We start from the raw sequence: 57,671 nt of genomic DNA on the forward strand, positions 1-57,671 counted from the left end.
TGATTCGGGGAATCTGTATTACCTTTCGCGGATCGTTGGTCATGCGAAAGCCTTGGAATTATCTTTATTGGGGGAAAAGGTTACGGCTAGCGAGGCGAAAAATATCGGACTCGCTACAAAAGTGATCGTTTTGGAGGAATGGAACGAGGAATTGAAAGCCTTTGCAGAGAATATCGCAAACAAACCAACGAAAGCGATCGGTTTAATCAAAAGATACTTAGAGGCGTCCTATCACCTTTCATTGGAAGAATACTTAAAAGAAGAAGCGGAGGGGCAGCGAATTGCTGGCTTAACGAAAGATTATGCAGAAGGTGTGGCAGCATTCACTGAAAAAAGGAAAGCTCAATTCATAGGCAAGTAATATAGAAAAGGGAGTGGGATTACATGGTTAGAGTACAAGAGGCGGCATTTGAAAAAGCGGAAATGAAGCGTGATTATTATCATCTGATCATTAATGGAGAAAGAGTGGAAAGCTCGGATGGTTCCACGATTGATGCGTATAATCCTGCAACAGGTGAAATCATTGCCAAGGTTGCAAAGGCGACCAAGGAAGATGCAGAAAAGGCTGTTCAAGCTGCACGTGAAGCATTTGATAACGGGAAATGGAAGAGGACACCGATTAACAAACGGTCTCGTGTTTTGAACAAAATTGCAGCGATCATGCGTTCACGCTTTAATGAATTGGTTGAATTGGAGGTCCTGAACAGCGGCAAATCCATCTCTGCAGCTCAAGGCCAAGTCATGCAGGCAATTGAAGATTTCGAGTTTTATGCAGGAGCTTTAGTTGCACATCGCGGATCGGTCAATAATGTTCCTGGTCAATTCCATAATTATACGGAAAAGGAGCCAGTAGGGGTTTGTGCTCAAATCATCCCTTGGAATTACCCTATGATGATGGCTGCGTGGAAAATTGCACCTGCAATCGCAGTCGGCTGTTCGGTCATTGTTAAGCCAGCTTCGTTAACGCCGCTGACTGCCATTGTATTAGGTGAAATCTGTTTAGAAGCTGGTGTTCCTTCCGGCGTGGTCAACATCATTCCAGGACCTGGATCTGACGTAGGGAATTACCTTGTCGAACATCCGAAAGTGAATAAGGTAGCCTTCACGGGTTCTACGCCAATCGGCAGGGATCTCATGGGCAAAGCTTCACAGACATTAAAGAGGGTGACATTGGAGCTTGGCGGTAAGTCCCCTAATATTGTTTTTGAGGATGCAGACCTTGAAGCGGCTATCGATGGATCATTATATGGCATTTTCTACAATACTGGGCAGTCTTGCGAAGCCAGATCCCGTTTATACGTTCACGAAGACATATATGATGAGTTCGTTGCCAGATTCGTAGAAAAAACGAAAAAATTGAAATTGGGCAATCCGCTCGATAAAGAAACACACGTCGGTGCAGTCATAGATCAAGGGCAATTGGATGTCATCGACAATTATGTACAATCTGCCATTACTGATGGAGCGAAAATCCTCACAGGAGGAAAGCCAGCGGTCATCGAAGGCTTCGAAAACGGTTATTGGTATGAACCGACGGTCATTGCGAATGTCAATCATGATATGGATGTTGTGAAAGAGGAAATATTCGGGCCGGTCGTTGTCATAATGAAATTCAAAGATGAAAAAGAAGCCGTGAGACTCGCGAATGATACGGAATTCGGTTTGGGTTCAGCCCTCTGGACAAAAGACGGCGGGCGTGCGACTAGGGTCGCCAATCAAATAGAAGCGGGAATCGTCATGGTGAATTGCCCATTCTCCGCATTTCCTGGAACACCTTTCGGAGGGTATAAGCAATCAGGATTCGGCAGGGAACTTTGTATTGAGACACTTGATCTTTATACAGAAACGAAAAGCATCATTTCCTATCATGGAAGCCGTCCCTTAAATCCCTTTGGAATTTAATAAAACATAAAATAGGCGGCTGGCTGAACGGAATGTCGGAAAAGTAATTCAGGTATGGATGAATGCTGATCTGATTCATCCGCAGCCAGCCCTATTTATTTTTGAAGGAGGAATGAACGAATGATTAGAAATCTAGTGATTGTCGGATCTGGTGTCATGGGCAGGGGAATAGCTTATGTAGGAGCAACAGGGGGCTTTAATGTAGTGCTGGTGGATGTGAATCAGGATGCTTTGGAAAGTGCAAGAAACGAGATAGATGCCATTTTTGAGAAGGGTGTGCGCTATCAAAAAATCACTCAGGAAGAAGCGGCAGCTGCAAAAAGCAGATTTTCCTATTCTTCCAATTTGAAAGAATCAGCAGCATATGCCGACTTGATCATAGAGGCAGTTCCTGAAAAGGCGGAAATTAAGAGGGCAGTCTTTGAAACGATTGAAGTCCATGCAAAAGAAGACTGTTATTTTGCAACCAATACGTCCACGATGAGCCCGACGGAAATTGGTTCTTATGGAAAACGTCCCGAAAAAACGATTGCCATGCATTTTTTCAATCCTGTACAAAAGATGCCGCTCGTTGAAATCGTACGTGGACTTGAAACCAGCGATGAAACGGCAGCCGTAATAAAAGAGGTAGCCGGAAAAATGGGAAAAGAAACAGTGGTCATAAATGAATTCCCTGGGTTTGTAACCAGCAGGATCAGCTGTTTGGTAGGAAATGAAGCCTTCTTTATGCTTCAAGAAGGTTTAGGCACACCAGAGGAAATCGATAAGGCAATAAAGTTAGGGCTGAATTACCCAATGGGTCCATTTGAGCTAGGTGATTTGGTGGGACTGGATGCCCGATTGAATAATTTAAAATACTTACATAGTAAGCTTGGTGAGAAATACCGCCCGGCTCCCCTCCTTGAACAGTATGTTAAAGCTGGCAGGCTCGGCCGTAAATCAGGTAAAGGTGTGTACGATTATACAAAAGACGGCGAGCTGGTGAGGAAATGAAGGATGTTGTGATCATTGATGCTGTGAGAACACCAATCGGAAGATATAAAGGCGCATTGAAAAGCGTTCGACCGGATGACCTAGGTGCAATTGTAATCAAGGCGCTGACCGATCGCAATCCAGAGCTGCCGCCAGATCAAATTGAGGATGTCATCTTCGGGAATGCAAATCAAGCCGGAGAGGATAATCGCGATGTGGCCCGGATGTCCGCCCTTTTAGCTGGTCTTCCGGTAAATGTAGGTGGAACGACAATAAATCGCTTATGTGGATCCGGATTGGATGCCGTCATGTATGCTGCACGCTCCATTGCAGTTGGTGAAGGCGATATTTATATCGCAGGCGGTACTGAAAGCATGACAAGGGCGCCGTACGTCATGGCCAAACCTGAGAGTGAATTTCCTCGGGGTTCAATGGAGCTTCAGGATACAACGATCGGATGGCGTTTCACGAATGAGAAACTTAAAGAAATGTATGGTGCGGATTCCATGCCTCAAACGGCTGAAAACGTCGCCCTGCGTTTTTCGGTTTCAAGGGAGGACCAAGATCAATTCGCGTATCAAAGCCAGCAAAGAGCAAAAAAAGCAGTGGAAAATGAGCGTTTCATTACTGAAATCGTACCTGTTCGATATACGGATCGTAAAGGGAATGAGGTCATTATCGAGAAGGATGAACACCCTCGTCCTGACACGACCATCGAAAAGTTGGAAAAACTCAAACCGATCTTTAAAGGCGGCACCGTAACGGCCGGTAATGCTTCAGGTGTAAATGATGGAGCCTCGGCATTACTTTTGATGAGTGCGGAAAAAGCACGGGAGCTTGGAGTGAAGCCTCTGGCCAAATATGTTGTGGGGGCGGTAGCGGGCTTAGAACCGTCCATTATGGGCCTTGGTCCGATTCATGCCACTAAAAAGGCATTGGAGAGGGCAAGCTTGACGATTGAAGACATCGGGCTAGTGGAATTGAATGAAGCATTCGCTTCCCAATCCTTGGAGTGCATCCGCCAGTTGAAATTGGATAAGGAGAAAGTGAATGTCAATGGCGGGGCAATAGCGTTTGGCCATCCCCTCGGTGCAAGCGGGGCGCGTATTTTAACAACACTTGTCCACGAAATGAAAAAGCGGAAAGTACGCTATGGTCTTGCGACGATGTGTGTAGGCGTTGGCCAAGGCATATCGGCCATTATAGAAAATATCGAGACAAATTAAGGGGAGGTGCCTCATGTCCAAGGTTATTTATGAAGTGATAAATCAAATCGGCTATATAACAGTGAATCGGCCCGACGTATTGAACTGCTTCGACTATGGGACACTTTGTGAACTTCAGGAAGTCATCGATGCAGTTTATTATGACGGCAATATCCGTGTCGTCATTTTCACCGGTGCTGGGGAAAAAGCATTCAGCGCGGGTGCGGATTTGAAAGAAAGAAAGTCTTTGAATGATGCGGAAGTAAGAAGGAACGTTAAAGCGATTCGTGATGTTTTTAATAGTATCGCAGGGCTTCCGCAGCCAACCATAGCTGCCGTCAATGGATATGCATTGGGGGGAGGATTTGAATGGATGCTTTCATGTGACTTTGCAATTGCAGCCGAAGGTGTTTCTATGGGGCTCACTGAAACTAGCTGGGCCATTATTCCTGGGGCAGGCGGTACACAGCGGCTGCCGAGATTGATTGGGGAAATGAAAGCGAAGGAATTGATCTTCACTGCTAAAAAATTGACTGCAGAAGAGGCATGTCAATTAGGGATCCTTTTGAAGGTCGTGCCAAGGGATCAACTAATGTCAGCTTGTGGAGAATTGGCAGCCAATATCATGAAAAACGGGCCGATTGCAGTCAAACAAGCCAAATATGCGATTGACCAAGGAATGAATACGGACTTGCAAACCGGAATGGCCATAGAAGGTAAAGCCTATGAATTGACTATCCCGACTCAAGACAGATCGGAAGCGCTGCTGGCATTCAGTGAACGGAGAAAAGCACGGTTTACTGGTGAATGATATTGCGCTTTCATTTAAAAAAGATATAATAATTATTATGTCTTCCGTGTGAAAACAGTAACAATGTTAGGACGAGGTGAGAAGGATAGGTACTAATACACAATCCATGATTTTTACGATATACGGCGATTATATCCGTAACTATGGAAGTAAGATCTGGATAGGCAGTTTAATTCGTTTGTTAAAGGAATTCGGCCATAATGAGCAGGGCGTTCGTGTAGCCGTTTCACGAATGGTCAAGCAAGGGTGGATTCAGTCGGAGAAGCAGGGAAATAAAAGCTATTACTTTTTGACTGATCGCGGTGTGCAGAGAATGGATGAAGCGGCCAATCGCATATATAAGATGAAACCGAATGAATGGGACGGTAAATGGCGTATCTTAATGTACACGATCCCTGAAGATAAGCGGCAATTACGAGATGATCTCCGTAAAGAATTATTATGGAGCGGGTTTGGCAGTTTTTCAAGTGGTTGCTGGATTTCCCCTAATGATTTGGAGAAACAAATCAATCGCTTGATCGAGAAATATGACATAGATGAATATGTTGATTTTTTCATTTCGGAGTACAAAGGTCCAAAGGAAAACCAATCGCTTGTCGAGAAGAGCTGGCATTTAGAAGAGATTGAAAATAAATATGAAGAATTCATCGAGAAATACAGCAAACAATTCATCGTTCATCAAAGCATCATTAGCAGGGGCGAAATGTCCGATGCTGATTGTTTTGTGGAACGAACGAACTTGGTGCATGAATACCGTAAATTTTTATTTATCGATCCGGGCCTGCCAAAGGAACTTCTGCCTTCAAAGTGGAATGGCAATCATGCTGCTCTTTTATTTAGCCAGTATTATCAAGTCTTGGCTGAACCAGCAAGCCGTTTTTTTGAAAGCGTATTTCAGGAAAACAATGATTTATGCCGGAAAGATGAAACCTATGATGCCAAGGACCATCCACTGATCATTAAGTGAAAAAGAGCTTCAGCCAGTCGTTAACTACGACTTGCCGAGGCTCTTTTCACATTATCATTTTCGACTCTTGCTTTTAATTAATCAAGTATCCCTTTGAAGTCTTTTCCTTTTTGAACATATGTATCGATTGAAAGTTGGATCAATTCAAGGTCTTTATCATTCAATCTGCGAACCACTTTCCCCGGGGAACCAATAACCAGTGAACGTGGAGGTATGATTTTGCCAGAGGAAATCAATGTGTTCGCTCCGACGATGCATTCTTCGCCAATCTCTACATTATCCAATATCGTTGATCCCATACCGATAATGGAGCGTTTGCCTATTTTACAGCCATGCAGGATGACATTGTGACCAACCGTCACTTCGTCTTCAATGACAACTGGGCATCCTTCGAATAAATGAATGGTGGAATTATCTTGTATACTGCATTTTTCTCCTATTGTAATTGAATCTTCATCACCGCGCAGTACGGAATTAAACCAAATGGTCGAGTCTTTCCCAATCGAAACATCACCGATTAAATGAGCGCCGGGTGCCACGAAAACAGTATCATCAATGGATGGTTTTTTATTATTGTACGGAATAATCATAGTCTCGCTCCTTTTTGAAAAGTCAGAATTGTTTTTCTAATGAATATAGTATAACATTAAATTGACAGGGAGGGATGAAAGTGAAATATATTTGTGAGCTTTTTGCGATAAAATATCCCATTATACAAGGCGGCATGGGGAATATAAGCAATGCAAGTCTTGCGGCTGCAGTATCCAATGCAGGAGGACTTGGGACAATAGGGTGCGGTACCATGAATCCTGAACAGGTGGAAGCCATCATTCTCGAAACCAAAGATAAAACCAATAACAATTTCGCGTTGAACATTCCAATAAATGTTAGTCCATATACAGATGAGTTAGTGAATCTTGTCCTGAAGCATGAAATACCTGTAGTTTCCTTATCTGCAGGAAATCCTGCCCCTTTCATTCCGTTATTGCAAAAAAAGAATATAAAAGTGATTGCCATCGTTGCGTCGGTCAAGCACGCGCAAAAAGCGCAAGCAGCAGGGGCTGATGTGTTGGTCGCAGAAGGGTTTGAGGCTGCCGGCATCAATTCGAACCTGGAAATGACGACCTTTACACTCATTCCGCAAATCAGCAAGCATGTGACGCTCCCGGTTTTGGCAGCTGGCGGAATAGGCAATGGACAGGGTTTGGCAGCGGCATTGATGCTGGGGGCTTCAGGAGTCCAATTGGGAACCAGGCTGATCGCTACACAAGAGGCACCGTTCCATCCGTCATATAAACAGAAACTAATCGAAGCTATGGGCAATGATACGGTAATTTTGGGCAGAACGTTTGGCCAGGTCAGAAGGGTATTGAAGGGTCCATATACCGAGAAAGTCCTTGATTTGGAAAAACAGGGGCTGTCTCCTGTGAATTATCGTGAAATGACCTCTGAGGTCCATCATATTAATGGCGCAATGAACGGGGATGTTAACAATGGTTTTATGAACAGCGGCCAGGTTGCCGGATTGATTGACGATATACCCACGGTAAAGGAATTACTTGATGGCATGATGAAAGATGCAAAAAAACAAATGGAAGATGGATTGAGGAGGCTCTCTGCCCCTTTTATGATTTGAGAGGGGTACCGATCTTGTCATGGGTACATCTCTACCCATTTAAGGGCTATTCACTTGATTAACTATAACGAATGCTTGAGGTCAATTCGTCCTCAAGTTTTTTTCGTTTCGGGACATCTGATATTCTATTATCGTTCTTTTTACAAGCGTAGTTCTATAGTGAATAGCCCGATAACAAAACCTGGACTCCATAAGAACACTGTTTTAGGATAACATTATAGAAAAATGCGGGTTAACTTGTGATACAATGGACAATGTCCTTTTTGACATCATGGGTGCCCGCATTCATCTTGGAGCACCCCTTTTTATATGTAATAAAAGTTAGAAAAGGGGAAACCTCAATGGAAACTTTAATAATGGATATGATTGAAGCGTTTAAATCTTTATCTTATTTCGGTGTTTTGCTAGCTTTGACTTTTGAATTCATTCCTGCTGAAATAGTTTTGCCACTTGCAGGATACTGGGTTTATCAAGGTGATATGAATTTATACTTGACTATCCTTGCCGGTTCGCTTGGCGGGGTAACGGGCCCATTGACGCTTTATGCCTTAGGCAAGTATGGCGGGAGACCGCTTGTATTAAAGTTCGGAAAATACTTTTTGATCAAAGATGAGCAGTTGAACAAAGCTGACCGCTTCTTTGAAAGGTATGGTGGGGGAATTGCCTTTTTTGGACGGTTTGTACCAGGTATACGTACCGCCGTGTCGCTGCCATGCGGAATATTGAAAATGAATATTTGGAAATTCATATTATATACTTATATGGCGATGCTTCCTGTTACAAGCGTTTATGTTTATTTAGGGTTTAAGTTAGGACCTAGATGGGAGCAGGCGGGAGCCATCTTTTCACAATATGCGAATTTCTTGCTTATCCCTATTGCACTTATAGTCATTTGGTTCATTATGAAGACTCGAAAACAAAAGCAAAGAGAAAAAATAAAAGTCAATTCATAACAAAGAAGGCGCCATGCTCAGGCGCCTTTTTGATTTAGTATATTAGCAGCATCCACCGCCGCCGCCGCCGCCGCCGAATCCCCAACTGCATCCGATGATGATCAACAAGATGAATAATACGATCAGCAATGCAAATCCGTTATCGAAACCGCCGCAGCCGCCACCGCCGCCACAACATTCGTTACCATTTCCACCCATTTGATTTCCTCCTCATACATATTATGAATTACATACCTAGCAAAACATCTTTACCGGGAATACTTCATACTATGTATTCTAGGCCGAAGTGTTTGCTTATTCATAAAAAATGGGCGTGGGCAAAATCAAGGGAATAAGCCCGAATATTTTTTTGATTTTGTTTTAAATGTTATAATATACCATGTGGATTGTGGGGGAAGGGAGCTGAACTAACTCATGAAAGTTGCCATTATTACGGATGTGCATGGTAATGCTTCAGCGTTGAAAGCCGTTCTTAGGGATATTGATCAAAGGGAAGATATAGATCGTCTCTATTGTTTGGGAGATATGGTCGGGATTGGCCCGGATACTAATGAAGTCCTTGAACTTTTATTTTCAAGAAATGATGTATCGATGATAACTGGAAATCATGATGAAGCTGTCCTGGCCATCATTAACGGGGAGCCGCATCCGGACGGTCATATTCATGTTAAGGAGCATCATGAATGGATAGCTGAAAGGATGCATAGGAAATTCATAAATGAATTGGAAAAATTGCCTCGAACCATACATCATATCATTAATGATCACTCCGTTTACTTCACCCATTATCACATGGAATCGAAGAAATTGGATGAGCACATAAGCCAAAATCCATTTAGTAAAATCGTTGAACCGAGTTTAAGTAACTTAGAAACGCTTTTTAAAGATCAGCATCACGATTTAATCGGATTTGGACATCATCATCCCATCCACCTTTTTAAAAATGACCGAACGATATTCCTGAACCCTGGTTCTCTTGGCTGTAATGGTGAACCAGTTGCCCCTTATGCGATTGTTGCGATTGAAAATACCGGTATTCAGGTAAATCTTGAAAAAGTCGCCTATGATAATACATCGTTCCTGTCATCGTATCAAAGCTTACAAGTCCCAGAGCATGAATTCATTATTCGTGCCTTCCATGGCGGCCAGCAGGTCTAGGGCGCTTAAAAAAGATGAAGTATGGGGAAATGTTGAGCATAAAGGTACATGCCTGTGGATACGATAATAGGCAAACTCAACGAAGCTGGAGGTATGTCATGAAGGAAAAGGAACGGGTAGTAAATCAAGAGCAGGAAGAGATGGAAGGGCACAGTTTTGTCTGTAATGATGAATTGTTTAATAAGGATCTGTACGCCATTGTCGATGATACGATGAAAGAGGAAGGATAAACGGGAAAAACGCTGCAGTTAATGTCTGTAGCGTTTATTTTTACATTGAAATGGCTGAAGCCAGAATTTAGGGTTTTCGTAAAAGATCACGTCCTCCTGATTCCATCACTCTTTTTACCGCCAGTGAATCCCGGAAGTGAATCATTTGAAACCATTCTGGATTTATCCCATACTATATATAAGTTTCAAATCCGAGAGGAGGGATGGCATGGGACATCATCATGGTCACTCCCATGATCATGGGCACGGACACCACCACCATTCTAATAATAAAAAAGCCTTGTTGGCATCTTTCTTATTAATCTCCACATTCATGATCGTCGAGGTCATTGGCGGGTTCTTGACAAATAGTCTGGCTTTACTGTCGGATGCAGGTCACATGCTTAGCGATGCAGCAGCTTTAGGGCTTAGTTATACAGCGATAAGGTTGGGGGAAAGGAAAGCGACATCGTCCAAATCGTTTGGATATAAACGGTTTGAAATCATTGCTGCTTGTTTGAATGGATTGACCTTGATCGTCATATCCGTATTCATTTTCGTAGAGGCAATTAAGAGGTTCCTGGATCCCCCCGAGGTGCAAAGCTTGGGAATGCTAATGATTTCAATCATCGGCTTACTTGTTAATATCATTGCGGCCTGGATTTTAATGAGCGGAGATAAGGAAGACAATCTGAATGTACGGAGTGCTTTTTTACATGTTATTGGTGATATGCTTGGATCTGTGGGTGCCATTGCGGCCGCACTTTTGATTTATTTTTTCGATTGGGGAATTGCAGATCCGATTGCGAGCATCATAGTCGCGATTTTAATCATTATCAGCGGTTTTAGGGTAGTGTGGGATTCTTTCCATATCTTGATGGAGGGCACACCAGACCAAGTCGATATGGATGAAGTGAAAGCATCCTTGATGGAATTGGATGGTGTATCAGATGTCCATGATCTCCATATCTGGACGATCACCTCTGGCTTTTTGACAATGAGCTGCCATGTTGTCATAGATGAGAGCGGTAATCACGATTCCGTTTTAGCAGAAGCGCAAAAACTACTTCATGATCAGTTTGGAATTGAACATAGCACGATCCAAGTGGAAAGACAGGAAGCGGGTTGTCCGAATCCACACGAGACATGTAATTGAAAAGGGCTGGCTCAGTTTAGAGCCAGCCTCTTAAGAGTGTATTTTCTGGATGATCATTACGACCATGCAGAAGCATTCCAGTTAAAATGAATCGAGATCACTTACACAAGGTTATTATGTGAAAACATCGGCTAATTTTACTGCGAACATAATCCTGACACATAAAAATGGTAAGATTGAGGGAAAATGCTTGGTCTTTTTAATAGTTAGCATATATAAAATGATTCCACTATAATTCAGGAAGGAGGAATCCGTCAATGAAGAAAATTCTTGTAGTAGAAGATGAAATTGCCATATCGATGGTGTTGAAAGCATATTTGGAGCGGGAAGGTTTTGATGTAGTCCAAGTTTACGATGGGCTAAAGGCCATTCCGGTGTTTGAAGAAACGAAGCCAGACCTTGTCCTGCTTGATGTCATGCTTCCTGGTAAGGAAGGCTGGGATATACTGAAGGAAATTCGGGAGGAAGATACATGTCCGGTTATCATGTTGACTGCACTGACAGATGTCGATTACAGATTATCGGGATTTAAGTCAGGTGCGGATGATTACATCTCCAAACCCTTTGTTGCCGAAGAAGTCGTGGCCCGGGTGCATGCCGTTTTAAGAAGATCATCATCGGTTGTTACGGAAGATGGTCATGTACATCAATTTGGGAGTTTAACCATCGATGATCTGTCTTATAAGGTGCATTTGAATGGGGAAGAGATAAACTTGACGCCGCGTGATTTGTCGCTGCTCGTTTTTTTTGCTAAGCACCCTAATCAAATTTTCACGAGAGAACAGCTGCTTGACCAAGTGTGGGGCATAGATTATGACGGCAGTGACCGTGCGGTGGACCTGGCGATCAAACGAATCAGGAAGGCGATAGATGCATGGCCTGTAACTGAGGGGGAAATAAAAACATTGCGTGGATTGGGGTATCAATTGAGTGTCTATGAAAACTAAAAAAAGAACCACTTTACAACGCTATTGGACAAAGAGGTACGTATTGACCTTGATTTCAGGTTTGATATTATTGTCTGTTTTTTCCTTATGGTGGATGGAAAAAACGGCTTTGGAATATAGGCTCAGCCTTCTTAAATACTTAGCTGATGAAACATCCGATCGCGCGATTAAGGAAAATGGCCAGATTGTCGTTGGTCCGATCCTTTCGGAAATTGTTGAGGAAAGGGAGAAAATCCTCCATCTGAACCAACAGCCAATCATCTATATCGTCGATCCCGATGCCACCATCATATATACGATGCCACAATTGTATATCGATCCGGATGAAAATAAACTCCCGGACGTCATCATGAAAAATACGGAGTTAGTCCAGAAGGTCAAGATTTCAGACAACAAAGTATATGTCGTAAAATCCCCCATTACTTTTAACGATGAGACGAGAGGCTGGGTGGTCATTGCCCAGGAAGAAGGGGCATTGAAGGAAATCAACCAAGACCATGGCTTGTTGGCGATCATGATTGGAGGCCTTCTGATTCTGGGGACGGGAGTCATTTATTTTCTTTCCAGGCAAATTTCGCGCCCCATCCAAGACGTAGCTAACGCCGCTGTCCAGGTTCGTGAAGGCAACTATGATATCCATTTCAAAGAGGAAGAGGAAATCAAGGAAGAAGAAATTTATGAACTGATAGAATCATTTAAGGAAATGACCAATCGATTGAAGGTCATGGAGAAGTTGCGGGCGGAATTGCTTGCAGGCGTAACCCATGATTTGAAAACGCCAGTCACTTCCATTAGCGGACTGATACAAGCAGTTAAGGACGATGTCGTTAAGGGAGAGCAAAGTAAGGAATTCCTCGATATTTCCTTAAAGGAAACTCAGCGATTACAAGGTATGATAGAGGATTTACTCAATTATAATGCCATATCGGCAGGCGCTTTTAAAATCCGGGTACAAAAAGAGAATATCAATATATTCATCAAGGAAATCGCCTATCGCTGGCAGGTGACCCAGGATGATGATCAAGCGTTCGCTTTTGAGATAAAAGTTCCTGATGAACCGGTCTTTGGTCAAATTGATTCATTGCGGATGCAGCAAATCGTCATTAACCTTTTGAATAATGCCAGACATGCACTTGACGGCAAAGGGAAAATAGCGATTCACCTTTATGAAAAGGATGAAGAACGGATCTGCATTGATGTACTGGACAGCGGGCGGGGGATTCCGAAACATGAACAGCAATATGTGTTCGAACCATTTTATCGAGGTGAAAACAAAAAGCTGAAGGTACGTGGGTTAGGTTTGGGACTGCCATTCAGTAAGATGCTCGCAAAAGCGCAAAAGGGAGATCTTGTGCTTAAGGATAGCGATGAACAAGGCACCACCTTCACGATTGTCATAGAGAAAGCGGATAAGATATAAAAAAGGGTTGTCCGATGTAATGGACAACCCTCTTATTATGCAGAATGTTAACTGATTAAGCCAATTGGCTGATTGCACGCCATAATTGTACATGACGGACCTTCCTTGGAAGGAAGCGTCCCATTTCTTCTTCATTATATCCTGCATGCAAGTTCTTATGGTCGAAAATGATTGGCCGGCGAAGTAAATCCGGGTTATCTTGAATAAGCTTGCAAAGATCATTAAGTGGTGTATTATTTATATCGATATTCAGGCTTTTGAATTTTTTGGAACGGGTTGAGATGATTTCATCTGTCCCGCCTTCCGTTTTACGTAAAATCTCTTTTATTTCTTCTATAGAAAGTGGTTGGGAATATAGGTTACGTTCATTAAAGGAAATTTCGTTCTTCTTAAGCCAAGCTTTTGCTTTACGACAGGCTAAACTGCTTGGGGTAGTATAAATTGTTACCATTAAAATCGACTCCTTCAAAGTTTTCAAGTTTATTGGAATGAAATTATTTTTATATTTGTGATACTCTTACTTTAACGTTCCTTTGTGTCAGCAAGATGTCAAGAAAAATAAACTTAAATGTTATTTTAAAAAGAAAGGGAGAAAATGAAATGGAATCTGCCTTTAATGAAAAAGAAACGGTTTGGGTAATGGTGCCGAAAAAGGACCTGCATAGGCCGTTATTTAACAGTGTTGTGCGGATGGTATCATGACAGGGGATTTTTGGTCACCAGTCAGGCTATCGATACAAGTAGCGGGACTATCGGGTATCCTTGTTTTCTTTTTAGGAATTATCCTAGCGCGAATGATGGCTAAAAAGAAATTCAAGGGAAGAGTCCTGTTGGAAACAGCGTTTTTATTGCCGCTTGTTTTGCCGCCTTCCGTCGTGGGGTTTTTATTGATTGTGATTTTTGGCAAGAGTGGAATGCCGGGACAATTGATTGAAAGGGTTTTTGATCAGCCACTGATGTTCACGTGGTGGGCGGCGGTCATTGCATCTACCGTGGTAGCGTTTCCGCTTATGTACCAATCCGCTAAAACGGGCTTTGAAGGTATAGATGAAGAAATCGAAAATGCAGCAAGGGTTGACGGGGCCGGCGAGTGGAGATTATTCCTGAATGTATCCCTTCCATTGGCGGTCAAATCCATCGTCACTGGTGCCATCTTGAGTTCTGCGCGTGCATTGGGGGAATTCGGGGCCACACTCATGTTTGCCGGAAACATTCCCGGACAGACACAAACCATACCGACGGCGATTTATATCGCCATGGACTCCGGGAATATGACATTAGCCTGGCTATGGGTTGCCGTAATCATTGTCATTTCATTCATTATGCTTTTTATCGTGACATACATAAAATGAATGCTGTTTCTCGAATATGCTTATGAAAAAGAAAGGTGCGGCTTCTACGTCCTCTTTATGGGTGAATCCGTTTTTTTCGTAAAGGTTCCGTGCAGGCAGGTTCATTTTACCGGTCGAAACGGATATCTTTTCCCAGTCGCCGGGTAATTGAAGAGCATGCAGCAGTGCATCCGCGATACCCTGCCGAAAATAATCAGGATGGACGACCATCCGGCAAATCAGTATTTGACCATTTTCTTTTGTATAAGATATTGCACCCGCTAAGGTACCACCCTTTAAAAAGCATAGAAACGTTTCATGACAATGAATGAATTGTTCATATGTTTCCAATAATGGAGGGATATCAGCAATGCCGATCATTTCCGCTTCCACCTTATAGGCTTCTTTCTGAAGTTTAAAAAGCTGCCGGCCATAATCGGAGTCCAGGTCCCGAATTGTCATGAGCAATCAAATCACTCCCTTTCATTACATTATAATGGAAGAGGGGGATTATTGTTTCTAATCAGTCTATGTTATAATCGACAAACAATATGAACTAATGAAATGAGGAAGAAATTTGTTAACATTTGAAGAAAAATTGAGCATCATTGAAACTTTTCCGGAATTACAGCGAAAAGACGTTTCATTGGGACGTGTGAACTTCCATTATCCAGATAGCGTCCAAGAGAAAAAAATCGTCGTTCAGCACTTGCATCCCAATGGAAATGGATTCGTTTACGCTGGGCATATGAGAAAAAAAGACACTGACCGTAAAGGGTTTATCAATATACGTGACTATGATGAAGCGGATTTGAAAGAATTGATTCAAAAAAGCGTGGATTACCTATCAAAACCTCCGGTAGAATTCGAAGAAGAGGAAAACGAGTTCGCTAGGTTGGAAGGGGCATGGATTGGCCCTGAAAAGCAAGAGCTTACACTTGAAAGGGAAGACCTGCTTTGGAATGTTTATTCAGGGTCGAATCTTGAGGAATGTTTCGAGAGTCCGATAGAGGCGGAGCGTTACTTATTGGACGAAGGCTTCCGACAAAGCAAGAAGAGAAATATGTAGAATTTTAGGATAATTTGTCGGTTGATTTACTGCGATAATCTTGTTTTTTTAGGATTTCCCATGATATAATATGAGTAATTATTTTTGTTCGGAAAAGTTTGATAGAAGGATTTACTGTAATAGGATTCCTCTTGAAACATTATCCAGAACCAAAAATAGTAATAAAATGGATTTTTCCAAACACAGGAGGAACTATCATGGTACAAGGTAAAGTAAAATGGTTTAACGCAGAAAAAGGTTTCGGTTTCATCGAAGTTGAAGGCCAAGACGATGTATTCGTACATTTCTCAGCTATCCAAGGAGAAGGCTTCAAAACTCTTGAAGAAGGCCAAGAAGTTTCTTTCGAAATCGAGCAAGGCGCTCGTGGACCACAAGCAGCTAACGTTCAAAAATAATTGAACGCATATAAAAAAAAGACTCCGATTTTGGAGTCTTTTTATTTTTCTTTTATTTCGGCGATTTCCTTTAATGCTTTGTCCAATTTTTCTTCGATCCGTTTAGAACGATTAAAATGCCCTGACAGGAAAAAGACGATGAATATAACGAATACTACAAGCACTAGCATAAAAATGATAGGAAGGAACTGTGTTATATTTTCAGTCATTGGATATTATCTCCTTTTTTCTTCCATTATACTACATGCTTACGGCTGCTATGATAGAGGGAGCCAAGTTTTTTAAACACTGAAAGGGGATATGCGAGCATGCATATCCCCTTTCAGTCAGTTCTGGAATAGCGAGGCGAACTTTTGAAGTCTGGGCAAGTCTGATTCTTGATACATCTGTTCTATCTTCAATGTCACCAATAACTGGCTCTTGGCAAATAACATGTCCCGGAAATGATCGACCGCCCCACAAAAATGATTATAGTTGGTTTCACCAGTGCCGAAGACTCCCGTTTTCAGATGAGCAATAGGCAACTGTTCCAGTTCTTTATAAAGGGCTGCTGATTTAGCGGGAAGCTCCCCATTGCCCCATGTATAGGTGCCGACGATCAATGCATCGTAATCTGGCAATGTACGTGAATCGAATTCATTCATTCGATATAGTCCAGCTTCAGGTAAAAGGGAAGCGAGGGCTTCAGCAAGCGCTTTTGTATTGCCGCCGGCAGAATGATAGACAATGGCAACTTTACAGCTCATCGAACCCATTGCTGGCATTTACTTGACTGTATGTCCTTGACTTCTGTTCGAAGAAATCGGTTTTGGTAAGTCCGATGGATTCATCATCGAACGTTTTGATCCATGGCATCGGGTTCTCGCCATACTCTTTATACAAATTTTCAAGGCCTAGCATACGTAACCGTTTGTTGGCGATATATTCGATGTACTCATTGAATTCTTCCAAATCAAGATCGGCTTTGGTTTGGATATCTTCGAGCATATATTCAGACCATTCCTTTTCGAGTTCGACTGCTTTTTCAATCGTTGTATAGATGAACTTCGTGTTTTCTTCATTATTTAACTCAGGATATTCATACATCAAGATTTGAATGAGCATTCCAATGAAATCGAAATGTACCATTTCATCGCGATGAATATAGGATATCATCGTAGCGGATCCGGTCATTAGATTTTGCCGTCCTAAATTATAATAAAAGGCGAAAGCCAGATAGAAATAAATTCCTTCAAGGTTCGTTGAATGGATCAGTGCCTCGAATAAATGCTGTGGGCTGGGATCGTCCACGAACGTTTGATAAGCATCAACGATCGGTTGGTTACGCTTAATCACTTCAGGATGTTCTTTGATGCGGTCGAAAAGCTGTTTTTGCTTGCCTACCGGAATCAAGGAAGCAAGGATATAGGAATAAGACTCATTATGGATCGATTCCTGCTGGGCCATGTTGGCCAGGATAGCTTTTGCCGCCGGATCTTTGATGTACCGAAGGATTTCTACTAATGTGGGCGTTTGAAGACTGTCCATTCCAGCAATCATCGTAAGGATATCGAGAAAAGCATCCTGGATATCTTCATCCAATTCGCCCCACTGCTTTTTATCCTGAATCATGTTCACGCTCGAAGGCTTCCAAAAGTTATTGATGAGCTGTGTATAGGTATCATAGAATTTTTCATACTGAATATCGTTCCAAAGGAGGAAGCCTGAAGCTTCTCCTTTGAAAACACCGGTTGCCTTGGTTGGATGCGTCGGTTCGAGCATCCGAATTTTTTTGATATGATTGGTCATTCGTGAAAACTCCTTTAAGAATAGATTACTGGGTCATGATTGATTGTCGTTAACTTGAACAGCTTTCGCAGGCATTGTCATATTCGGAAGAAGTCGAACGAACATAATACGTTGATTTCAACCCGCTTTCCCATGCCGTTAAATGTATATCCAACAGGACCTTCGCTTTGATTGTATTGTGTACATACAGATTAAAGCTGATTGCTTGGTCAATATGGCGTTGTCGGGCTGCATTTTGCCTGATGCTTTCCAGTTGGTCCAAATTGAATCGCGTCTTTTTATAATATTCATACGTATTTGGCGTCAAGCCTGGTGCGGTCACCTTGAATTTGAAGTTTTTCTTTTCTTCGTAAAATTCAATTTCATACAAAGGGTCGATGCCATCCGTGGAATTACCGATTTTGGCTGTCGATGAATTGGGGGCAATCGCCATTAAATATCCATTACGGGTTCCGTGTTCCTGTACGTCTGCTTTTAAATCCATCCATTTTTGATCTGTATAGTCACGCAGTTCGAAATAGTCCCCTGTATGCCAATCAGATCCTTCAAAATATGGGTATGATCCTTTTTCCTTGGCCAATTCGTTGGATGCCTTGATTGTTAAGTAAGCGATCTTTTCGTATAAAGCATCGGCATATTGAACAGCCTCATCGGATTCCCAATAAATATTCTGTGTGGCAAGTAAATGATGCCATCCAAACGTTCCTAAACCAATTGCCCGGTAACGTTTGTTCGAGATGGATGCTTGTTTGACAGGAAGATTATTCACATCAATGACATTGTCCAGCATACGGATCTGAATGGGAATCAATCTTTCCAAAACATCGCTGCCCACCGCCCGTGGCAAGTTAATGGATGAAAGGTTGCAGACAACGAAATCGCCGCTTTTACGAACCACAACAACATCTCCATCTTCTGTTTCATATTCATCCGTGATCGTCGAAGGGCTTAGGTTTTGGGCAATCTCCGTACAAAGGTTGGAACAATAAATCATACCTTTATGTTTATTGGGATTCTTCCGATTCACTTCATCGCGGTAGAACATATACGGTACGCCTTCTTCTAATTGAGAAATCATGATGCTTTTCATGATGTCCATCGCATTGATTTTTTCAAAGCTGTAGTTTGGAAGCGTGCCATTTTCTGCGGCCTCGACAGCAAGTGCATAATGTTTCCTGAAGCTTCCTTCGCCTTTCTTCTCGTCATAAAGATCTTCAAGTGAAAATCCAAGGGTTTGCTTGACGGTATGCGGATCGAAAAGATACCATTCTTTTCTGTCGCGTACAGCCTCCATGAATAAATCCGGTATGCAAACGCCTGTAAATATATCATGGGCTTTTAATCTGTCATCCCCGTTTTGTGTCTTCAAATCGAGGAAGCTCATGATATCTTTATGCCAGGCATCCAAGTAAATCGCGATGGCACCTTTACGTTGACCCAATTGATCGACACTTACAGCTGTCTGGTTGAATAGTCGAATCCAGGGAGTCGTGCCGGAACTATTTCCAGAGAAACCCCGGATATCAGAACCAAGCGAGCGAACCTTACCAACGTAAAGGCCTACACCGCCGCCGAATTTAGATACTTTTGCTGCATCGTAGTTTGATAGATAGATGCCATCAATGGAATCTTCAATCGCGTCGATAAAGCAAGAGCTTAACTGTCCATGTGTTTTCCCAGCATTGGAGAGTGTAGGAGTCGCAACGGTCATATAAAGGTTGGACATGGCCCAGTATGCTTCTTTTATAAGTTGCAGGCGGTGCTCCGTTTTTTCCATTCGCATGATTTCCATCGCGATGATCATGAAACGTTCTTGCGGCAGTTCGTAGACCTTGTCCTTTTTTGGGCGGGCCAGATAGCGGTCGTTCAATAAGTAGATGCCTATGTATGAGAATAATTTATCTTTTTCCGGGTCGATCACCGAGCCCAATTCCTCAATTTCCGCTTTTGTATATGAAGATAGCAGTTCTGGCTTGTAAATTGGATAACGCTGACCTTCCGAAAGCTGGGAGAGACCTGTGATCAGCTCATAGAATGGGCCATAACTCTTGCTTGCATAACCTCGATTGGCTTGTGCATCCCTATACATTGTATTCAACAGTTCTGCTGCGGCAACGAATGTCCAATCCGGAGCATCGATATCCACACCCTCAAGAGCGAGCTGAATCAGTTTTTTTGATGCCTGTTCTTCGGTTGAGTCACTTTTGCGATCAAGCCATTTTGTAAAACGCTTTTTGAACTTTTCCATATCGAGACGGCCTTCGAATTCCTTCGATAACATCTCAAGCTGGATGGATTTCTTTTCTGTTTCATTTTCACTTATGGTAGAGTTATATGTTTGAGTCATTAATAATCCTCCTTGTTAACTTCCGCTAAAATAAAAAAACCGCCCAAAGAATTGAGCGGATCAAACGATAGAATAAAAGAGCCATGAAAAAATAGCCGTTATACTATCGTTTCATCATCTCAATCCCCGAAGAATAAGAAACGTGAAAAATTCAAGGCAGGTCTCCTGACTCATGATCATCCTACTTTGAGTCCTTCCCGTATAGAGAGCTATACAGTGGGTTTCTCATTTCGTCACATTTACAGTTGCGGGGACAGTTCCGGGTTTACACCGGATTCCCTTTTCAGCCATCACTGGCACCTTGGATTATAAAAATTCTATATATAGTTATTGGTATAGATTATGTAATCAATATCTAGTATTTCTGCTTATATTATCGTAAGCCATATACGATGATAATTCAACTAATATATTTGAAAAAAACCAACCCTTATCTATTGACAAAGTGATGGCAGAGGGTGAAGGAATGAAAGATTTTATTGGGGAATGGATAATTCAAGCGCTGATTTTACGGGATTTTGTGTTAAAATAAAGTGTCTAGTAAAGGTGGCTCTCCCTTATTGCGGTGAGGGGATTCGCGGAAAAATATTTATGAAAAAGGGGATAAAATCTTGGAAAAAGTATTAGTTTTTGGACATAAAAACCCGGATACAGACACAATCTGTTCAGCAATCGCTTATGCAGATCTGAAAAAGCAGTTAGGTATCAACGCTGAACCAGTTCGTCTGGGTGAAGTGAATGGTGAAACTCAATATGCATTGGACCAATTCAAATTCGATGCTCCCCGTCTTGTGGAAAAAGTTGCAGGGGAAGCTGATGGCGTAATCTTGGTCGATCATAACGAACGCCAGCAAAGTGCTGAAGATATTGACCAAGTCCGTGTGTTGGAAGTTATCGACCACCACCGTATCGCTAACTTCGAAACGAGCGATCCTTTATATTACCGTGCGGAACCAGTTGGCTGTACGGCAACCATTTTAAATAAAATTTATAAAGAAAACGGCATTGAAGTTCCTAAAGCAATCGCAGGTCTTATGCTGTCTGCCATCATTTCCGATTCTTTATTGTTCAAATCACCTACATGCACGGAGCAAGACGTTGCAGCAGCTATGGAATTGGCTGCCATTGCGGGAGTCGACGCTGAAACATATGGCTTGGAAATGTTGAAGGCGGGAGCTGACTTGAGCGACAAAACGATCGCCCAGCTCATCACACTTGATGCAAAGGAATTTTCCATGGGATTGGCTAAAGTGGAGATTGCACAAGTAAATGCTGTGGATCCAAACGAAGTCCTTGCTAAGCAAGCTGAATTGGAAGCGGCGATTGAAGCGGTAATCGCTGTCAAGGAATTGGACTTATTCCTATTCGTCGTAACGGATATCTTGACTAATGATTCTGTTGCCTTGGCTCTTGGTAAAGCGGCTTATGCAGTGGAAAAAGCATACGACGTTTCATTAAACAACAACATCGCCGTCTTAGAAGGCGTTGTATCGCGTAAAAAACAAATCGTTCCGGTCTTAACGGACGTATTCAGCAAGTAATAAAGGAAAAGGGATGCTCATTATTTGGGCATCCTTTTACTGTACATGCAAAAAAAGACTCAACCATCCATTAAGGATGTTTGAGTCTTTTTTCTTAATTCAAGGCTTCCTTTTCTTTTTCATAGGCGATGACAATCAATTCTTTATTGGCTTCCTCGCCTAGTTTGCTTTCAAAGCTTTTCAGTTCATTCAATAAATCCGGTGACAGATTTGCTGCTGTATAATCCTGCTCGGGTGTCATGCTTTTCGCTCCTTTCAAAAGGAAATGATTCATATTATCTATTTTGTCGGTTTGAAAAGTTTCTATTCAGCAGAATGTTACTTCTTCAAGATATTTTACTTTCTGAGGTGGCGAGTTTTTCAAGCAATGACGAACTTTCTTCATCGAGCCCTTGGACTTGGACAGGTATTCCCAGAAGCTGATATTTAAGGATAACCGTATCAACAGCACCGACTGCTGAAGCATCCCAGATCTTGGAATGGGAGAAGTCGATGACGATTGCATCGGCTTTTTCCTTGAAGTCAAACTTCGAAACAAAGTCCTGGACAGAAGCAAAAAATATTTGTCCGCTGATACGATAAGTGATTTTCTTAGCCTGGATATCTTCCTTTTTCTCTGCTGCCACTTTAGAAATTTTAGCCGAGAAGAAAATCATGCTCAAAAGCACTCCGGCAAATACCCCTTTTGATAAGTCATGTGTATAAAGAACAATGAGGACCGTCACGATCATCACGGCTGCATCCGACTTAGGAGCTTTAGTGAGCCTCTTTAGGGAAGACCAGTCAAATGTCCCGATTGAAACCATGATCATGACTGCGACAAGTGCAGCCATCGGTATTTTAATAAGGACATCATTCAATACCACGATTAATACCATAAGGAATGCTCCCGCTACAAATGTCGAGAGCCGGCCCCTTCCACCTGATTTAATGTTGATACCGGATTGGCCAATCATCGCACATCCTGCCATGCCTCCAAAACATCCGGCGATTATATTCGAAATCCCCTGGCCCTTGGCTTCCCTATTTTTATTACTGTCCGTGTCAGTCATCTCATCGACAATTTGAGCTGTCAATAACGATTCAAGCAGCCCAACAAATGCAAGGGCAATGGAATAAGGGAAAATGATTGCCAAAGTTTCGAAGGTCAAAGGGATGTCTGGAAGCATGAACATCGGGAGCGCTTCGGTCAATTGCCCCATATCCCCAACCGTCCGCACCGTAGCCCCTGTGGTAACTGCAACGACCGTCATGAATATGATGGCGACAAGTGGTGAAGGTATGACTTTCGTGATCAGCGGAAAAAGATAAATGATTGCTAATGAAACGGCTGTCATGACATACATGATCCACGTTTCGCCCACGAAATGGGTAAGCTGTGCCGTGAAAATCAAGATGGCTAAAGAATTCACAAAACCAGTCATGACCGGTTTCGGGATGAACTTCATTAATTTCCCGATTTTTAAGACCCCTAGTAAAATTTGCAGCAAACCAGTCAATATTGTTGCAGCAAGTAAATAGTTCAAGCCATGATCTTTAACAAGGTCGACCATGACGAGTGCCATTGCGCCAGTGGCAGCCGATATCATTCCCGGCCTCCCGCCGACGAAAGAGATGACAATGGCAATGCAGAATGAGGCATATAGACCAACCATTGGGTCAACGCCAGCAATGATCGAAAAGGCAATCGCCTCCGGAATCAATGCCAAGGCAACGACAATTCCCGATAGGACATCTCCTCTAACGTTGCCGAACCATTCCTGTTTGTATGCAGATGTATTCAAAGAAACACTCCTTCTTTCTTTTATATATGTGTGTTAAATTTCTTTTTTTAACGCACTAAATTATAGCATGAGTCCTTCTTTCTATCTATATGGATAATATAAACGACAAATCGAGGGCTATTCATTTCTAATTGAATGAAGGTAAAATGCCTAAAGCGGGAAGAATTGATACAAGAGGTGCTTGAGCCATCTTGTAAGGGAACCAAGGCTGAAGAAGCCTCGATTCATCTATAGGATGAATCGGAAAACTGTCTCTTGACCTTCGGTAGGGTCTCCAAAAAATGAATGACTAAAAGGGATGATATGAAGATTACCGGTTGAGGGGGCAAATAAACTCGTACCTTCGTATTGGGAGGGATATATCATTATCTTATAACAGCCGATTATATATGGAGGTAGGCGGTACCACTAGAAAGCTGGATCATTTAGTATGTTTGCATACAGGGCATGCATGTAATAATGTCAATCGAAATGGATTTCCGAAAAAGTGGCTTGGCCATTTTTGACGTAATGGGCTCCTACACGCTTTGCCCCAACGATTGGAACCGGTTCATGACAGTCCAGACATGGGCTTTAGAAGGTAGTGATACGCGATAGAATCTAATGATTTCTTATAAACCACATGATGATTTATCAATCGAGCCAGTTATAGGGCAGACCGTACATTTACTATTCATATAATGAAAAATGATAGTGCTTTAACTGTGTCAGTATAATTGGGCATGAGGTAATTGAGTGTTTTTTACCGGAACTATATATTCCTTTTTTTATACAAGGAAGTGGTGAGGGTTAAAAAGTAAGGAACCCCATACCATTGTTAAGGGGCTAACCCTTATCAATGCTGGATTTACATTTAGGACATGTCACTTCTTTATAATGCTTGAACCTGATCTTTCGAAGGTCGCTTCTGGACAACATTGCGAATACATTATATCTTGTGCCGCATGCACAAGTATTTTTATCTTTAACTATGTGTCTCTCATCCGTAGTAGCTGAATAAATGGTTGGAAAGAACATACATAACCCTCCTTGTTTTAATTTTAGGCAAATTAAAAAGGGGCAAGAAATTGATAATAAAGTGATCCATTCAAGAAAAATCTTGGCAGCCCGGCTGCCATGACAACTAGTTGTTGGTTTAGGCCCGTGGCTTTGCGTCTTTTACTTTCATAAAATTTGCCTATAATAATCTTAACATAAAACCTAATGTGTGATGAAGTGCAGTGCAGTAAAAATACTTATCAGTTTATGGGTGGGACCTAAGGTTGGATGGAGTTTACGGATAGGCATGAACGTTACCGGTTTCAAATTTTACCGAAACGAGATTCAGTTCCAAAAGTATCCAGCACTACAGCTGTATGAGCATAAACATGAGAAAGCCTGCTTCCATCTGGAAGCAGGCTTTCTTGCCAAAGTGTGATTAATGTGATCTGGCCAACTCCGGATTGCGGTGCATCGCGAAATAGAGGACAAGTCCGGCAATGAGGAGTAAAGTGCTGGTCGTTATGAAAACGGCGGAGAATCCGTAGAAACCAGCAACCATTCCGCCCATAGCGGGTCCGATGATATTGCCTAAAAAGCGCAGGCTCGTATTGTACCCAAGCACTTCCCCCTGCATTGCGACAGGCGCTTCTTGGCGAATGTAGGCAATCCTTACAGGGATGATGCCGCCTATTGCCATGCCTAGTATGAAACGTACAAAAACAAGCTGCCAAAAATGATTGATGAAGGCACCGGGCAAGTAGACAAGAGCTGTCAGAAAAAGAAGCAGCACAAGAATCTTCACATGACCATGCCGATCACCTATCTTGCCCCAGTGACGCGCCATCAATAAATTCCCCAGGCCTGCTGCAGAAAAGGCGATTCCTGAATAAAATCCGAGATTGGAAGTTCCATGCAGCTCGCCAACGTATAAAGAAAGAATGGGCTGGATGCTGAAGTGGGCAACTTGGACAAGTGTCGAAATGAGCATGACATTCACTAAGATGGGGTTCCTTAAGATATGCGAAAGAACCTCCCTGCTTGTATAGCTCGACTTCGTTCCCTTCTGCTGTTCCATTATGTACTCCTTGGTTGCAAAAACAAGAAGTCCAGAGATGAAAATGGTGATGGAGGTGAATTTAAAGGCGGTTGAATAGCCGAGTGTGTCTGCAAGCACGCCGCCAAGCAATGGTCCGAAAAGGGAACCGGTTATATTTCCCGTTTGTAAGGTTCCAAGTACACGTCCGGCAATTTCTTTTGGTGTCTGCGTTGATATGAAGGCCTGTGACATGGAAATGAAGCCAGTGAATATTCCTGTGAACATCCTTAAGACGAATAGCTGCCAAACATTTTCGACGAATCCCATCAGGAAGATGGACAGACCCATCCCAAAGGCGCAGGCAATCAAGATTTTCTTTCTGCCATACCGGTCACCAATCCGTCCCCAAATGGGGGAAAATAAAAAGGCTGTCACGAAAGTGATTCCAAAAGTCCACCCGGACCAATGCTGGATATATTGAGTCGAGTAATCTCCGAATGTACCAATGTATAAGGATATGAATGGAAGAACCATCGTCATGCTCCCGCCTATGAAGAAATTGGCGAACCACATGATGAAAAGATTCCGTTTAGCTATTTTATGAGCGTTCATTTTACATACAACACTTCTTTCCTCCGAAAAAACTTCGGGTTCCTAAATAATAGTATACAGAATTTAACTAATTTATTAAACGAATTTGTTTTACTGGTTTTTTAATGAATGTGCAAATGTTATAATGTGAAAATATTGATTTTTCAGAAAAATTAAAAATCTAAAGGTTCTCATATTTTCAATTAAAGGAGTTTTTAACATGTTAACGATTTTAGGATTTTGCATGATTTTAACGTTTCTTGTCTTAGTCATCACAAAGCGCTTATCAGTGGTTGTAGCTTTTATCTTCACGGCGATAGCCTTTGGTCTGATTGGTGGGTTTGCTTCGGAAATGGGAGATATGATGGTTGCCGGTATTTTAAAGGTGACACCAACAGCAGTCATGATCGTTTTTGCTATTCTATACTTTGGTTTAATGATTGACGTTGGTTTATTCGAGCCCATGATCGCTAAAATACTGAGTTTTGTAAAAGGAGACCCGCTAAAGGTTGTCATGGCAACCGCCATAATAACCATTTTGGTAGGTTTGGACGGCGACGGATCTTCTACATTCATGATCACCGTTTCAGCCATGCTGCCGCTTTATATCAAATTAGGGATGAACAGGCTCGTATTGGCCTGTGTCGTTGGTTTAGCCGCTGGTGTCATGAATATGATCCCTTGGGGAGGTCCTTTGGTCAGGGCGGCCGCGAGCCTTCAGGTTGAAGTATCGGAGTTATTCATTCCTCTCATACCGGTCATGATCTGCGGTCTTTTATGGACGCTTTTTTCGGCATATGTGCTTGGCAAAAAGGAAAGGGAGAGATTGGGAGTCAGCTCCCTGGAAACGAACATGCAACCTGGTATGAGCGAACAGGCTGCAGCTGTTGAAACCGCACCTCAAGGAACATCCAAGCTTTTTTGGTTTAATTGGTTCTTGACGATTCTACTGATGGTTTTGCTGGTGATGGAAGTGCTGCCGATACAAATCTTATTTGCTTCCGCTTTTGCGATTGCACTATTCGTTAACTTTCCGAACCCAAAAGAACAGCAGGAAAGGATTTTAAGTCATGCCAATAGTTTTGTGATGATCTGTACACTCATTTTCGCTGCAGGGATTTTTACGGGTGTATTCACAGAAACAAAGATGATGGACTCGATGGCTGCTTCAATCGTAACGGTCATCCCTGAGTGGCTCGGGGCACATTTGCCAGTGGTGGTAGCGCTGACAAGCATTCCGATGGGGTTCATTTTTTCACCTGATGCCTATTACTTTGGCATTCTGCCAATAATAAGTGAAACGGCATCGAACTTCGGTATTGCTCCTGTAGAGATCGGAAGGGCGGCTTTATTAGGTCATTCGACCGCAGGGTTCCCCTTATCGCCATTGGTGCCTGCAACATTCATATTGATTGGCCTTGTAGGCGTGGATTTTGGGGATCACCAAAAATTCCTGTTTAAATGGGCGTTTGGGACAACCATCATCATGACGATTGCAGCCATTGCTTTCGGGGTCATCACTTTGTAAAATGTGAGCCCATTAAGCTATATTGTAAAATCCTTGTCTGTGAATTTAGTAAGGTGTTCACTCTCACTGGTGTAATCTATTTTCCTATTTATCCCGCTTTCTGTTTATTCTTCCATAATAGTGGAAAGTAATAAGAGGAAATACATATAAGAGAGTGAGGGAATTTATCATGAACTATAAACAAAAACTTATACTGCCTATGTGTACTGCCTTTTTACTGTATGGATGTAATTCAGCGGATGATTCAAATCAGGCCGATAATAATGCCGAGGACATGACTACAGTGGGACAAGGAACAGATGCAGAGGTTGATCCGCAGGTGAAAGCGGAAGTTAAAGATGTAGAAGGTAATACACTTGGGACGGTGAACTTTACCGCTGAAGAGAATTCTGTAGTGATCGAGACCGCTTTGGAGGGCCTTGAGCCAGGCTATCATGGATTTCATGTTCACGAAAACGCAGCATGTGAGGCGGATGCCAAGGAAGGCCCTTTCACTACAGCTGGAGGACACTTCAATCCAACTGACGAAACGCATTCTAAGCATGCAGGTGATATGCCTCCTTTATATGTAAAAGAAGATGGGACAGCAAAATATACGGCAACATTGGATAACATGACAATAGACCAACTGAAGAAAGAAGAGCTGGCTGTAATCGTTCATGCGAATCCAGACAACTTTGCCAATATTCCTGACCGCTATGAAGCCAATGGAGAAAAAGGACCGGATGCAGATACTTTGAAAACTGGTGATGCAGGCGATAGGCAAGCTTGCGGGATTGTTGTAAGTGCAGAGGCAAAATAAAATTAATGAAGTAAGAGCGATTCCTCTAAAGAGGAATCGCTCTTTTCTTGAAGGTAGGACTGCAGACAGCTAAAATCTAAAAGCTGAAACCATTCTTTTTACGAATTAAGAAGGTTTTTTCTATTGTGATATAGAAGTAAGAATGTAAGTAATATTGCAAAAGAAGCAGTAGTATTAAAAAAGATCATAGTTAATTCTTGCAGTGGAATGAAGTCCAAGACATAGGTTTAATATAGAAAAATAAGGTTTGGTTTGAATCGATAAAAAAACCCGAACAGGGATCTTGTCCACTGATTCGGGTTTGCTAAAATTATTTTGCCGTAATGGAATTATCGATTAGCTGTAATCTCTCAGCCACTTCTTCTTCAGAAAGGTTATGCTCGACTACATAGCGATTACGCGGATGCACTCGGCATTCATGGGTACAGCTGCGCATATGTTTGTGTTCGTTCTCTTCGCTGCAAAGGATTTTCTTGTTGCATTCAGGATTAGCGCAATTGACATAGCGTTCACAAGGTTCGCCGGAATAAATATCGCGTCCGACAATGACATGTTCCTTTTGATTGATAGGTACGGCAATCCTTTCATCGAAAACATACATTTGGCCATCCCATAGTTCACCTTGGACTTCGGGATCCTTCCCGTATGTTGCGATGCCGCCATGCAGCTGGCTTACATCTTCAAAGCCTTCTTCGACAAGCCAGCCGGAGAATTTCTCACAGCGGATACCGCCGGTGCAATACGTTAGGATTTTTTTGCCTTCGAACATTTCTTTATTTTCCCGTACCCATTCCGGAAGTTCACGGAAATTCGTGATTTCTGGCTTGATTGCACCCCTGAAATGTCCTAAATCAAATTCATAGTCATTTCTGGCATCAAGGACGATGGTGTTTTCATCTTGCATTTGCTCGAAGAACTCCTTCGGGCTCAAGTATTTGCCAGTCGTCTGGTTCGGGTTGATGTCGTCTTCCAAGCGAAGCGTTACAAGTTCATTGCGTGGACGAACATGCATTTTTTTGAAAGCATGGCCTTCAGCTTCATCTATTTTAAACACGATATCGGCAAAGCGGGGATCGCTTTTCATCATGTCCATATATTTGTCGGTTTGTTCGATCGTACCTGAAACTGTTCCGTTGATACCTTCTGAAGCCACCAAGATACGGCCTTTCAATTCAAGGGCTTTACATGCCGCAAGATGCTCGACTGCGAATTCTTCGTGATTCCCGATAGGTACATACAAATAATAAAGTAATACTCTATATGGTTTTGTTTCCATTTTTTATTTACCACCTATGTTTTATATTTGCAAGATATAAAGGGTGATCATTTAGACACTTTTCTCTTACAGATAATCATTATACCAAGAAAACGTAAAAATGATAAGGGCATGAAGAAAAATCAAGAGGAGTTGTATGGAATGTTGAAAGAGTTAATGAGATATCCAATCATTCAGGCACCGATGGCAGGAGGAGCTTCCACTCCGAAGCTTGCGGCTTCAGTATCCAATGCAGGAGGATTGGGCTTTCTCGCAGCTGGCTATAAGACTGCGGAAGAGATGAAGGACGAGATTGGGCAGACCCGTCAGTTGACTGAGCGCCCTTTTGGCGTGAATATATTTGTGCCAGGCAACGAGGCGGTGGATGAAAATATATTATCTGGCTATCGTGAAAAGATCGAGAAAGAGGCCGAGAGCGTTGGGGCTGAGATTGGAAAAGCCGATAGTGATGACGATGATTGGGGAAATAAACTACATGTATTGAAGGAGGCTGGGGTCGCTGTCGTCAGTTTTACGTTTGGATGTCCAACGGAAGATGTAATAAGGGAGCTCCAAGATGTCGGTTCCCTTATAGCCGTGACAGTAACCAACCTTCAGGAAGCAAAAAAGGCGGCGGGAGCAGGCGCCGATGTTCTATGTCTACAGGGGTTTGAAGCAGGGGGGCACCGGGCCAGCTTTGATAACCGCACAGAAGATGATTATGGTCTTTTAGTATTGATACGGATGATAAAAGATGAACTGGACTTACCGATCATTGCCGCGGGCGGACTGATGCATGGAAAGGATATCGCGGCCGTGCTCGAAGCGGGAGCAACAGCGGCGCAATTGGGAACCGCTTTCCTTCGCTGTCCCGAAAGCGGGGCAAGTCCGGTCCATAAGGCGGCGCTGGGAAATCCCCGATTTACTCAAACCTCTATTACCCGAGCCTTCAGCGGCCGGAGGGCACGCGGGTTGGTGAATCACTTTATAACGGAATATGATAGCGTTGCACCCGTCGCCTATCCTTTTGTCCATTACATGACAAAACAAATGCGAAAAGCGGCTGGACAAAAAAACAATCCTGAATTGATGGCTTTGTGGGCAGGACAGGGATATAAGTTGAGCAGGGAACTTCCTGCATCGGAATTGGTTGAACTTCTTGTAGAAGAATTAAACTGAGAAGGGTTTGGATGATGATGGAGATAAGGGAATTATTCAAGGATGAGCCACCCCCGATGCATTTATTGCTTTTGGCAGATCCTTCAAGGGAATTGGTCGAGGAATATTTGGGGAGCGGAACGTGCTTTGTTGCCGTGAGTGATAAGCGAATGATCGGTGTTTATGTTTTACTGAAAAAAGGCCCGGAACTGATAGAGATAATGAACATCGCAGTCGATGAACGGCACCATGGAAGGGGAATCGGCAGGCAATTGATTGAACACGCCAAAGGCCATGCCAGGGTACAGGGATATAAAATGATTGAAATCGGAACGGGGAATTCGGGGATAGGGCAGCTTGCCCTTTACCAAAAATGCGGTTTTAGAATCACTGGGGTCGATCGGGATTTTTTTAATAGAAACTATTCCGAGGCCATTTATGAAAATGGGATTCAGTGCCAGGATATGATTCGCTTGTCACAAAGCTTAGACTAAGCAATGATCATCCAGTTTGACGGAAATGCTTTACAGACAAAAGTGCGCGTCGCAATGCTTAGGGGGAATGGACTTGTTCTTTGGTGATATGATTTATCTTCTTTTTGCTTTACTTATGCCGTTTTTATTTGCGATTGGCGTTTTCATATTCATTCGATCAACGAAAAGGCAAAAGGATTCTTTATCGAAAATTCGTAAAGACTCAGATGAAAAATAGCGCAAGAGAAAAAGAGTGCAAAACAACGGCACTCTTTTTCTCATTTTCACCTTTCCAAAAAAGCTTCCAAATTCCTTTTCACACTGGGCCATTCATGCTCAAGAATACTATAGACCACCGTGTTCCTGATCCTCCCATCTTGCAGTTTTTTCTCCATCCTCAAAATGCCTTCTTCAAGGGCGCCGAGCCTGGTTATTGCTGCACGCGATCTATTGTTGCATTCGTCAGTCCTGAATTCAACCCGTTTCATTTGCCACTTTTCAAAAGCATGCTGCAATAGCAGGTACTTACATTCTGTGTTAATGGCTGTTCGCCATTTGTCGGGATGATACCAAGTCGCGCCGATTTCCAGGGATTGATTATGAAAGTGAATATTTCTTAAGCTCGTGCTGCCGACTATCGAATCATCAGTCCGATCGATAACGACAAATGGATGATGAAGTTCCTGTTCCCTTGCTCGAATGCCTTCCTTTACATAGGAGATCGCCTCTTCATATGACAAAATTTTTGTTGCACTCCATTCCCATATTTCAGATGGCAGGGAAGCGGCGTAAAGCGGTTCGATATGACGTTCCAGCATCGGGGTGAGTATCACGTGTTTCCCGTATAATTCGATATGCTCCATAGTTTCCTCCTCTTGATTGATATCTTCATTATAAAAATATTCTGGTTCTGCAATAAGGACCAATGCTGATATAATTTATGGAACCAGTTTGAAGGAGGACCAAATGTTTGAAATCACTCTAACCTTAGATAAAACGAATAAAGAAGCTTTATATGTCCAATTGTATAAATACTTTATAAAGGAAATCCAGAATGGGCAAATCCAGGCCGGAATGAAACTGCCTTCTAAACGAAAACTGGCCTTGCATTTAGGGATAGGCCTGAATACAGTGGATACGGCTTATCAGCAGTTGATGGCAGAAGGATATGTGGAAAGTCAATTAAGGAAAGGTTATTACGTAGCCGATTTAGAACCGATCTCAGCTATGAATGAGCCGTTGCCTGTAACAGAAGGGATGATGTGTCCTCCGAATGAAAGAAATGAGATAGATTACAACCATGGCCGGGTGGACGTGGATTCTTTCCCGCATGCCGTGTGGAAAAAATGCTTGAACAATACTTTGTATCTACAGGAAAGGGAAATGTTCATGAGCGGTGATCCTCAAGGGGAATGGGGGCTCAGGGCTGAGATTTCATCCTATCTATTTCAATCAAGAGGAGTTCGCTGCGGGGCTGATCAAATCATCATTGGAGCAGGTACCCAGTATTTCATCCATCTGCTGCGGTTACTTCTTGGAAATGAACGGGTATTTGGGTTGGAAGACCCTGGCTTTCATCGGGTAAGGGAGGTACTGAGGCTGGAGGGAGCGGATATGGCATACATACCCTTGGATGAAAGTGGAATGAGTGTGGACTCCTTGAAAGGGAGTGCAGCGAATGTTGCCTATGTCACTCCTTCCCATCAATTTCCTTCCGGTATGATCATGCCGATAACTAGACGGGTGGAATTGCTCAATTGGGCAGTGGAAAAAAAGGGTTATATTATTGAAGATGATTATGACGGGGAATTCCGACATGCTGGTAAACCGATTCCGTCCTTGCAGGGGTTGGACACCAATGGAAGGGTCATCTATTTAGGCACGTTTTCAAAGTCGCTAATCCCATCAATCAGGGTGGCATTTATGGTGTTACCCATGGAGTTGGCTTGCCGCTATCAGCAGAAGTTAATAGGATACAAACAGACCGTTTCCAGACTGATTCAGGAAACGCTCTGTCTTTTTATGAAAAATGGACATTGGGAACGCCATCTGAATAAAATGCGAACGATTTATCGAAAAAAGAATAAGGTGCTGCTGAATGCCATTGAAGAGAGCTTCCATGATCGTGTAGCCGTAATCGGTGAAAAGTCAGGCTTGCACGTTCTTTTAAAAGTAGAAAACGGCAGCAGTGAGGCAGAGCTCATTCAAAAGGCTGCCAGTGTGGGGGTTAAAGTCCACCCAACATCGGTTTATCATTCAAAGAATGTGAAAGATCCGACTATTTTGATTGGGTACGGTGGTTTAACCGAAAGGGAAATCGAAGCAGGAATCCGGCTTTTAAAAAAGGCATGGCTATAGCTTGGTGTGCAACAATGATATAAGATACCATTTTAGTTTCTTATATTATTGAGGATTTTAAGGACCGTCTGGAAAAATACTTCCTGTTCTTCTTCTGTAATTCCTTCCAGGGCTTTCCCTTCGATTTTTTCGGCAATCTTAAGACATTTTGTATGTACCTCTTTGCCCCGGGGGGACAATTCGATTCGTTTTTCCTGTTCATCTTTTCCAGGAACTTGTTTAATCATATTATTCTGTTCCATACTGTTGACCGAACGTGTGATGATAACACTATCTACATCCAAGTAACTGCAAATATCGGGGATTGTGGAATAGCCACAGTTCTTTAAGTAATTCAGGATTGTCCACTGATTATGGTAAATTTCAAGTGCTGTAATTTGTTCATTCATTTTGCTTACTAATGATCTCGATACTTGTAAATATTGATGAAATAATTGAGTAGGGTTCGTCATATGATTCTCCTTTATAATGGTCGACCAATCCATTATATTCTTTAATTCTTAAAAGTCTATTGTAAAGAATCATTTATTTCAGTCAATGTTTATTTTTGGAAGCAAAGCGGGAAAGGGAAAAACACTGGCAATATGAATGAATTGAGGGAAAGCTCAGTCTTCCCAAATCATCAAAAAACTACGGGGAAGCATAAGCACATTCACAAGAAGAACCTTAATATATGATGGGAGATATTTTAGACTATAGGAAATTCGAGTTTGCCAACAGTTTATTTATGGTTTTTCCATTTGGGCGTTTATTTCCGCACCAGGCACTTGCTTTCCTCGGCTTGCACCTGCGGGGTCTCCCTTGGACGCGCTTTTCCCGCAGGAGTCTCGACACCCGCTCCAATCAACTTTGATATAACATTTAGTCAGAAACCATACCTGAGGAGTTGAAGGTGTTGCTTTGCGGGTCAGTTAGGCCCGGTACATCATTTAATTAAAAATACGTTTTCCGAACTCCTTTTGACTACTAACTGTAATATATGTTTTCCTTCAAATATTCTATTAGCAAGTACTAGTGGCGCAGAGAAAAGTCTATACGACACCTCACCTTGAAGCCTGAATTCAGTATATCCTGCAAACAAAACCCAGCCTCTAAAGTGGCTGGGTTTTGTTTAAAGCTTCTCGCTCGTGGAGCGGTGTTTTGTTTCTTTTTTATTTCTTTCTTCTTGTTGTTCATATTTAATTTCATCAATTGGTAAATCATCAATGGGCATGACCACTTGATCACGTTCCAGCTGTTTTTCCTGATTTTTCTTGAAGGCCTTGGATTTATCATTACGCTCCTCAAGATACTTTTCTTTATCTTTATTATCCAATGTCAATCCCTCCATCTCTTTGTATCTCTTTTTCCCCTTATTGAGAAAATAAAACGTATAAGCGAAATATATGTGATCCCATTTCATAAATATAAGGAGAACAGGAAAGTGCAAGGAGGGTTTGTTCAGTGAATTTCGCCGTCTTTTTTCGCTGGTTTTGGAGGGGGCTTCTCCTTTTAGTCATAGTAATCGTCATTCCCTATTCATGGGCTTTGATTTTAGCGTTGCTCACCGCCATTCTTTTGGATGGATTGGTCCGCATAATTGGTGAAACGGCAAAGCTGCATCGTTTTTGGGCAGTATTGATTTCATTTGTTTTATATGTAGGCGGGCTTATGAGCATCACTTATTTTTCCTTTTCGGTATTAATCAAGAAGGTCATTGTCTATTCAGAAGAATTTCCCGGTTTCATACGTGAAGTGTATTTGACGGCAATATTGCCAGTCATTAGGCAATGGGAAAGATATTCCCAAACTTTACCGCCAAATCTCATTCAATCAATAGAACAAACGATGGAAAAGGGAGTCATGGCTCTGGAGGGGTTCACAGAGGGCTTTGTTCAGGATATGGTTCAATTCGTTACACTCATTCCGGGTTTTTTCATTGACTTTTTAATTTACTTAATCGCTTTATTCTTATTTAGTCTTGAATTGCCAAAGTTAAGAAAAAAGGCAGTCCTTTATTTGAAGGCATCCACCTATCAAAAGATTTCGCTAGTTTATCAAGATTTAAGTATGGCAGCCGTAGGCTTCATCAAGGCACAAATCACGTTGAGTTTAATAACGTTCATCATGGCTTATGGAGGACTATGGTTGTTAGAAGTGAAGTATACGATTCCGTTGGCACTCTTAATAGTAGTTGTGGATATTCTTCCTATCTTGGGGACGGGATCTGTACTGGTTCCTTGGGCAGTTATCGTCTGGGCTCAAGGAAACCATCATCTAGGTATTGGCCTCATCATCCTATTCCTGGTCATTACCATCATAAGAAGGACAATCGAACCAAAAATCTATTCAGCAAATATGGGGTTGAGCCCATTGGCATCGTTGATCAGTCTTTACTTAGGGTTTAAGATGCTTGGCTTCATTGGGCTTTTCCTTGGACCTTCGATACTGATTGTTTATGATACGTTAAAGAGGGCAGGTGTCATCAAAACCAATTTCAAAATATGAAAGATTATTAGATGTTTTTTGCCTGATTTCTTAAATTTGACATATCTTTTACCGCTTTACCTTGACCGTTGCAATGATTGCAGTCCCGGGAAAAGAATTGCAGAAAACGGGTTTTCCCTTTCCCTTTGCAGTGCTGGCAAATGGTTATGAGTTTCATGATTCCTCACTCCTTCAAAAAGTATCGCTTTTTTAACAGTATGAAACAATTAAGGTAGAACTATACTTCATGTAATCATTCAATGTTAAAAGCAGCAGGTTTTATATAATATGTATTTATTTTATTTCATGTACCAGTTGAAAAAAATAACCCCCGATCCTATTGTCTTTTAGGAACGGGGGTTATTATCATGAAACGATTTCGGTTTGTGATATGATCGGGAATTCTTTTACTTCGCTTACGACTTTTACTTGTTTATATATTTCAATATAACGAATATGGTGATCTTCCATTTCCTTTATCTTAAAGTTATAAGGACCGTAAGTCAGGATATCACCTTGTTTGGCCTCGTAATTCTCGGTAAGGATCCATCCGCCCATCGTATCAATATCTTCATCATTGATATCCAATCCAAGTAAGTCATTCACTTCGCTGACCAATACCTTGGCATCGATGATGTAGTGATCTTCTTTTAATTTACGGACATCGGGCACTTCATCCAGGTCGAACTCATCGCGGATATCGCCAACGATTTCTTCAAGGATATCTTCAACGGTCACCAACCCTGACGTACCGCCGTATTCGTCCATGAGGATAGCCATGTGAATCCGTTCCTTTTGCATTTTTAAAAGTAAATCGTGAATGGGGATACTGTCAATGACACGGATGATCGGACGAACATATCGGTCGATCGTTGACGCAGCCTGATTGTTCTTATCTATCATTTCAGTGAATAGCTCTTTGATATTGACCATTCCGATAACATGATCCTTATCACCGTCAATGACAGGATATCGTGTAAAGTTCTCTTCCGCCATAACAGTGAAAAACTGCTGGATCGTATCTTCTTTGGATACCGTTGCAATTTCAGTACGTGGAACCATGATTTCTTTTGCAATCCGATCATCGAATTCAAAAATTTTATTCACATATTTAAACTCTGATTGGTTAATTTCGCCACTTTTGTAGCTTTCGGAAACAATGATACGCAGCTCTTCTTCTGTATGAGCCAAATCATGTTCGGAAACTGCTTTTAATCCTAGCATTCTTGTAAGCGACCTTGCAGAGCCATTCAGTACCCAAATGAAAGGATACATGACTTTGTTAAAGGCAATTAAAGGTTTCGAAACCAATAATGTTACTTGCTCCGCTTTTTGAATCGCCAATGTTTTCGGTGCCAATTCTCCAACAACGACATGTATGAACGTAATGAAAGAAAAGGCAATTGCAACTGAGAGTAAATGTGAAGCCGACTCCGGAAGATTTAATTGATTTAAAAGTGGTCGCAAAATGTTTTCAACTGTCGGTTCCCCAAGGAATCCAAGCCCTAGAGCTGTAACGGTAATTCCGAGCTGACAAGTTGAGAGGTATTCATCCAGGTTGGAGATGACCTTCTTTGCTGAAATAGCATTCCTCGTTCCTACTTCAATTAATTGATCGACCCTCGTGCTTCTCACTTTAACAATCGCAAACTCCGTAGCTACAAAAAATGCTGTTAAAGCAATTAAAATGGCAATAAGAACCAAGTTTATTATGTCCAAATAGTCTCCCTTAACTCGCCTTCGAGACGAATAAGGAGTACACCTCCTACATTTTTAAAATATACAAGTATATTTTTTTTTCCGTGCTGAATATTTTTGGGATTACTTCAAAATGGCTGTGGTAATAGATGTGCAGCCGCTTGAACTCCCATTTCTTTTAGTGATGAAGAGAATAATAGTATATGCCGATTAGCGATGCGTAGACGGGAAATAGAAGAATTTCTGTCTGAAGGAGTGCAGCCATTTTCCAAAAGGATGCACATATCCGTTACGCAAAGCAGCTTCCGTCCGTCAAAACGAACATTCTTTAATGCCCCATCAAATCACCTCATTCTAATTAATTTAAATACTTTCATTATAGAAAGAGTTAATCATTCAGTCAAACAGCTTACGGCACCTTAAATCCGGTAAATTGCTTGTAAAGGATCAGTTTGAGCTAATAATTAGCTGTTTTTGACTGTTTTCTCTACTTTATTGTAACATATTATAGAATATTCAGAAAACTAAGAGCCGTTTCATAAAAAATTCGTCAGTTACATTATTTTTTGGATGGTACAAACATATTCTATAGAAACCAAGACAAGTTTTAAATGAAGATTAAAGGGGGTGGCAGCCATGAAAATCATGGAAAGGATGGCAGCGATCATTGCTGGCAGCATGCTGGTAGGTGTGGGAATCAATTTTTTTCTGATACCTTATCATTTATTGGATGGTGGCATGATAGGGATTGGGCTGATTTTTCATTACTATATAGGACTTCCAACCGGACTGGGTGTGATTTTGAGCAGCATTCCATTATATATATATGCTTGGTATTTTGAAAAAAAATTATTTCAGAACAGCTTGCATGGCTTGCTTTTTTCCTCTTTATGCATCGACATTTTTTCCGACGCTGTCACAGGATGGAGCCTTCCCATTTATGTAAGTGCGATAATCGGGGGAGGGTTGATTGGACTTGGAATCGGCTTGATGCTTCGGTATGGGACTTCTACAGGCGGAACGGATATGCTGGCACAGATCCTATCCAGGAAAAGTGGGCTCAATGTAGGGCTGCTGATTTTTTTTATTGATGGATGCGTATTGCTTTGCGGATTGAGCGTTGTGGGGACTTCAATCTTTTTATATTCATTTTTAACGATCATCGCGGTAGCCATGCTGACTTCAGTCACCGTGATGCGGACGATTTAGTTTTGAATCATGTATAAAAATTTGAAAAATGGAAAGGATGGGCAATATGAAAAGGACAGATTTTTAGTCTAATAAATAGTAAAGGGAAGTTCATATGAAAAAACTTTATATGTGTACTGCATTGTTAGTTATGCTAGCTGGGTGTCAAGAGGCTGAAATGCCAGAGGATAAAGAAGTGAACAGTGCTGTTCCAGAATCGATGGATGCATCAATTGTCATTAAAGGGAAAGTGGAGCCTGGAAAAGAAGTCATTCTTGAAACGACAGTGAAACAGGGAAGCCAATTGGTGAATGAAGCTGATGAGGTACTGTTTGAAGTGAGAAAGTCCGGACAGGATAAACGGGAAATGCTTGAAGCGAAGAATACTGGAAGTGGAATGTATCAAGTGATGCATACTTTTGAAGAACAAGGCAAATATATTGTAGTCTCCCATGTAACGGCTAAAGGCCTTCATGTAATGCCTGAAAAAGAAGTTGTCGTTCCTGAACATGAAAGTGAAGGTGCATCGGTTCATCCTAGTACGGATGTATCCATCGAGTTTCAAAGTAACCCAGTAAAGGCAGGAAAAAGTTCAAACTTTGAAGCGACCGTTGAATTGAATGGGAAACCACTGACAAATGCAGATGTGAATTTCGAGGTCTGGAAGGAAGGCAGCGAAGAGAGTCATTTCACCAAAGCTGAAGAAGATGGAAATGGAACATATCTAAATAAGGTATCTTTCGAAGAATCGGGAACCTATAAGGTGCAGGTACATGTTGAAAAAGACGAAGTGCACGAACATCAACTGCAAACGATTCAAGTCAATTGATTGTTTTTTGATCCCATCGTTTAAACAGGTTTCATCTCTTCGTTAAATGGGAAGTTAAAGGATAACGGTACAGCAGAAAGGGAGGGTAAGCATGAATAATCAAAAAATCAACAAGTATAAAAATCTCGGGATTCATATCGAAAAAACGAAATCACGCCAGGAGATTTTCACTAATGTTTCACAAAATGATTCATCCTTACTCACCACAGCTGTTTTTTCTCAATTTTCCCAAAAACGGGAGCTAAAAGAATATTGATGCAAAGAGACCGGAGTACATATCAGCTGGTCTTTTTTTTGTGCATTCCAAAATGTGATGTATTGTGAAGCTGGTATGAAAAATCGAATAGAACCTCATGAGCTGAAATAGGATAGAAGGACAAACAATTTGAAATTAGCGGTAAGGGGAGTCCGATAGCATGATATCACAGCTTATTATGACGATATTGAATTGGTTTGCGGAAATGGGGTATATGGGGATTTTATTGGGGCTGATGGTTGAAATCATCCCGAGTGAGCTTGTTCTCGGATACGGTGGTTATGTCGTCGGCCTGGGGAAAATGAATTTTTGGGGAGCTGTTCTTGCAGGAGTGGCAGGCGGGACGATGGCACAGCTATTTCTCTATTGGGCTGGTTATTATGGAGGAAGGCCCTTTCTCTTGAAGTATGGAAAATATATATTAATTAAAGAAAATCATATTGTACATGCTGAGGAATGGTTTCAAAGGTATGGCGTAGGCGTGATTTTTACGGCTCGGTTCATTCCAGTGGTTCGCCATGCCATTTCCATCCCTGCCGGAATTGCGAGGATGTCCGTATGGAAGTTTATATTTTATACGGTTGCGGCTGTCATACCTTGGACCATCTTGTTTCTGACCTTAGGGCGGATCCTCGGCGAGAATTGGCAGCAAATCCGGGAAATAACCGAACCTTATCTCATTCCGGCTGCTGGTTTTTCCTTTATCTTTATCATGCTGTATATTCTATGGAAAAAAAAGAGTACACCTCCAATCGTAACGGTCAAAAAAATGGGACGGTTTCCCGATAAATGAAAAATCGAAAAAACAGCCACGTAAAATCACCTTTTACGTGGCTGTTTTTAATCATTATCCTTGGGTAAGGTCTTCTTCCAGAGGAAGCTGAACGACCTTTTTTGTCACCTCGATAGAACGAATGGCGTGATCTTCCATTTCAATCACTTTAAAGCAGAAGCCGTCTTTTTCCATGATGTCCCCTACCTTCACATCATAATTTTCAGTAAGGACCCATCCGCCTATCGTATCGACATCATCTTCTTCTAAGTGAATGCCAAGTAAATCATTCACTTCCTTTACAAGAAGTTTAGAATCTAAAATATAATGGCCATCTTTAATTTTCCTGATCGAGGCAACTTCATCGATATCGAATTCATCACGAATTTCGCCAACGATTTCCTCGAGGATATCCTCGACTGTGACAAGTCCGGAAGTCCCGCCGTATTCATCCATCAAAATAGCCATATGAATGCGTTCTTTTTGCATTTTTAACAGCAAATCGTGAATCGGGATATTTTCCATTACCCGAATGATCGGACGAGCGTAATTTTCTATCGCTTTGATATGGATTTCCCGATTCTTTATAAGATCCGAGAAAACTTCCTTTAAGTTCACTAAGCCGATGACATGGTCTTTATCACCTTCGACAACAGGATATCGAGTGTATTTTTCCAATTTGGCGACATCGACGAATTCCTGAACCGTATCATCTTTGGATATGGTCATGATTTCCGTCCTAGGAACCATGATTTCTTTGGCAACACGATCATCGAATTCAAAGATGTTGTTTACATATTTAAATTCCGACTGGTTGATCTCTCCGCTTTTATAGCTATCTGATAGGATGAAACGCAATTCTTCTTCCGTATGGGCTATTTCGCTTTCGGATGCTGGCTTGAAGCCAAATAAACCGACAACTAATCGGGAAGAATGATTCAAGGCCCAGATGAAGGGAAAGGCTATCTTATGGAAAAATATCAGCGGGCTGGCAATTGCCAAGGCCACTTGCTCAGCCTTTTGGATGGCAACCGTCTTTGGAGCCAATTCACCTACAACCACATTCAGGAACGTAATCAGGGAAAATGAAATGACGAATGTCAGAATGCTTGTGACTTCTTGAGGGAAATTCAAGGCATTGAATAATGGACCAACCAATTTTAGGACGGTCGGCTGTCCAAGCCACCCCAATCCAAGGGCAGTAACGGTAATACCAAGCTGTGTCGCGGATAGGTACTCATCAAGATCGGATGTAACCTTCTTAGCCGCAATGGCTTTTTTATTTCCCTCTTCAATCAATTGATCGATCCTGGAGCTGCGAACCCTTATGATCGAAAATTCAGAAGCTACAAAAAAGGCCGTTAAAGCGATTAAAATAATGACGAATAAAAAACTTAATATGTCCAATTAGTGTGGGACTTAATTGAATCGCAAAACGATTTAATTATCCCAGTCACCTCCCAAAACCAATAATGAATGAAATGATATTTAGTGTATAAAATGTTAGATGAAAAATAAGTCTTGTCTATCTTGTATGAAAATTATGCTGGTTTATATTTTCAATCTATAGGATCATTCACCTCGATTAGTAGTGGAACCTACCTATTAGTATAAGTAACTGGACGTCAATCAGTCAAAAATTTCACACTAAAAACCTAAGTAAAAAAGGTTGTTTATCCATTATTTAGTTTTCAATTGTATGGAAAAGGTCGTTAGGAAATCGGTAGAGTGACAGGTTAAGGTTCCATGATGCTTTAAGACGATTTCTTTACAGACGAATAATCCCAATCCCGTTCCCCTTTTTTTGGTGGTGATGAATGGTTCAAAAATATTCGGCAAAACGTCGTCAGGTATCTTCGGCCCGTTGTTCGATATATTTAAAGTAAGAATGCCGGGTGGTGATTCAGAGCCTGAAATGTAAATGGATGGGGAAGGCATCCCTGCAACCACATCAAGAGCATTTAAAATAATATTAAGTAAAACCTGACGGAATTCTTCTTTAGAACCGGAAATTACGGCATCCTCGGCAATATTACATGTAATGGAAGCATTTACTTCCAAGATGCTTGGATATAGAAATTCGATTACCTCATTCACAAGCTGAGCAATTGAAAATAGATCAGGAGGTGATGTTGAAGTTTCCTTTTTGGAAATATTAAGGAATTGTGTGATCCGGTAATTGAGCTGATCCAATTCCTTTGAAATGATATCAAGGTATTTTATTTCAGGCTGTTCTGCCTGTAACAATTGTATGAATCCCATGATGGAAGTCAGTGGATTTCTGAATTCATGGACAAAACTTGAGGTCATTTGACCAAGTAGCGTCAAACGGTCTTTATGGTTTGGGCTTATGAATTGATAGCGTTCTTCAAGTTCCATCGTTTTCAATTCGGTATAATGGGATAATGCAAAATGAATGAGTTTATCGAAGCAAACGTTTATTTGCTTAATTAGATCCGATATTTCTACTTTGGGTGCTTCGGAATTCAATACGTGCTCAATGATGATGGATCTCCCGATGGTTGCAGTGGAAAAGAAATTTTCCATATCCAATTGCTTATTAACTCGTTCAGACGCAATTTTTTCCCCTACGACCTTCAGTACATCGCCTATTTCAGTATCCGATTTTCCAAGCTGATCCATTAGCAGATTAAAAATATTTTCCACTTCTCCTTTAAAATACCCTAGATAACCGTCAGGTAAATGCAGCAACTCATCTTTCCATTTGGAAATGATGCTGGTTTTTTGAGAAGATAAAAAGTGAATGGTCATTTCTCGATTAGATACCATTTTGCCCTCCATACTGTAGGAAAATGAATTTACTTTTGACCCAGAAAGTGCTTTATTAGAATAAAATTACAAAATATCAAAATAATTACATGTTGTTTTCATGATAACAGATTACTGTTCTTTTAACATGTGTCAATTGGATAAATATTCGGCAATCAATCAATAAATACCTTTTTTTGACACAGTTTTATTACAGTAATTACAGGAATTAATAACAAAAAAAGGTATCCGTAAAGTTAATGACGGTTACCTTTTTTATGAAATGCATATGGTTCGATATGAACGATCACATGCTGAATATTATATTCCTTCAAAAGATTCTCTTCGATTTTAACCGTAATATCATGACCTTGAATGACGGTCAAAAGGGGGTTAACGTGAACGGTAGTTTCGAGCAGGATTTCACTTCCGTGCATCCGGGCTTTAATTTCACTCATTTCTTTAACACCTTCTGTCAATATAATGGTTTTTCCGATCTTTTGCAGGAGCTGCTCGTCGAAACCGTCGGTTAAAGAGATGGAGGCATCACGAAAGATATCCCAGGCTGTTTTACAGATAATGATCCCCACGACTGCTGCAGCTATCGCATCCAGCCAAGGGATTCCCATCTTGGTGCCGATGATTCCAATGAAAGCACCAACACTGACAAGGGCATCGGATCGATTATCCTGTGCGACGGCATAGATGGAAGAGCTGTTGATCTTTTTACTTAGAGATAAGTTATAACGGTAGATTCCGTACATGAAGATTGCAGAGAATAGAGCTACATAGCCGGTCAGCATACTGGGAACGGTTGTTGAATCTTGGTGAAAGAAGGATTCAATGGCACTGAATACAACCTGGATGCCCACGGTGATCATGATGAAGGCAGCTACCAACGAGGCTACGGTTTCCGCCCGTAAATGACCATATGAATGATTATCATCGGGAGGTCTCTTTGAAATTTTTAAACCGATCAATACGGCTATGGAAGCGATGATGTCAGTCGTATTGTTTAAACCATCAGCCCAAAGCCCTTTGGAATCTCCAAAATAACCGAATGACAATTTAAGAGCAGACAAGAATATGTAAGCGGCGATGCTTATGTACGCGCCTTTTTCAGCTGAAATCGAATGTTTATCCATGTCCATTCCCTCCCCAATGTGAATTAGGCTTAATAAAGATACCAAATCAAATCTTAGTGAGTCTATAGAAAAATTGTCGTATTTAGCCATCTAACATGGTTAATAGCAGGTGTATTGAAGGTCTGTAAAGAAGTTGGATAAACGAAAGAATATCGCCATAAAATGGGAACGGCGATTTTTGATGACATGTGCATTTCTTTAATTGTAATATTCTAACCGATGATCGAAAATTAAATACTTCCAAAGGGGAGCCAAATAGGCTGAGAGTGAACAGTTCGAACTGGTGCAGGGATGTGGTTTTAGATACAAACAATACATGTATTACTGAAAAATCCAACAAAAAGTCCGGATTCTATAAGAAACCGGACTTTTTCGAAGTATGAACAACTAGTGTGAACCGGCTCAATTTTCATTTTGCAATGAATACCGAACAGGGTGCGTTTTTCAAAATGGAACTACTTGTACTGCCAAGGAAGAACTTTTCCAAACCACTTTTAGCGCTATTGCCGACTACGATAAGATCAGCTGAAGTTCTTGCTGCAAAGTCACATACGCTATCTGGCGCATATCCTTCCAATAGTTCGAATTTTCCCTTGACTTGACATTCACTTAATAATCTCAACGTATTACTTTCTGCGTTCTGAATACTATTCTCGATGGCGGAAGGGGTGTCATTTACCTTTTGATTTCGTGGCTGATCAACTTCAACAACAGGATGTGACTGGACTGGATCTACATAAAATCCGGCAGCAGGTACGAACCCTGGAGCAGAGGCGTCTCCCACGATACGCTGTTCAACTTTATCATTTAGGACATGAACTACGGTCAACTCGGCTTTTGGAAAGGCCTTTTTCAATGTTGCTCCATATTCGACAGCCCGTTTACTCTCTTCGTTTCCATCAAAAGCGACGACAATATGCTTTAAGTCCTTCATTAATATCATCTCTCCCCTTTTTAAGACCTTAAAGGTGTTATACCCACTTTTAAATGGCTTCACGCCTTTAATCTGTATATAGACTGCCATTTACGGGTAAAGGATAGATACGAGCATAGTTAAAATGGTAGGATGAAATCTGGTCCTTCAGTTAGTTGACATGCTCAGACGATGAAGAAATATCATCAAGGGTGCCGATTTCCGAGTATAGTGCTACATGAAAAGGGCGCCTAGCTTCGGCCTTTTATTCAATCGACGAGTTTTCTTTAATAAAAAGGGTAAAATATTTTTAATGAAACATGTCGCAGATGGGAAAATGGGGGTACAAATGAGAGGGTTAGTGAAATTAGGTCTAATTATAATATTGGTGATTGTGGTTTTAGGCGCCGGTTCACTGTTGTATTTCAGGCAGGGTGCTGATATAAGTCATCTTGAAAATAAGCTTCAGCAACCGACAGGGATCTATGATTTGGATGGGAATCTTGCCAGTACGATCACGGCAAATAAATCCGAAGGTGTTGCGATAGATGAAATACCGGAACATATGAAACAAGCGGTGGTTTCCATTGAGGATCACCGTTTTTATGAACATCACGGCATAGATTATCAAGGAATTATGCGGGCTTTGGTTAAAAATGCAAAGGCTGGAAGTGTTGTTGAAGGCGGGAGCACGCTCACCCAGCAGCTTGTGAAAATCACGATGCTGGAATCGGATCGAACACTGAAGAGGAAGATAGGAGAGTTTTTTCTCGCCCAGGAAGTTGAAAATCAGTATACAAAAGATGAAATACTGGAAATGTATTTGAATCAAGTTTATTTTGGCCATGGGGCATGGGGAATCAAAAAGGCTGCAAATATTTATTTTTCCAAAGAGGTCTCTGAATTGACCGTTGCCGAGGGCGCATTGCTGGCGGGAGTCATTAACTTGCCATCCAAACTTGATCCATACAAGAATTTAGACGGGGCAGTGAAGCGGCGCGATTTGGTTCTTTCGAGAATGGCGGAACATGGTTATTTGACGAAAGATGAAGAAGCAGCTGCAAAAAAAGATGCGGTGACACTTCTTATGGGGGAGAAGGAAACCGATCCATTAAGAGGTAAATATCCCTATTATGTCGATCATGTTTTATCGGAAGCATCGAGTAAATATGGAATTAAGCTTGAGGAGCTGCTTTCAAAGGGCTATAAAATTTACACGACTCTGGACCAATCCATGCAAAAGGCTACAGAAACCGTGTATGAGAATGCAGCCAATTTTCCAGCTGGAACGAGTACAGAAGAACTGGTTCAAAGCGGGTCTGTCCTCCTTGATCCTGAAACCGGCGGCATAAAAGCACTTGTCGGCGGGAGAGGTGAACATCAATTCATGGGATATAATCGGGCCACCCAGCTGACAAGGTCTCCTGGATCATCCATTAAACCGCTTGTCGTTTACACGCCAGCTGTTGAAGAGGGATATGATATCACTGACCCTTTAAAGGATGAAAAAATGAGCTTCGGTGAATATGAGCCAACAAACCTGAGCGGTGAATATAAAGGAGAAGTCCCCATGTATGAAGCGGTGATGAATTCCTTGAATGTACCGACGGTTTGGCTATTGAATGAGATTGGCATCGATAAGGGGCTTGATTCACTTAAGCGGTTTGGAATTCCATATGAAAAGGATGATCGAAACCTGTCGATCGCTTTAGGAGGGATGAAAAAAGGTGTTTCCCCGCTGCAGATGGCAGGAGCCTTTTCAGCTTTTGCCAACGAAGGGGAACGGATGGAGACCCATGCCATTGTAAGAATAGAAAATGCCGATGGAAAAGAGGTTGCCGCCTGGAAAGAGAAGAGCACCAAGGTGACCTCAGTAGGCGCCGTCGATAAAATGAATGCCATGCTGCTTGGAACAGTGGAATATGGCACAGCGAAAAACGCCGCAGTATCAGGTTATGAAATAGCAGGTAAAACAGGCTCCACACAAGTTCCCATCGAAGGAATATCAGGGGTTAAAGATCAATGGTTCATCGGTTATTCACCTTCGCTGGTCGGTGCTGTATGGGCTGGATATGATAAGACCGACGAAAATCATTATCTAACGACACACAGCAGTCAGGGAAGTGCACTCATCTTCCAAAAAATAATGGCGCAAGCTTTACAGAATCAAGCGGCTCAATCTTTTAAAACTCAGGATATCGGACCGCTAATAGCTGAACAGCAGGCACATATAGCTGAGCAACAGGAGAAGGAAGAAGAGGACAAAAGGAGACAATATTGGATTGATAAAGGAAATGAGATTAGGGAAGGTTTGAATAAATGGAGGGACTGGGAGGTTCCATGGTGATTCTCAGGTAAGGGAGTTTAAATAAAATTAACAAACTGAGACTGTCAATCATTTGACAGTCTCAGTTTGTCGACGAAAGGGAGCGGATTTAATACGTGGCTCCGGAGTCTGAATAATCCGTGAACGGCCGAATAAAGAGCTGGTAAGGCCGAATAAATCCGAGAACGGTGGACTAAAGAGCGGGTAAGGTCGAATAAATCCGAGAAGGGTCGAATAAAGAGCGGGTAAGGCCGAATAAATCTGTGAACGGCCCAAAAAAGCTCAGGATGAAATCAACTGGAACGTTTTTAAAATAAAAAAACTGCAGGCAAACTCGCGTTTGGCTACAGTTCTTCATTTATTTTAAAAAATTAGATTTGCTATTATGCCGATTACGACAATTGCGCCTATCACCATTAAAATGGTTCTCATTTCTATACACCCTCTTCATAACGTAGTCGGTATCATTTAAATATTAACGGTTTGGTTCGATTGGAAACCGAATGAACTTTCATCATTTTCTTTACAAATAGCCTGTACTTTTTCTAGCATGGCATGTACATTCTCGCCTTCAAGGATGACTTTCATGGTTGCACACTCTTGAAGAATGAGCACAAAGGATACGAAAGTCGAAAGTTTCTTGGCATCGACCAATTTATGGTTGCAGATAAAATATATATTCCCTTTAAATTCTTTTGTAACTTGATATAGGTTCATGATTTGTCGCATGGATAATCTTTTATTTGTTTTAATGTCAGAAGAAATCACTTTATTCATGTCGTTTGCTCCTTTTGTTTTTATACTTTTGGAAAAGCATAATCAAGATGTCAATTCGGCTACAACTTTTAAAAAATGAACAAGTATGTTTAGTCTTTTTTATGTAATTGTTAGCTGGTCATGTTGTATATTTACCCGGGTAAAAGATTTTGAAACCTATTTGAAAATTTGTGTTTTTTGAAGGGAGAAGGAGAATGCTCACACTTATTAAAAATGGGGAGCTATATGGTCCGGAATATATGGGCCAAAAAGATATCCTCTTGGTTGGGAAGCAAATTGGATTCATCGAGGACAAGATTGAGGCACCTGACAATTTCGTTGAATTGGAGGTGATTGATGCGGATGGCAAAATCGTGGCTCCGGGTTTTATAGATGGTCACGTACATATTATCGGCGGAGGCGGGGAAGGCGGCTTTAAAACGAGGACTCCTGAAATCCAATTAACAGATGCCACTTTAGCGGGTATAACGACATTGGTAGGGGTCATCGGAACAGATGGAACGACAAGGACGATGCCCGCACTGCTTGCTAAAGCGAGAGCGCTTGAAGAAGAGGGAATTAGCTGCTTCGTTCAGACTGGTTCCTATCAAGTTCCAGTCAAGACGTTAACAGGTAAGATCGAAGATGATTTGATTCTTGTCGATAAAATTATCGGTGTTGGCGAGATAGCCATTGCCGATCATCGTTCCTCGCAGCCGACTGCAGCTGAGCTGGCTAAACTGGCCTCTCAGGCGCGTAATGGAGGTCTGCTGTCCGGGAAATGCGGTATCGTCAACATTCATGTCGGAGACAGTCTAGATCATTTGCATGTAATTGAGGAAGTTGTCGAGACAACGGAAATACCGATCACTCAGTTCTATCCTACACATATAAACCGAAATCCGCATTTATTCAATGCAGGGGTGGAATATGCAAAAAAAGGGGGGTATATCGATTTTACGACAAGTACGATCGAGAAGTTCCTTGAAGAAGGGGAGGTCAAAGCAAGTACAGCAATAAAAAGGGCACTGGAAGAAGGGGTTGAAATCGGGCAGATTACCATAACTTCAGATGGACAAGCCAGCCTGCCTGACTTCGATGGAAGCGGCAACCTGCGGGGTTTGAACATTGGTACATGCATGTCCTTATATGATTGTGTTGTCGATGCGGTCCTCGAGGATGGAGTGACAATTGCCGATGCCATACGAGTTGCGACGGCAAACCCGGCAAACATTTTAAAACTTTCTGCAAAGGGTCAGCTTGCGGTAGGTAAGGACGCCGATATCATCATAATGAAGAAACAAACTTTAGAAATAAATAGTGTTATCGCGATGGGGCAAATCATGGTCAAGGATGGTGAAGCAGTCGTGAAAGGAACATTTGAAAAATAGATCTTTCTAATTTTGGGTGCTATTTCGGTGCGAGTTCTACCCCATTTATCCTGAATTGCAAAAAGGGGTAACATTGATCTAATCTCGGATTTCAGAAATCAACTGGAATATTCCATTAAAAAATAACGTATGCAACTGGATTTTTCCTTGGAGTTTGTATACAGTCTAAGACCCTTAATTATATAATGGGTCTTTTTTTGTGCTGGATACTTTTTGGATGAGGTCGTGAATAAATCGAGCATATCACAATTTGTAGGTAATAAATGAAATTTACCCATTGAATGTTCTCATTTTCAAAATGAAGGTGAAGTATCAGAAAACATATTCTAAATAAAGGCAATATACGAAAAATTCATTCTATTTAACATATTATTAAAAACTTGGATGTATTATCCTTTTATATAAGGAAATGTATTTTATGAAACAGCATTTAATCACAGACATAAAGACCAATAAAACATTTTGGGCTGTTATTTCATGACTGTTCAAAACCTTGGTAAGTTTGCGAATCAAATCTATCTTAAGGGGAGAAATGAAATGGAAAAGACGGGAAACCCAATAATGAAAGCGCATTCAGATGGAACTGAGCCGGAAATGTTTCGTGTATTGACTCCTGAAGGGGAAATCATTGAAACGATTGATGGAAAAATCGATAAATCACTTATGTTAAAGATGTATGAGAGCATGCTCCTGCTCAGAACATTTGACCGAAAATCAATTAATCTTCAGCGCCAAGGCAGGATTGGGACATATGCACCATTCGAAGGACAGGAAGCATCACAGGTAGGAAGCGCTTTAGCATTGTCGGCAGGGGATTGGATGTTTCCCACATACCGTGATCATGGAGCTGCAATCATTCATGGTCAGGAATTATACCGTGTCTTCCTATACTGGATGGCACATTTTGACGGCTCAATTTGTCCAGAAGGAAAAAGGATTATGCCTCCCAGTGTTCCCATTGCCACTCAAATGGTTCATGCAGTTGGTACGGCTTGGGCAAGTAAGCTTAAAGGCGAACAGAATGTTAGCATTGCTTATTTTGGTGATGGTGCCACTTCAGAAGGGGACTTTCATGAGGCACTGAATTTTGCTGGCGTTTATAAAACCCCGACAATCTTTTTCTGCCAAAATAATGGCTACGCAATCAGTGTACCTTTTGAAAAGCAATCGGCATCCAAAACGATATCCCAGCGGGCTGCTGCTTATGACATCCATGGGGTGCGGGTGGATGGAAATGATATTTTTGCAGTATGGCTGACTGTAAAGGAAGCTGTCGAAAGAGCGCTAAAAGGGGAAGGGCCTACATTGATTGAAGCCATTACCTTTCGCTATGGCGCCCATACTACTGCAGACAATCCGAACATATATCGCGATCAGGACGAAATTTCAACGTTCTGGAGGGAAAACCGCGATCCCATAACACGTCTTAGAAAGTATTTGGATAAAGAGGGTCACTGGAATGAAGAGCAGGAGGAATTGGTGATAAAACAATTCAACGAACTGATCGATGCTCACCTGCAAAGAGCAGAAGGGTATCCAAAATCCGACCCGCTCGAAATGTTTAACCATGTATATGCAAAGGAGTCATGGCATCTAAAGGAACAGAAGCAGGAATTGAATCAAATCTTAAGGAAAGGCGGGAAGAAATAATGGGCAAAAATTTAACGATGCTCCAGGCTATTACGGAAGGGCTGGACCAAATGCTGGGTCATGATGATCGCGTGATGATCTTGGGTGAGGATATTGGAGTTAATGGCGGGGTTTTTCGGTCAACGGAAGGGCTTTATGAGAAGTATGGAAAAGATCGAGTTGTCGATACGCCATTAGCTGAATCTGGAATCATCGGCTCTGCCATTGGTTTAGCCCTTAACGGAATGCTGCCCATAGTGGAGATCCAGTTTCTCGCCTTTATTTATCCTGGATTCGAGCAACTCGTTTCCCATGCTGCCCGTATGAGGTATCGTACTCGTGGGCAATTTGGGGTGCCCCTCGTAATCCGTACTCCATATGGTGCCGGAATCAGGGGTCCTGAACTTCATTCCGAAAGTGTCGAAACCTTCTTTGCCCATACTCCGGGTTTAAAGGTGGTTGCACCCAGTAATCCATATGACGCAAAAGGGCTGCTCATTTCAGCGCTCGAAGATCCAGATCCGGTGATTTTTTTGGAACCGACTAAATTGTATCGGGCCTTTAAGGAAGAAGTTCCCGACGAAATGTACCGAATACCCATCGGTCAAGCAAAAGTGGTCCAGGAGGGAAGCGACCTGACCATTTTTGCATGGGGGGCCATGTTAAGGGAGGCATTGAATGCCGCGAAAAAGATTGAAGCGGAAAAAGGCTGGAAATGTGAAGTGGTCGATCTTAGAACTTTATACCCCCTGGATAGGGATACGATCGTGCAATCCATTAAAAAGACAGGTCGTGCATTAATCGTCCATGAAGCCCATAAGACTGCCGGATTAGGTGCGGAGATCATCTCCATCATTAATGATGAAGCTCTTATTTACCTGAAAGCGCCGATTAAGCGTGTAACTGGATTTGATGTTCCGGTTCCGCCGTTTACAATAGAAGATCATTATTTACCGACTGTTGACCGTGTAAAACAAGGAATAGTCGAAACGATATCATTTTAATTGTGATTAAGGGAGAAGGAGGATGACGCATGATGGAATTTAAACTTCCTGATGTAGGGGAAGGGATGCATGAAGGGGAAATTATCCAATGGCTCATCAAAGAGGGGGATGCAGTAAAACAGGATCAACCCATTGTTGAGGTGCAAACGGATAAAGTCAATGCTGAATTGACTGCTCCCGCAGCGGGAGTGGTCAAGAAGATATTTTTTTCCGAAGGGGATATCGTGGAAGTGGGAACCACAATATTCACAATTCAGGAAGAGAACGATATGTCAGTTCCGGATACAGTCATTATTGAAGAAGAAAACCATGCCGTGCAATCTGGCGATGTAAAAGTGAATGCAGAGCATATTACGACTAAACAGCATCATGAGGCATTGCGTGCGCTGGCAACACCATTCGTGCGTCAATTGGCGAGGGAAATGAAGATTGATATCGAGAAGGTTAAAGGCTCCGGTCCAGCTGGGCGAATTACCGAAAGTGACTTGAAGCAGTTTAAAGAAAATAATTCGTGTACACGGGAAAAAGCCAAACAGCTTGAGGACAGGATTGTTCAAGATATGGCCCCGATGAAGGATGCCATCCAGGCAAAAGGTTTGGAAAATGAGCGGGAAGAGCGGATTCCGCTTAAAGGCATTCGTAAAAAAATCGCTGAACATATGGTAAAGTCGGTATCAACCATTCCTCATGTAACCCATGTAGATGAATTGGAAATGGACCGATTGAAGGAATTTAAAAATCAATTAAAGGAGTACTCCGATGATAAGGATATTAAATTGACTTTTTTGCCATTTTTCGTTAAAGCGATTGTCATCGCCTTAAAGGAGTTCAAAACACTAAACGCTTCAATTGATGAAAGAACCAATGAAATCATCCTGAAAAATTATTATCACATTGGGATTGCGACGAATACAAACGAGGGTCTCATTGTACCAGTCATAAAAAATGCCGATCAAAAAACCATTTTCCAACTGGCTGATGAAATCAAGCGATTGGCAGCCCAAGCCCGTGAAGGGAAGCTGAACATAGATCAAATCACAGGCAGTACATTTACCATCAGCAATGTAGGACCGATCGGAGGGATGCACGCGACCCCGATCATTAACTATCCGGAAGCGGCCATATTAGCTTTGCATAAAATGGAACATCGCATGGTCGTTCGCGATTTGGAAGGTGTTATCCGTTTAATGATGAATATGTCACTTTCTTTCGACCATCGTTTGATTGATGGGGTAACAGCGGTGCATTTTACCAATAGAATTAAGGAATTGCTGGAAAATCCAATTCGTTTAGTTGTGGAGATGAGATAAATGGTAGTTGGGGAAGTTGCTGTAGAGACGGATGTTGTCATCATGGGAGGAGGTCCGGGAGGATATGCTGCGGCTATCCGTCTCGGCCAGTTAGGAAAATCAGTCGTGCTTGTTGAAAAGGATAAGCTGGGCGGGGTATGCCTTAATCGGGGCTGTATACCATCAAAGGCATTAATTCACGCAGCAAATCAATACCAAAGTCTTAACGATTTAGGGAAAATGGGAATCCGGCTGCCTCAGGAAAGCACGACTATGGACTTGGGGGTTTGGCAGGATTGGAAAGCGGGCATCACATCTCAATTGAGGCAAGGTATTGCCCATTTGTGTAAGGAAAATGGAGTGACGGTGGTTAAAGGTCAAGCAACCTTTTTATCTGATGACCGCATTGGAGTCGAAACCGATGGCGATTTCGAAACCTATAAGTTTGAGCAGGCAATTATTGCGACGGGGTCCAGGCCTTTCATTCCATCCTTCATTAAAGTCGATGGAGAATATATATTGGATTCGACATCATCTTTGCAGCTGCAGGAAGTTCCTTCAAGCTTGTCAATCATTGGCGGAGGATATATCGGAATCGAATTGGGTATGGCATTTGCAAAGCTAGGTACTAAAGTGACCATCATTGAAATGGCCAATCGCATACTCCCCCAAGTTGCTGAAAACTTGGTAAAGGAAGTCACAAGGAATGCCAAGAAGCTTGGGATGAAAATCAAAACCTCCTCGAGTGTAGAAAACGCGACAGTAGTGAATGGCCAAGTACATCTTCATGTGTCCTCGGAAGAACAGGGGACTGAAGTGGTCGTGAGCGAAAAGACCCTGGTTACAATTGGCAGGATACCTAACACTGAAGAAATTGGCCTGAATCGGGCTGGAGTTACGGTTGGCGAGAAAGGCCATATAGCAGTGGATATGGAATGCCGTACAAATGTGCCGCACATCTTTGCCATCGGTGATACTACACCTGGTCCGGCTCTTGCCCATCGAGCATCCAAACAGGGAATCGTGGCAGCTGAAGTGATAGGGGGGCTGCCAAGTGCCGTAGACTCACCATATGTTCCATATGTAATCTTCTCGGAACCACAAATAGCTGGTGTTGGTTTAAGCCGTGAAGAAGCTGAACAACAGGGTTACAGCGTCAAGGTCGGCAAATTTCCGTTCAGTGCCAACGGAAGGGCGCTTGCAACGAATGAAACGGAGGGATTTGCTGAAGTGATCGTGGATGCTAATAGCCACATATTGCTCGGGATGCATATGGTAGGTGCTGATGCTTCCAACCTTATAGGTGAAGGGGTCCTTGCCCTTGAACTGGCGGCTCGGGTCGAGGATATTGCCCTCAGCATGCATCCTCATCCAACTTTGACCGAGGGGTGGATGGAAGCGGCTGAGGCAGTTTTGGGACATGCGATTCACATCGTAAATAAATAACATAACTGGAATATGTATCATGGGGATTACCGATGTAGTCCCCGATTAGAATGTTTCATTTTAATAGAGTCAGAAACCCGGTCATTGGTCCCCGTAAGGCAAGGCTATCAGCAAGTCACTCCATTTCGAAAATCTGACCGGCGTTTGACCATACGGGAGCCATATTAGCCTGCAATGATTCCTCTTGTAAAACCATCAGCTTATTGATATCATTTTTACTTTGGGGAAGTATGAGAAGAGTTTTCAAGAAGGCTTTGCTTTCTTCCACTCCTAAACCATAACGGTTGATGAGATAACTTATCTATTCGCCATTCAACGATTGAAATGGGTTTAATTTTTTATATGAGAAAATTATGGAATGAAGGAGGCAAATGTAATGGAGTCAAATGGTGGGTCACTGCAAAAGAAATTATTGCCACGGCATATTAGCATGATGGCAATGGGAGGGGCTATAGGTACTGGGATTTTTAAAGGAAGTGCCGAAACCATATCGTTAGCAGGGCCAGGAGTTATATTCACTTATATTTTTGCAGGATTATTACTGCTTGTAGTCATGGGTGCTATAGCAGAAATGGCGATTGTCTATCCAAATACGAATATGAAGGGTTTCGTACAGAAAGCATTCGGTAAGCGCTTTTCCTTCATCGTAGGCTGGATGTATTGTTTCATGTGGCTGTCCGTATGTGTCATTGAGGTAGTGGTGGCAGGAAGCTTCTTGCAATATTGGCTCCCGGCTATCCCTCTATGGGTATTAAGTTTAGGGTGTGCGGCTTTCATAATTGGGATTAACATGATGAATGTCAAAAATTATGGTGAATTCGAATTTTGGTTTGCTGGCATTAAAATTACAATGATCATCTTATTCATCATATTGGGAGCCTGTATTTTATTTGGAGTGATCCCAAGCGGCGGATCTAATTATCTGCAAAACTTCACAGGGCATGGAGGATTTTTCCCAAATGGATGGATGTCCATCTTTTCGGCATTACTGATCGTCATGTTCTCCTATGGCGGTTCCGAGTTAATAGGGGTGACAGTAACCGAAGCAAAGGATGCAGAACGCATTTTACCTAAGGTCATTAAAAACTATATTTGGAGAGTCGTTTTATTCTTCACCTTACCGATCCTTGTAATCTGCGGTTTGATTCCTTGGAACGAAATAAGCGACCAGGCAAGTCCGTTTGTACAAGTTTTGTCAATGTCAGGGTTTCAGGGTTCTGCGCATATCATGAATTTCATTTTGATAACGGCAGTCTTATCAGCCGCTAACTCTGGAATATATGGGTGTACCCGAATGCTGCATTCTTTAGCTGCAGAAGGGGAAGCTCCCAAGTCATTCTCTTATGTATCAAAAAATGGCGTTCCTTTGTATAGTTTGATATTAAGTGCAGTTGTATTGGTCGTCGGCTCCATGATTACTTTCGTTGCACAGGACCAGGCATTTACTCTATTAATGGCTTTTCCGGGCTTTGTAGTATCACTTGTATGGATCAGCATCTGTTTAGCGCAGCTAAAACTTCGCAATTCTTATCCCAAGGCTCCGAGTTTTAAATTGTGGGGCTTTCCATATGTAACCTTGTTTACTGTAATCACCTTAAGCATCATTTGTGTCACGTTCGTGTTCAGTGAACAGAATCGGATCAGTATCATTGCTTGCCTGATTGTGTTGGCTGCATTGATCTCGATTTCGATTTTTAAATTTAAAAGTGTGGATGCACAGGAAACACCTATAATAGAAAAGGATATTGCTAAATAAATTCACGTAAAAGATACGGCATGGGCAAAGGCGTCCATGTCGTATCTTTCATTAATGATCATTGATATACAGCAACTTCATGGATCGGTCATGCACCAGACGTTTTATTGATAATATGTTGTAAGGATGCTATGAATCTCTCGTTTTCAGGCGCAGTGCCAATGGTCACGCGGATAGTATTTTCATAGCCTAGCAAATGACCTGAACGGATGATGACACCCTGAATTAATAACTTCTCAAAAATGTCCCTGCCAGGCTGATTCAA

General features: G+C 42.0%; 57 protein-coding genes and 2 riboswitches (2 of these 59 only partly in view). Of the genes, 35 read left to right on the plus strand and 22 right to left on the minus strand.

The annotated features are described in order from the left end of the window. From LQ188_RS14930 to paaX, 6 genes are all read left to right on the plus strand, one after another. Nucleotides 1-361: the end of an enoyl-CoA hydratase-related protein gene (locus LQ188_RS14930; RefSeq protein WP_230177275.1), read on the plus strand. The gene continues 413 nt to the left of window position 1, outside the view; 361 of the gene's 774 nt are visible here — the last part of the coding sequence; the start codon falls outside the window, past its left edge; the stop codon is at nucleotides 359-361. A gap of 23 nt (nucleotides 362-384) precedes the next feature. Then, nucleotides 385-1,902, plus strand: a complete 1,518-nt coding sequence (locus LQ188_RS14935) for an aldehyde dehydrogenase family protein (RefSeq protein ID WP_230177277.1) — start codon at nucleotides 385-387, stop codon at nucleotides 1,900-1,902. Nucleotides 1,903-2,022: 120 nt separating this feature from the next. Then, the gene (locus tag LQ188_RS14940) at nucleotides 2,023-2,895 is read left to right on the plus strand and encodes a 3-hydroxyacyl-CoA dehydrogenase (protein WP_230177278.1); all 873 of its coding nucleotides are present in this window, start codon (nucleotides 2,023-2,025) and stop codon (nucleotides 2,893-2,895) included. Beyond that, nucleotides 2,892-4,100 (plus strand): acetyl-CoA C-acyltransferase, encoded by a 1,209-nt coding sequence (locus LQ188_RS14945; RefSeq protein WP_230177280.1) that lies wholly within the window; start codon nucleotides 2,892-2,894, stop codon nucleotides 4,098-4,100. The genes LQ188_RS14940 and LQ188_RS14945 overlap by 4 nt, the downstream gene beginning before the upstream one ends. 13 nt (nucleotides 4,101-4,113) lie before the next feature. Further along, nucleotides 4,114-4,890 carry an enoyl-CoA hydratase-related protein gene (locus LQ188_RS14950; protein WP_230177282.1) on the plus strand — a complete coding sequence of 259 codons (777 nt, stop codon included), beginning with the start codon at nucleotides 4,114-4,116 and terminating at the stop codon, nucleotides 4,888-4,890. An 85-nt stretch (nucleotides 4,891-4,975) separates the two neighbouring features. Further along, nucleotides 4,976-5,857, plus strand: a complete 882-nt coding sequence (paaX, locus tag LQ188_RS14955) for a phenylacetic acid degradation operon negative regulatory protein PaaX (protein WP_096339984.1) — start codon at nucleotides 4,976-4,978, stop codon at nucleotides 5,855-5,857. A 77-nt stretch (nucleotides 5,858-5,934) separates the two neighbouring features. On the opposite strand, the gene LQ188_RS14960 is transcribed toward paaX, so the two are convergent. Continuing rightward, the gene (locus LQ188_RS14960; protein ID WP_034314889.1) at nucleotides 5,935-6,447 is read right to left on the minus strand and encodes a gamma carbonic anhydrase family protein; all 513 of its coding nucleotides are present in this window, start codon (nucleotides 6,445-6,447) and stop codon (nucleotides 5,935-5,937) included. An 80-nt stretch (nucleotides 6,448-6,527) separates the two neighbouring features. Between LQ188_RS14960 and LQ188_RS14965 the strand changes: the two genes are divergently transcribed. Both LQ188_RS14965 and LQ188_RS14970 read left to right on the plus strand, forming a co-directional pair. After that, nucleotides 6,528-7,493: a DUF561 domain-containing protein gene (locus tag LQ188_RS14965; RefSeq protein ID WP_230177284.1), complete on the plus strand. Its 966-nt coding sequence runs from the start codon at nucleotides 6,528-6,530 to the stop codon at nucleotides 7,491-7,493. 341 nt (nucleotides 7,494-7,834) lie between these two features. After that, nucleotides 7,835-8,446, plus strand: a complete 612-nt coding sequence (locus tag LQ188_RS14970; RefSeq protein ID WP_230177286.1) for a DedA family protein — start codon at nucleotides 7,835-7,837, stop codon at nucleotides 8,444-8,446. 42 nt (nucleotides 8,447-8,488) lie between these two features. Here LQ188_RS14970 and LQ188_RS14975 read toward each other — a convergent pair whose 3' ends face one another. After that, nucleotides 8,489-8,644 (minus strand): YjcZ family sporulation protein, encoded by a 156-nt coding sequence (locus tag LQ188_RS14975; RefSeq protein WP_230177287.1) that lies wholly within the window; start codon nucleotides 8,642-8,644, stop codon nucleotides 8,489-8,491. Between the two features lie 216 nt (nucleotides 8,645-8,860). On the opposite strand from LQ188_RS14975, the gene LQ188_RS14980 reads away from it, so the two are divergent. The 5 genes from LQ188_RS14980 to LQ188_RS14995 all read left to right on the plus strand — a co-directional run bounded on the left by LQ188_RS14980 (nucleotide 8,861) and on the right by LQ188_RS14995 (nucleotide 13,336). Beyond that, nucleotides 8,861-9,604: a metallophosphoesterase family protein gene (locus LQ188_RS14980; protein WP_101224261.1), complete on the plus strand. Its 744-nt coding sequence runs from the start codon at nucleotides 8,861-8,863 to the stop codon at nucleotides 9,602-9,604. A gap of 98 nt (nucleotides 9,605-9,702) precedes the next feature. After that, nucleotides 9,703-9,834 carry a hypothetical protein gene (locus tag LQ188_RS26840; protein WP_260356845.1) on the plus strand — a complete coding sequence of 44 codons (132 nt, stop codon included), beginning with the start codon at nucleotides 9,703-9,705 and terminating at the stop codon, nucleotides 9,832-9,834. Nucleotides 9,835-10,042: 208 nt separating this feature from the next. Continuing rightward, nucleotides 10,043-10,969 carry a cation diffusion facilitator family transporter gene (locus tag LQ188_RS14985; RefSeq protein ID WP_230177288.1) on the plus strand — a complete coding sequence of 309 codons (927 nt, stop codon included), beginning with the start codon at nucleotides 10,043-10,045 and terminating at the stop codon, nucleotides 10,967-10,969. A gap of 257 nt (nucleotides 10,970-11,226) precedes the next feature. After that, on the plus strand, nucleotides 11,227-11,916 hold the full coding sequence (locus LQ188_RS14990; RefSeq protein ID WP_101224259.1) for a response regulator transcription factor: 690 nt from the start codon (nucleotides 11,227-11,229) through the stop codon (nucleotides 11,914-11,916). After that, entirely contained in the window at nucleotides 11,906-13,336 is a 1,431-nt protein-coding gene (locus tag LQ188_RS14995) for a HAMP domain-containing sensor histidine kinase (protein ID WP_230177435.1), read from the plus strand. Before LQ188_RS14990 ends, LQ188_RS14995 begins: the two co-directional genes overlap by 11 nt. Nucleotides 13,337-13,391: 55 nt before the next feature. Here LQ188_RS14995 and spx read toward each other — a convergent pair whose 3' ends face one another. Further along, nucleotides 13,392-13,787: a transcriptional regulator Spx gene (gene spx / locus LQ188_RS15000; protein ID WP_034314875.1), complete on the minus strand. Its 396-nt coding sequence runs from the start codon at nucleotides 13,785-13,787 to the stop codon at nucleotides 13,392-13,394. Between the two features lie 247 nt (nucleotides 13,788-14,034). Here spx and modB point away from each other — a divergent pair, with 247 nt between their 5' ends. Further along, nucleotides 14,035-14,688, plus strand: coding sequence for a molybdate ABC transporter permease subunit (modB, locus tag LQ188_RS15005; protein WP_230177289.1), 654 nt, complete (start codon nucleotides 14,035-14,037; stop codon nucleotides 14,686-14,688). On the opposite strand, the gene LQ188_RS15010 is transcribed toward modB, so the two are convergent. Further along, nucleotides 14,650-15,129, minus strand: a complete 480-nt coding sequence (locus tag LQ188_RS15010; protein ID WP_230177436.1) for a GNAT family N-acetyltransferase — start codon at nucleotides 15,127-15,129, stop codon at nucleotides 14,650-14,652. The genes modB and LQ188_RS15010 overlap by 39 nt on opposite strands. A 115-nt stretch (nucleotides 15,130-15,244) precedes the next feature. Between LQ188_RS15010 and LQ188_RS15015 the strand changes: the two genes are divergently transcribed. Both LQ188_RS15015 and LQ188_RS15020 read left to right on the plus strand, forming a co-directional pair. Then, entirely contained in the window at nucleotides 15,245-15,736 is a 492-nt protein-coding gene (locus tag LQ188_RS15015; RefSeq protein WP_101224256.1) for a hypothetical protein, read from the plus strand. 197 nt (nucleotides 15,737-15,933) lie between these two features. Beyond that, nucleotides 15,934-16,131 carry a cold-shock protein gene (locus LQ188_RS15020; protein WP_028393295.1) on the plus strand — a complete coding sequence of 66 codons (198 nt, stop codon included), beginning with the start codon at nucleotides 15,934-15,936 and terminating at the stop codon, nucleotides 16,129-16,131. A gap of 41 nt (nucleotides 16,132-16,172) precedes the next feature. On the opposite strand, the gene LQ188_RS15025 is transcribed toward LQ188_RS15020, so the two are convergent. The 4 genes from LQ188_RS15025 to LQ188_RS15040 all read right to left on the minus strand — a co-directional run bounded on the left by LQ188_RS15025 (nucleotide 16,173) and on the right by LQ188_RS15040 (nucleotide 20,266). Then, nucleotides 16,173-16,340: a hypothetical protein gene (locus tag LQ188_RS15025; RefSeq protein ID WP_157831098.1), complete on the minus strand. Its 168-nt coding sequence runs from the start codon at nucleotides 16,338-16,340 to the stop codon at nucleotides 16,173-16,175. Between the two features lie 117 nt (nucleotides 16,341-16,457). Next, a complete protein-coding gene (locus LQ188_RS15030; RefSeq protein ID WP_230177290.1) occupies nucleotides 16,458-16,895 on the minus strand; it encodes a flavodoxin domain-containing protein in 438 nt (145 codons plus the stop codon). Further along, nucleotides 16,867-17,919, minus strand: a complete 1,053-nt coding sequence (locus LQ188_RS15035) for a ribonucleotide-diphosphate reductase subunit beta (RefSeq protein ID WP_137023613.1) — start codon at nucleotides 17,917-17,919, stop codon at nucleotides 16,867-16,869. Before LQ188_RS15035 ends, LQ188_RS15030 begins: the two co-directional genes overlap by 29 nt. 49 nt (nucleotides 17,920-17,968) lie before the next feature. After that, a complete protein-coding gene (locus LQ188_RS15040; RefSeq protein WP_290370124.1) occupies nucleotides 17,969-20,266 on the minus strand; it encodes a ribonucleoside-diphosphate reductase subunit alpha in 2,298 nt (765 codons plus the stop codon). A gap of 137 nt (nucleotides 20,267-20,403) precedes the next feature. Continuing rightward, nucleotides 20,404-20,585, minus strand: a riboswitch (cobalamin riboswitch). A 292-nt stretch (nucleotides 20,586-20,877) separates the two neighbouring features. Between LQ188_RS15040 and LQ188_RS15045 the strand changes: the two genes are divergently transcribed. Next, complete coding sequence (locus LQ188_RS15045) at nucleotides 20,878-21,807, plus strand: manganese-dependent inorganic pyrophosphatase (RefSeq protein WP_101224252.1); 930 nt, start codon at nucleotides 20,878-20,880, stop codon at nucleotides 21,805-21,807. A gap of 94 nt (nucleotides 21,808-21,901) precedes the next feature. Here LQ188_RS15045 and LQ188_RS15050 read toward each other — a convergent pair whose 3' ends face one another. The 3 genes from LQ188_RS15050 to LQ188_RS15060 all read right to left on the minus strand — a co-directional run bounded on the left by LQ188_RS15050 (nucleotide 21,902) and on the right by LQ188_RS15060 (nucleotide 26,220). Continuing rightward, nucleotides 21,902-22,048: a hypothetical protein gene (locus tag LQ188_RS15050; protein ID WP_155726446.1), complete on the minus strand. Its 147-nt coding sequence runs from the start codon at nucleotides 22,046-22,048 to the stop codon at nucleotides 21,902-21,904. A gap of 85 nt (nucleotides 22,049-22,133) precedes the next feature. Beyond that, nucleotides 22,134-23,591 (minus strand): SulP family inorganic anion transporter, encoded by a 1,458-nt coding sequence (locus tag LQ188_RS15055; RefSeq protein WP_101224251.1) that lies wholly within the window; start codon nucleotides 23,589-23,591, stop codon nucleotides 22,134-22,136. A 1,098-nt stretch (nucleotides 23,592-24,689) separates the two neighbouring features. Further along, a riboswitch (cyclic di-GMP riboswitch) is annotated at nucleotides 24,690-24,779 on the minus strand. Nucleotides 24,780-25,008: 229 nt separating this feature from the next. After that, nucleotides 25,009-26,220 carry an MFS transporter gene (locus tag LQ188_RS15060; RefSeq protein WP_101224249.1) on the minus strand — a complete coding sequence of 404 codons (1,212 nt, stop codon included), beginning with the start codon at nucleotides 26,218-26,220 and terminating at the stop codon, nucleotides 25,009-25,011. A gap of 151 nt (nucleotides 26,221-26,371) precedes the next feature. Between LQ188_RS15060 and LQ188_RS15065 the strand changes: the two genes are divergently transcribed. Further along, nucleotides 26,372-27,727: a citrate:proton symporter gene (locus LQ188_RS15065; RefSeq protein ID WP_260357944.1), complete on the plus strand. Its 1,356-nt coding sequence runs from the start codon at nucleotides 26,372-26,374 to the stop codon at nucleotides 27,725-27,727. Nucleotides 27,728-27,896: 169 nt separating this feature from the next. Further along, nucleotides 27,897-28,529 (plus strand): superoxide dismutase family protein, encoded by a 633-nt coding sequence (locus LQ188_RS15070; RefSeq protein ID WP_230177292.1) that lies wholly within the window; start codon nucleotides 27,897-27,899, stop codon nucleotides 28,527-28,529. A gap of 310 nt (nucleotides 28,530-28,839) precedes the next feature. Here LQ188_RS15070 and LQ188_RS15075 read toward each other — a convergent pair whose 3' ends face one another. Beyond that, entirely contained in the window at nucleotides 28,840-29,805 is a 966-nt protein-coding gene (locus LQ188_RS15075; RefSeq protein WP_101224246.1) for a rhodanese-related sulfurtransferase, read from the minus strand. 141 nt (nucleotides 29,806-29,946) lie between these two features. Here LQ188_RS15075 and LQ188_RS15080 point away from each other — a divergent pair, with 141 nt between their 5' ends. The 3 genes from LQ188_RS15080 (at nucleotide 29,947) to LQ188_RS15090 (ending at nucleotide 31,653) form a co-directional block, all read left to right on the plus strand. Next, nucleotides 29,947-30,963: a nitronate monooxygenase gene (locus LQ188_RS15080; RefSeq protein ID WP_230177293.1), complete on the plus strand. Its 1,017-nt coding sequence runs from the start codon at nucleotides 29,947-29,949 to the stop codon at nucleotides 30,961-30,963. Between the two features lie 17 nt (nucleotides 30,964-30,980). Continuing rightward, nucleotides 30,981-31,436 (plus strand): GNAT family N-acetyltransferase, encoded by a 456-nt coding sequence (locus LQ188_RS15085; protein WP_101224448.1) that lies wholly within the window; start codon nucleotides 30,981-30,983, stop codon nucleotides 31,434-31,436. A gap of 73 nt (nucleotides 31,437-31,509) precedes the next feature. Beyond that, a complete protein-coding gene (locus LQ188_RS15090; RefSeq protein ID WP_157831096.1) occupies nucleotides 31,510-31,653 on the plus strand; it encodes a hypothetical protein in 144 nt (47 codons plus the stop codon). Between the two features lie 46 nt (nucleotides 31,654-31,699). Here LQ188_RS15090 and LQ188_RS15095 read toward each other — a convergent pair whose 3' ends face one another. Continuing rightward, the gene (locus LQ188_RS15095; RefSeq protein WP_101224245.1) at nucleotides 31,700-32,278 is read right to left on the minus strand and encodes a GNAT family protein; all 579 of its coding nucleotides are present in this window, start codon (nucleotides 32,276-32,278) and stop codon (nucleotides 31,700-31,702) included. Between the two features lie 103 nt (nucleotides 32,279-32,381). Between LQ188_RS15095 and LQ188_RS15100 the strand changes: the two genes are divergently transcribed. Next, nucleotides 32,382-33,773 (plus strand): PLP-dependent aminotransferase family protein, encoded by a 1,392-nt coding sequence (locus tag LQ188_RS15100; protein ID WP_230177295.1) that lies wholly within the window; start codon nucleotides 32,382-32,384, stop codon nucleotides 33,771-33,773. A gap of 32 nt (nucleotides 33,774-33,805) precedes the next feature. Here the strand turns inward: LQ188_RS15100 and LQ188_RS15105 are convergent, their stop codons facing one another. Both LQ188_RS15105 and LQ188_RS15110 read right to left on the minus strand, forming a co-directional pair. Continuing rightward, the gene (locus LQ188_RS15105) at nucleotides 33,806-34,225 is read right to left on the minus strand and encodes a MarR family winged helix-turn-helix transcriptional regulator (RefSeq protein ID WP_230177297.1); all 420 of its coding nucleotides are present in this window, start codon (nucleotides 34,223-34,225) and stop codon (nucleotides 33,806-33,808) included. 659 nt (nucleotides 34,226-34,884) lie between these two features. Next, on the minus strand, nucleotides 34,885-35,088 hold the full coding sequence (locus tag LQ188_RS15110) for a hypothetical protein (protein WP_101224447.1): 204 nt from the start codon (nucleotides 35,086-35,088) through the stop codon (nucleotides 34,885-34,887). Between the two features lie 128 nt (nucleotides 35,089-35,216). Here LQ188_RS15110 and ytvI point away from each other — a divergent pair, with 128 nt between their 5' ends. Beyond that, a complete protein-coding gene (ytvI, locus tag LQ188_RS15115) occupies nucleotides 35,217-36,260 on the plus strand; it encodes a sporulation integral membrane protein YtvI (protein ID WP_230177298.1) in 1,044 nt (347 codons plus the stop codon). Nucleotides 36,261-36,605: 345 nt separating this feature from the next. On the opposite strand, the gene LQ188_RS15120 is transcribed toward ytvI, so the two are convergent. Continuing rightward, a complete protein-coding gene (locus LQ188_RS15120) occupies nucleotides 36,606-37,958 on the minus strand; it encodes a hemolysin family protein (RefSeq protein ID WP_230177299.1) in 1,353 nt (450 codons plus the stop codon). A gap of 615 nt (nucleotides 37,959-38,573) precedes the next feature. Between LQ188_RS15120 and LQ188_RS15125 the strand changes: the two genes are divergently transcribed. The 4 genes from LQ188_RS15125 to LQ188_RS15140 all read left to right on the plus strand — a co-directional run bounded on the left by LQ188_RS15125 (nucleotide 38,574) and on the right by LQ188_RS15140 (nucleotide 41,003). Beyond that, nucleotides 38,574-39,146, plus strand: coding sequence for a YitT family protein (locus LQ188_RS15125; RefSeq protein WP_363320593.1), 573 nt, complete (start codon nucleotides 38,574-38,576; stop codon nucleotides 39,144-39,146). A gap of 94 nt (nucleotides 39,147-39,240) precedes the next feature. Further along, nucleotides 39,241-39,954 (plus strand): FixH family protein, encoded by a 714-nt coding sequence (locus LQ188_RS15130; RefSeq protein ID WP_101224241.1) that lies wholly within the window; start codon nucleotides 39,241-39,243, stop codon nucleotides 39,952-39,954. A gap of 91 nt (nucleotides 39,955-40,045) precedes the next feature. Further along, entirely contained in the window at nucleotides 40,046-40,210 is a 165-nt protein-coding gene (locus LQ188_RS15135) for a hypothetical protein (protein ID WP_157831095.1), read from the plus strand. Between the two features lie 163 nt (nucleotides 40,211-40,373). Next, nucleotides 40,374-41,003 carry a DedA family protein gene (locus LQ188_RS15140; RefSeq protein WP_101224445.1) on the plus strand — a complete coding sequence of 210 codons (630 nt, stop codon included), beginning with the start codon at nucleotides 40,374-40,376 and terminating at the stop codon, nucleotides 41,001-41,003. A 54-nt stretch (nucleotides 41,004-41,057) separates the two neighbouring features. Here the strand turns inward: LQ188_RS15140 and LQ188_RS15145 are convergent, their stop codons facing one another. From LQ188_RS15145 to LQ188_RS15160, 4 genes are all read right to left on the minus strand, one after another. After that, nucleotides 41,058-42,389, minus strand: coding sequence for a hemolysin family protein (locus LQ188_RS15145; protein WP_101224240.1), 1,332 nt, complete (start codon nucleotides 42,387-42,389; stop codon nucleotides 41,058-41,060). Between the two features lie 273 nt (nucleotides 42,390-42,662). After that, nucleotides 42,663-43,772 (minus strand): histidine kinase N-terminal domain-containing protein, encoded by a 1,110-nt coding sequence (locus LQ188_RS15150; protein WP_230177300.1) that lies wholly within the window; start codon nucleotides 43,770-43,772, stop codon nucleotides 42,663-42,665. Between the two features lie 236 nt (nucleotides 43,773-44,008). After that, nucleotides 44,009-44,896 (minus strand): cation diffusion facilitator family transporter, encoded by an 888-nt coding sequence (locus LQ188_RS15155; RefSeq protein ID WP_230177301.1) that lies wholly within the window; start codon nucleotides 44,894-44,896, stop codon nucleotides 44,009-44,011. A gap of 409 nt (nucleotides 44,897-45,305) precedes the next feature. Next, nucleotides 45,306-45,830, minus strand: coding sequence for a universal stress protein (locus LQ188_RS15160; protein ID WP_230177302.1), 525 nt, complete (start codon nucleotides 45,828-45,830; stop codon nucleotides 45,306-45,308). A gap of 292 nt (nucleotides 45,831-46,122) precedes the next feature. Between LQ188_RS15160 and LQ188_RS15165 the strand changes: the two genes are divergently transcribed. Continuing rightward, on the plus strand, nucleotides 46,123-48,156 hold the full coding sequence (locus tag LQ188_RS15165; protein WP_230177303.1) for a PBP1A family penicillin-binding protein: 2,034 nt from the start codon (nucleotides 46,123-46,125) through the stop codon (nucleotides 48,154-48,156). A gap of 447 nt (nucleotides 48,157-48,603) precedes the next feature. Here the strand turns inward: LQ188_RS15165 and LQ188_RS15170 are convergent, their stop codons facing one another. Then, the gene (locus LQ188_RS15170) at nucleotides 48,604-48,912 is read right to left on the minus strand and encodes a hypothetical protein (RefSeq protein ID WP_098372549.1); all 309 of its coding nucleotides are present in this window, start codon (nucleotides 48,910-48,912) and stop codon (nucleotides 48,604-48,606) included. A 194-nt stretch (nucleotides 48,913-49,106) separates the two neighbouring features. On the opposite strand from LQ188_RS15170, the gene iadA reads away from it, so the two are divergent. The 6 genes from iadA (at nucleotide 49,107) to LQ188_RS15200 (ending at nucleotide 57,406) form a co-directional block, all read left to right on the plus strand. After that, entirely contained in the window at nucleotides 49,107-50,282 is a 1,176-nt protein-coding gene (gene iadA / locus LQ188_RS15175) for a beta-aspartyl-peptidase (RefSeq protein WP_230177304.1), read from the plus strand. 537 nt (nucleotides 50,283-50,819) lie between these two features. Then, a complete protein-coding gene (gene pdhA, locus LQ188_RS15180) occupies nucleotides 50,820-51,932 on the plus strand; it encodes a pyruvate dehydrogenase (acetyl-transferring) E1 component subunit alpha (protein WP_230177305.1) in 1,113 nt (370 codons plus the stop codon). After that, entirely contained in the window at nucleotides 51,932-52,915 is a 984-nt protein-coding gene (locus LQ188_RS15185) for an alpha-ketoacid dehydrogenase subunit beta (RefSeq protein WP_230177306.1), read from the plus strand. The genes pdhA and LQ188_RS15185 overlap by 1 nt, the downstream gene beginning before the upstream one ends. 29 nt (nucleotides 52,916-52,944) lie before the next feature. Then, nucleotides 52,945-54,225, plus strand: a complete 1,281-nt coding sequence (locus LQ188_RS15190; protein WP_230177307.1) for a dihydrolipoamide acetyltransferase family protein — start codon at nucleotides 52,945-52,947, stop codon at nucleotides 54,223-54,225. Then, nucleotides 54,226-55,650 carry a dihydrolipoyl dehydrogenase gene (gene lpdA / locus LQ188_RS15195; protein ID WP_230177308.1) on the plus strand — a complete coding sequence of 475 codons (1,425 nt, stop codon included), beginning with the start codon at nucleotides 54,226-54,228 and terminating at the stop codon, nucleotides 55,648-55,650. Nucleotides 55,651-56,026: 376 nt separating this feature from the next. Continuing rightward, complete coding sequence (locus LQ188_RS15200; protein ID WP_101224231.1) at nucleotides 56,027-57,406, plus strand: amino acid permease; 1,380 nt, start codon at nucleotides 56,027-56,029, stop codon at nucleotides 57,404-57,406. A gap of 88 nt (nucleotides 57,407-57,494) precedes the next feature. Here the strand turns inward: LQ188_RS15200 and hisC are convergent, their stop codons facing one another. Next, nucleotides 57,495-57,671, minus strand: partial view of a histidinol-phosphate transaminase gene (hisC, locus tag LQ188_RS15205; RefSeq protein ID WP_101224230.1) — the 3' end only. It continues 936 nt past the right edge of the window; 177 of the gene's 1,113 nt are visible here — the last part of the coding sequence; its start codon lies off the right edge, out of view; it ends in the stop codon at nucleotides 57,495-57,497.

The organism is Peribacillus sp. Bi134 (assembly GCF_918698065.1).
GTDB lineage: Bacteria > Bacillota > Bacilli > Bacillales > DSM-1321 > Peribacillus.

Excerpts from the sequence above, each read along its gene's own strand:
- LQ188_RS14935 (WP_230177277.1), top strand. The coding sequence starts at position 385 with ATGGTTAGAGTACAAGAGGCGGCATTTGAAAAAGCGGAAATGAAGCGT.
- LQ188_RS14940 (WP_230177278.1), top strand. The coding sequence starts at position 2,023 with ATGATTAGAAATCTAGTGATTGTCGGATCTGGTGTCATGGGCAGGGGA.
- LQ188_RS14945 (WP_230177280.1), top strand. The coding sequence starts at position 2,892 with ATGAAGGATGTTGTGATCATTGATGCTGTGAGAACACCAATCGGAAGA.
- LQ188_RS14950 (WP_230177282.1), top strand. The coding sequence starts at position 4,114 with ATGTCCAAGGTTATTTATGAAGTGATAAATCAAATCGGCTATATAACA.
- LQ188_RS14960 (WP_034314889.1), bottom strand. The coding sequence starts at position 6,447 with ATGATTATTCCGTACAATAATAAAAAACCATCCATTGATGATACTGTT.
- LQ188_RS14970 (WP_230177286.1), top strand. The coding sequence starts at position 7,835 with ATGGAAACTTTAATAATGGATATGATTGAAGCGTTTAAATCTTTATCT.
- LQ188_RS14975 (WP_230177287.1), bottom strand. The coding sequence starts at position 8,644 with ATGGGTGGAAATGGTAACGAATGTTGTGGCGGCGGTGGCGGCTGCGGC.
- LQ188_RS14980 (WP_101224261.1), top strand. The coding sequence starts at position 8,861 with ATGAAAGTTGCCATTATTACGGATGTGCATGGTAATGCTTCAGCGTTG.
- LQ188_RS26840 (WP_260356845.1), top strand. The coding sequence starts at position 9,703 with ATGAAGGAAAAGGAACGGGTAGTAAATCAAGAGCAGGAAGAGATGGAA.
- LQ188_RS14985 (WP_230177288.1), top strand. The coding sequence starts at position 10,043 with ATGGGACATCATCATGGTCACTCCCATGATCATGGGCACGGACACCAC.
- LQ188_RS14990 (WP_101224259.1), top strand. The coding sequence starts at position 11,227 with ATGAAGAAAATTCTTGTAGTAGAAGATGAAATTGCCATATCGATGGTG.
- LQ188_RS14995 (WP_230177435.1), top strand. The coding sequence starts at position 11,906 with ATGAAAACTAAAAAAAGAACCACTTTACAACGCTATTGGACAAAGAGG.
- spx (WP_034314875.1), bottom strand. The coding sequence starts at position 13,787 with ATGGTAACAATTTATACTACCCCAAGCAGTTTAGCCTGTCGTAAAGCA.
- modB (WP_230177289.1), top strand. The coding sequence starts at position 14,035 with ATGACAGGGGATTTTTGGTCACCAGTCAGGCTATCGATACAAGTAGCG.
- LQ188_RS15010 (WP_230177436.1), bottom strand. The coding sequence starts at position 15,129 with ATGACAATTCGGGACCTGGACTCCGATTATGGCCGGCAGCTTTTTAAA.
- LQ188_RS15020 (WP_028393295.1), top strand. The coding sequence starts at position 15,934 with ATGGTACAAGGTAAAGTAAAATGGTTTAACGCAGAAAAAGGTTTCGGT.
- LQ188_RS15025 (WP_157831098.1), bottom strand. The coding sequence starts at position 16,340 with ATGACTGAAAATATAACACAGTTCCTTCCTATCATTTTTATGCTAGTG.
- LQ188_RS15030 (WP_230177290.1), bottom strand. The coding sequence starts at position 16,895 with ATGCCAGCAATGGGTTCGATGAGCTGTAAAGTTGCCATTGTCTATCAT.
- LQ188_RS15035 (WP_137023613.1), bottom strand. The coding sequence starts at position 17,919 with ATGACCAATCATATCAAAAAAATTCGGATGCTCGAACCGACGCATCCA.
- LQ188_RS15040 (WP_290370124.1), bottom strand. The coding sequence starts at position 20,266 with ATGACTCAAACATATAACTCTACCATAAGTGAAAATGAAACAGAAAAG.
- LQ188_RS15050 (WP_155726446.1), bottom strand. The coding sequence starts at position 22,048 with ATGACACCCGAGCAGGATTATACAGCAGCAAATCTGTCACCGGATTTA.
- LQ188_RS15060 (WP_101224249.1), bottom strand. The coding sequence starts at position 26,220 with ATGAACGCTCATAAAATAGCTAAACGGAATCTTTTCATCATGTGGTTC.
- LQ188_RS15070 (WP_230177292.1), top strand. The coding sequence starts at position 27,897 with ATGAACTATAAACAAAAACTTATACTGCCTATGTGTACTGCCTTTTTA.
- LQ188_RS15075 (WP_101224246.1), bottom strand. The coding sequence starts at position 29,805 with ATGGAAACAAAACCATATAGAGTATTACTTTATTATTTGTATGTACCT.
- LQ188_RS15080 (WP_230177293.1), top strand. The coding sequence starts at position 29,947 with ATGTTGAAAGAGTTAATGAGATATCCAATCATTCAGGCACCGATGGCA.
- LQ188_RS15085 (WP_101224448.1), top strand. The coding sequence starts at position 30,981 with ATGGAGATAAGGGAATTATTCAAGGATGAGCCACCCCCGATGCATTTA.
- LQ188_RS15095 (WP_101224245.1), bottom strand. The coding sequence starts at position 32,278 with ATGGAGCATATCGAATTATACGGGAAACACGTGATACTCACCCCGATG.
- LQ188_RS15100 (WP_230177295.1), top strand. The coding sequence starts at position 32,382 with ATGTTTGAAATCACTCTAACCTTAGATAAAACGAATAAAGAAGCTTTA.
- LQ188_RS15105 (WP_230177297.1), bottom strand. The coding sequence starts at position 34,225 with ATGACGAACCCTACTCAATTATTTCATCAATATTTACAAGTATCGAGA.
- LQ188_RS15125 (WP_363320593.1), top strand. The coding sequence starts at position 38,574 with ATGAAAATCATGGAAAGGATGGCAGCGATCATTGCTGGCAGCATGCTG.
- LQ188_RS15130 (WP_101224241.1), top strand. The coding sequence starts at position 39,241 with ATGAAAAAACTTTATATGTGTACTGCATTGTTAGTTATGCTAGCTGGG.
- LQ188_RS15135 (WP_157831095.1), top strand. The coding sequence starts at position 40,046 with ATGAATAATCAAAAAATCAACAAGTATAAAAATCTCGGGATTCATATC.
- LQ188_RS15150 (WP_230177300.1), bottom strand. The coding sequence starts at position 43,772 with ATGGTATCTAATCGAGAAATGACCATTCACTTTTTATCTTCTCAAAAA.
- LQ188_RS15155 (WP_230177301.1), bottom strand. The coding sequence starts at position 44,896 with ATGGATAAACATTCGATTTCAGCTGAAAAAGGCGCGTACATAAGCATC.
- LQ188_RS15160 (WP_230177302.1), bottom strand. The coding sequence starts at position 45,830 with ATGAAGGACTTAAAGCATATTGTCGTCGCTTTTGATGGAAACGAAGAG.
- LQ188_RS15165 (WP_230177303.1), top strand. The coding sequence starts at position 46,123 with ATGAAACATGTCGCAGATGGGAAAATGGGGGTACAAATGAGAGGGTTA.
- LQ188_RS15170 (WP_098372549.1), bottom strand. The coding sequence starts at position 48,912 with ATGAATAAAGTGATTTCTTCTGACATTAAAACAAATAAAAGATTATCC.
- iadA (WP_230177304.1), top strand. The coding sequence starts at position 49,107 with ATGCTCACACTTATTAAAAATGGGGAGCTATATGGTCCGGAATATATG.
- pdhA (WP_230177305.1), top strand. The coding sequence starts at position 50,820 with ATGGAAAAGACGGGAAACCCAATAATGAAAGCGCATTCAGATGGAACT.
- LQ188_RS15185 (WP_230177306.1), top strand. The coding sequence starts at position 51,932 with ATGGGCAAAAATTTAACGATGCTCCAGGCTATTACGGAAGGGCTGGAC.
- LQ188_RS15190 (WP_230177307.1), top strand. The coding sequence starts at position 52,945 with ATGATGGAATTTAAACTTCCTGATGTAGGGGAAGGGATGCATGAAGGG.
- lpdA (WP_230177308.1), top strand. The coding sequence starts at position 54,226 with ATGGTAGTTGGGGAAGTTGCTGTAGAGACGGATGTTGTCATCATGGGA.
- LQ188_RS15200 (WP_101224231.1), top strand. The coding sequence starts at position 56,027 with ATGGAGTCAAATGGTGGGTCACTGCAAAAGAAATTATTGCCACGGCAT.